This is a genomic window from Shinella oryzae, assembly GCF_023038235.1.
Lineage (GTDB): Bacteria > Pseudomonadota > Alphaproteobacteria > Rhizobiales > Rhizobiaceae > Shinella > Shinella sumterensis.
This window is the reverse complement of sequence record NZ_CP081987.1, coordinates 2,258,004-2,314,905: the sequence shown is the minus strand read 5'-3', so window position 1 is coordinate 2,314,905 and position 56,902 is coordinate 2,258,004. Positions and strand designations below refer to the sequence as shown.

Here is a 56,902-nt window from a genome sequence, read left to right as displayed (position 1 = left end):
CGTCTCGACGGACATGCTGTGGGAAACCGTCTTCCTCCTCCTCAAGAAGAATCCGCTTTATCTCTTCCTGCTTCCCGTCTGGTTGTGCTCCGGCAAGGCGCGGCTGAAATGGGAGATCGCACGGCGCGTTACCGTGGATGCCAGCCATCTGCCCTATCGCAGGGACTTTCTCGCCTTCCTGCGTCGCGAGCACGCGGCGGGGCGGCAAATCGTGCTGGCGACCGCATCGGCTGAGCCGATCGCCCGGGCCATCGCGGATGAGTTGAAGATTTTCAGCGCGGTTTATTCGACAAGTGCGGGAAACAACCTGTCCGCCAGACGCAAGGCGTCAGCGCTCTGCGCCGCCTATGGCGAAAAGGGCTTCGACTTCGCCGGCAACGACCGTGCGGATATTCCCGTGTTCGACGTCGCGCGCAGCGCCATCATCGTCGCGCCGGATCCTGCCGCCGACCGCTATCAGAGACGCCACGGCACCCAGCGCTTCGATTCCCACAAGGCGAGCCTGAAGACCTATGTGAAGATGCTGCGGGTGCATCAGTGGCTGAAGAACTTGCTCGTCTTCGCCCCTGCTGTGCTCGCCCATACGATCGCCTATTCGGAAACGATCATCGCCTCCTCTATCGCCTTCCTGGCGTTTTCGTTCTCGGCCTCGGCGATCTATATCCTGAACGATATTATCGACCTGCCGCTCGACCGGCGTCATCCCACCAAGCGCAACCGGCCGTTTGCCTCGGGCGCGCTGTCCATCCCGTTCGGGCTGACCATGTCGGCATGCTTGCTGCTTGCCGCAGCGTCGCTGTGCCTGCTGCTGCCGGTGGGCTTCGCTTTCGTCATCGTGATCTATCTCATCGCCACGACCGCCTATTCGCTGGCGGTGAAGCGAATGCTTCTGATCGACGTTCTGTGCCTCGCCGGCCTCTACAGCCTTCGCCTGCTGGGCGGAAAGGCTGCGACCGAGCTGCCGCTGTCGTTCTGGCTCGTGGCGTTCGCGCTGTTCTTCTTCCTCTCGCTCGCTCTCGTCAAACGCTATGTCGAACTGCAGGGCGCGACCGTTGACGAGCGGGACAGGATCGCCGGCCGCGGCTATCGCCCGGAGGATATCCAGGTGGTCGGCCAGAGCGGTTTGGCATCCGCCTTCGCGGCGGCGCTCGTTCTGTCACTCTACATCCAGTCGCGGGAAATCGCCGAGCTTTATACACAGCCGTGGCTCATCTGGCCGATCGTGCCCATCGTCCTCTACATCAATGTGCGTGTCTGGATCCTCGCACATCGCCGCGAGATGCATGACGACCCCGTCGTGTTCATCGCCACCGACTGGCGCAGCCAGGCCTTTATCGTGTTGGGCGCCTTCCTGCTCCTCGTTGCGAGTTTCATGTGATGCGGGGAGCGTTCGACAGTTTCGGTCGCGTGGACCGGCACGAAAGACAGGGCCTCGCGCTCGATTTCGCGCTGAACGCGCTGCGTCGGCCGACGGGCACGCTTCCGAGCCTGCTCGCTTATGGCAACGGCCGTTCCTATGGTGACAGCTGCCACAACGATGGGGGAGCGCTGGTGGCGATGCGTTCGCGCCACGCGATCATCGATTTCGATCCCGCGACGGGCCTCATTGAGGCGGAGGCGGGCGTGAGCCTTGCCGAGATCATCGCGCATGCGGCCCCCTTCGGCTATTTCCTGCCGGTGACACCAGGCACGCGTTTCGTGACGCTGGGCGGCGCGATCGCCAACGACGTGCATGGCAAGAACCACCATGTCCGCGGCACCTTCGGCTGCCATGTCGAGAGCCTGGAGCTGCTGCGCTCCGATGGTGTCGTGCATCATTGCTCGTCTTCGGAGAATTCCCGTCTCTTCGCCGCCACGATCGGCGGCATGGGCCTGACCGGTCTGGTGCTGAGCGCGAGGCTTCGCCTCATGCCCGTCGGCTCGCTCGACATCGAGGAACGGATCACCGCCTTCGCCAATCTCGACGGCTATTTCGATCTGGCCGAGGCCGCCGACGCCGAAAACGAATATGCGGTCGCCTGGGTGGATCAGCTTGCCGCCGGTGCGTCCGCCGGCCGCGGCGTGCTGATCACCGGCAATCACGCGAGAAACGGCAACTTCAAGACGGACGATGGGGCAGCGCGCCTGAGCGTGCCCTTCGACCTGCCGTTTTCCATGCTCAACGGGTTGAGCCTTCGGCTGTTCAACGGCACCTATTTCCATGCCAAGAAGCGCAAGCACGCGCCGCATCTCAGCGGTTACGGCGCATTCTTCTACCCGCTCGACGGCATCGGCGACTGGAACCGGCTCTATGGACCGGCCGGTCTCTACCAGCACCAGAGCGTCATTCCCTTCGATGCGGCACGTACAGTCATTCCGGCGATGCTGGAAGCCAGCCGTACGGCCGGTCATGCCTCGTTCCTGACCGTGCTGAAGCGGTTCGGGGCTGTGCCGTCGCCGGGCCTGATGTCGTTCCCGCGGCCCGGTTACACGCTGACGATGGATTTTCCCAATCGCGGTGCCGCGACCCATGCCCTGCTCGAAACCCTCGACCGGATGACGGTCGCGGCCGGCGGACGGGTCAATCCCTACAAGGACGGACGGATGCGTGCGCAGACCTTCCAGGCCGGATTTCCGGAATGGGAAGCGCTGGAAACCATGCGCGACCCCGCCTTCTGCTCGGATTTCTGGCGGCGCACCGCGCTGACGCTAAAGGGCCGCGACGATGCCGCCGGCCGCAAGGACATATGAGGACACCATGAAGTACATTCCGTTCATCCTGTTCACGGTCATGACCAATGCGGCCGCGCAGCTGCTCCTGAAATACGGCATGATCACGCTCGGTCCGCTCAGCTTCTCCTCGGAATCGCTGATCCAGAAGATTTTCCAGATCGTGTTCAATCCGTGGGTCTTCGCCGGGCTGGCGATGTTCGTGATCTCCATGGCCTCGCATCTCTACGTGCTGTCGAAGGTCGACCTTTCCTTCGCCTACCCGTTCCTCAGCCTTGCCTATGTGGCCGTCGCGCTCTGCGCATGGCTGCTGTTCAAGGAGGAACTGGGCACGCTGAAGATCGCGGGCATCGCCTTCATCTGCGTCGGCACGATCCTGATTGCGCAGAGCGGCAGCAAGCCGGCCGAAGCCGAAACCGCGGCGGCGAGCTACAAGCTCAACAAGACCTGACAGCGATCCACAAACAAGAACTCCATCAGATAAGACAGGGATAGGACCATGAAACACATTATTTTCGGCGGTGACGGTTTTGTCGGGCGCTACCTCGCACCTCGCCTCGTGGCCGACGGCCATGAGGTCGTCGTCGCCGACATCGTGAAGAGCGATCTCGTCCATTATCGCGACGTGCGTTTCGTGGAGACCGACGTCACGGACCCGGCGTCCATCGCCAGGCTCGGCATCGGCGCCGACGACATGGTCTACAACCTGTCCGCCAAGATGCTGTCGCCCATCCAGGTGCGCGCCAAGCGCCACGATTTCTTCTTCCCGGTCAACTATTACGGCACCGAGAACATCATCAAGGCGATGGATGCGGCGGGCGCGAAATCGCTCGTGCACTTCACCACCGACATGGTCTACGGCCACACCTATACCTGGCCGCAGACGGAGGATCACCCCTGCGCGCCGCTGGGCGAATACGGGCTCTCCAAGCTCAAGACGGAGGAACTGGCGGCCGAGTGGCGCCAGCGCGGCATGAACATCTCGCTCTTCCGTCCGCGCCTCATTATCGGTCCCGGCCGCCTCGGCATCCTGTCCAAGCTGTTCAAGCTGATCGACAACAACCTTCCGGTGCCGATGATCGGCTCGGGCAAGAACCCCTACCAGTTCATCTCGGTGTTCGACTGCGCGTCGGCGGCGCATGCCGCCTTCAAGGCCGGCGTGCCGAACGAGGTCTACAATCTCGGCTCGCTGAACCCGCCGCCGGTGCGCAAGCTGCTCGGCGACCTCGTCAAGCATGCCGGCTCGAAATCGATCCTGCTGCCGACGCCCGCCTGGGCGGTCAAGCAGGTCCTCAACATGCTGGATCTCGTCAACATGCCGCTGATGGATCCCGAGCAGTATCTCATCGCCGACGAGATGTGCGTTCTCGACGTGTCCAAGGGCGAGCGGGAGCTCGGCTGGGTACCGCAGTATCGCGACGAGGACATGCTGATCGCAGCCTATACGGAATATCGCAAGAAAATCGGCGGCAACGTCGAAGCCCATGTCGGCCAGTCCAAAGCGGCCTGAGGAGAGCACCATGAACAGTCAAGTCCGCCTGGCCCACACCGAGGTCTCCACGCCGGTCACGCCGAAGCCCGCCCTTCTTTCCGTCGAGGATGCCAAGGCGCTCGAGCTTGCGAAGATGACGGAGATCTTCACCAGCCATCTCAACCCCGGCCAGCTGCATTTCATGAAGCTGCTCGGTTTCCACAAGATCAAGGTCGAGCGTGCCGACGGCATGTACTACTACGATCAGAACGGCCGGAAGATCCTCGACTTCTTCGGCGGTTTCGGATCGCTGGCCTTCGGCCACAACCATCCGCGCATCGTCGCCGCGCGCCAGGCCTTCCAGAACGAGAAGCGCCACGAGATCGCGATCGCCTTCATGTCGCAATATGCGGCCGCACTCGCCCATAACCTTGCCGCCTGCTCGCCTGGCGATCTCGACATGGTGTTCCTCGGCTCGTCCGGTTCGGAGGCCATGGAGGCCGCCATCAAGGTGGCCGAGCGCGCCGCCGGCCCCGCCAGGCCGAAGATCGTCTATGCGACGAACTCCTTCCACGGCAAGACCAAGGGCGTGCTGTCCATCACGGACGGCCAGCTCTACCGCGGCGAATTCAAGCTCGTCGAAAACAATGTGCGCGTGCCCTTCGGCGATATCGAAGCCATCGAGAACGCCTTCCGCTCCGATCCGCAGATCGGCGTGATCGTGCTGGAAACCGTGCAGGGCGGCGGCGGCATCATCCAGGCAGACGAGGCCTTCTGGAAGAAGCTGCGCCAGCTCTGCGACCAGTACGGCGTGCTGTGGGTGGCCGATGAGGTCCAGTGCGGTTTCGGCCGCACGGGCAAGTTCTACGCCTTCGAACACTACGGCGTCGTGCCCGACGTGACGGCGCTTGCCAAGTCGCTCGGCGGTGGCAAGGCGGCCGTGGGCGCGATGATCGCCCGCCGCGAGGTCTATATGAAGGCCTATGGCACGCCGAAGACGGCGATGATCCATGCCATGGCCACCTTCGGCGGCATTGGCGAGGCCTGCATCACGTCCATCGAAGCACTGAATGTGCTTTACGACGAGGGCCTGATCGACAACTCGGCAGAGGTCGGCGACTATCTGCTCGAGCGGCTGAGGGCCTTGCAGGCACGTTATCCGACGCTCCTGAAGGAGGTGCGCGGCAAGGGCATGATGGTGGGCCTGGAGTTCCACGATTTCTCCCAGGCCATGCCGATGGTCCTGCGTCCGCTCCTTTCCGTGCTGGACGAAAAGCTCAAGGGCTCGCTGCCCGGCTTCATCGGCAGCCATCTGCTGCGCGATCATGGCGTTCTTGTTGCTTTCACGGAGTACAACCGCAACGTCATCCGGCTGGAGCCGCCGCTCATCTGCGAGCGCAGTCATGTGGACGATTTCATCACCGCGCTGGACGAGGTCCTGTCGCGCGGCATCGTCAAGATCGTCCGCGATTTCGTGACGGCGCAGATGAAATAACCGGCAAGACCGAGGGGAAGAGAAGGCCGGGGAAACCCGGCCTTTTTTATTGCGCTTGTATGTCGGGCCGCAGCAGCAGATCCCAGCAGGGCGTGAGCGCGATGACCTTGCGGCCTTGGAGCGCCTGGGCATAGGTGGCCTGAAGGTCGCGGCGCGCCCAGGTATAGGGGCAATTCGGCTTCAGCACGCCCGCCGTCGCCTCGATGGCCTGCCGGGTCTCCGGTGTCATCTCACCGACGGTTCTCGACGGGTCGCGACCGATCTGGACATGGCGGGTCGGCGTGCGGTTCAGGATCCAGGGGAACGGGTCGGTGAAGTCGAGCGTCATGACGCTGTCGAGCCGGATGTTGTTCGATGTCTCGAACGTTTCCAGCGCCGCCAGCATCCTGTTTGCCGAGAGCAGCCATTGCAGCTGGTTGTCCGGTTCGGCGTAGTATTGCCAGCCGGGCATCTGCTCGTGCCGGGCAAGGTCTTCGTAGGCCGGTTCGAAGCTGGCAAAGTGGTCATCGAGCATCTCGGCACGCGCGAGGATGTCATGGCGTGCCGAGACCTGGCCGACATTGCGCAGGCGTGACAGGTCGGGCTGCTCGTAAAGCGGCATCACCGCGACGGCCCTGAGCGTCTTGGCGCTGATCGCCGATGCCGTCGGAATGGTGCAGAAGGCGGCGAGCGCGACGAAGATGACGCGTGTCCGCTTTTGCAGCGGTGCGACGCGGCGATAGATCATCAGCAGGACCGGCCAGATGAAGATGAACTCCTGGCTGCCGGTGTTCTGCGTCTCGTAGATCACGCCGCCGGCCATCGCCGCGCAGAACCACACCGTGCTGCTGTCGAGGAGGCGTACGGAACGATCACGATGACGCAGATCGAGCCAGGCGAGAAGAACGGCAAGGGCCGCCGCCGGCACGATGACATCGAATTTCGCCGAAACCACCGTGCGGAAGCGCGGCAGGAAAGTGCCTTCGTTGAGCGCGGCGAGTTGCAGGATATCGCGGATATAGGCGGAAACCATTCCGGTGGCGAGTTCAAGCGCTGCGAGCGGCACCGCAAAGGCAACGGCCGCAACAAGCGCGGTACGCACGGAAAGCCTGCCGGACAACATGGCAACGACACCAAGCAGGCCGCCGACGAGAAAGCCCGTGATCTTGATCGTGAACAGGGCGAGGCCTGCGACGGCGCAGAACAGCGCGAGCCGGCGCCCATCCGGCAGGAAGAGCAGCCCGCAGGTCAGCACGTAAAGCAGGATGACGCCCTGCCGGTTATAGATGCCGAAGCCGTCCACGCCGGGCAGGGGATGGTAGAATTGCGCATTGGCGGGGAAGGCGGCAAAGGCCAGCGCCGGGATGAGGAGCGCGAAGGCAAGGCCGCGATTGGTCTTCGACACCTCCGCTACGACCACCGCCATCAGGGGGGCGATGACGACGAGGAGCGACCACTGTGCCAAGAGGAGCGGCTGTGCCGCCGGAAAAAGCTTCAGCCCCCATGCGAACAGGTAGTAGCCGAGGGGCCCGACCGGCGCGGCAAAATCGACGCTCGGCATCTGGCCGACGGCAATGCGTTGCGCCGCATCGATATACAGGAACGTGTCCCAGTACATCGGGCCGATGGGCAGCACGAGCCGGATGCAGAGCAGTGCGGCCAGCAGCGCGACGGTCAACCAGAGCCAGAATGCGGGCGCGCCGAGGGCGCGCAGGATGGCGGAGGGCTGCTGTTCTGTCGGCGTCACGGTCGATCCAATCGTTCTTGGGCAAGGCCGCATCGGGCCCGGCGGAAGGGAGATGCGAAACTCGCGCGAGTCGATGGGCCGTTGCAAGCACTGGCAGTGGTCTTCACGTAAAAAGAACGCCCGGCGCCTCAGATTCCCGCCAGTGCTGCCGCCGACAGCAACATCGCGCGCGGGCTTTGTCGCGGGCGGTTCAGCATCGTGTCGGCAAGCGAAAGGAAGGCATCGCGATAGCGGTGCGCGCGGAACGCCTGTGCCACGACATAGGCGTTCATGTGGGCCTCTGCCTTGCGGCGCAACTCCGCCAAGCGATCGGCTGCGACGGCCGCAACGATGGCCGGGTCCGTAAAGACCGCGTCGATCGCGGGGCTGCAATCCGCATAGGTCAGAAGCTTCTTCATCATGACGCTTGCGGTGTGCACCCGGTAATCGAGCACATAGCAGCCCGGCAGGTAGACGAAGGTTCCGAGCGCGGCCAGCCGGCACCAGCCGTGCCAGTCCTCTGCATAGCGCAGGGTCTCGTCGAAGCCGCCGATCGACCGGAACGCTTCCGTCCGCACCAGCATGATGCCGCCATTGACGATGAAGTTGCGGCCAAGCAGCGTCTCCAAGACATGCCCGTCGCTCTTGCGCCGCGCCCGGATCAGGTTGCGGCGGCCGATCTTGGCGCCGGTTTCGCTGATGCGCTCGTAGTCGCCATAGACGGCCACCGTGCCCGCGTCGCCCGCACCCTTGTGCAGCGCGGCAATCGCGCCGTCGCGCAGGCGGTCGTCGGCGTCGAGGAACATGGTCCATTCGCCGGTCGCCTGCAAAAGCCCGTCATTGCGCACGGCCGAAACGCCTTGCCGCCCTGAAGAGTGGTCGAGCAGCCGGATTCGGGGATCCCTCATCGCCGCCACCTTCGCAGCGGTGCCGTCGGTGGAGCGGTCGTTGACGACGAGGACTTCGCTGACGAGCGGGCCCTGCCGCAGCACGCTCTCGAGCGCTTCTTCGATGTAGCGCTCGCCGTTGCGAACCGGGATGACAATCGAGACGGACGTCAAGGCCTTGCTCCGTAACCGTGGCTCATCGAGCATTCGCATCGCCGGGTTACCATGCTGTAAATACACACGCTGCATTTGTATTCGGTTGTAAAATTCGGGCACGCGAGGATGCGTGTGCCTCACCGCGAGTTGAACATGATCTGCCACAGCGCGATGGGGTTCGTCTTCAGGTATCGCGACAAGAGCCGGCGCGGTTCCAGAATGGTGCGGTAGAGCCATTCGAGGCCGACATTCTGCATCCAGGCCGGTGCGCGGCTGTTCTTGCCGGAGATGAAGTCGAACAGGCCGCCCGAGGTCTTGATGACGCCGACGCCGGTGAGCTTGTCGATGTTGCGGGCGACGAACTGCTGCTCCAGCGGCACGCCGAGCCCGATCCACAGGATATCGGGTTTCAGCGCGGCGATCTCGGCGACGATGGCCGGTTCCTTGTCGGCGGTGAAGTATCCGTCACGGGCACCCGCGAAGCGCAGTTTCGGATAGGCCTCCTGAAGGCGCGCGACGGCCGTGCGGTTCACGTCGGGCGTGCCGCCGAGAAAATAGAAGCTGAGCCCGGCCTGTTCGGCCTGCGCGGCGACGCTGTGCACGAGGTCCGTAGTGGCCACGCGTTCCTTCAGCGCCTTGCGGGAGAAGAAGCGCGAGAGCAGCACCATCGGCATTCCATCTGCATGGATCTGGTCGGCGCCAAGCAGCAGAGCCTTGAATGGCGCATCGCTGCGCGCGAGCGCGATGACCTGGCCATTGGCGGAGGTGGAATAGTAGGGACGCTTGTTGCCGGTGCGCGCCGAAAGCGCGGCCTCGACGAACAGGCGCGCGGATTCCTCCAGATCGAGAAGCGTGATCGGCAGACCGCCAATGATCGTGGTCTGGTCGACCCGATCCTGCCGCTCTCCTCCGAACCCCTCCGTCTCCATTAGGCACACCTCTGACATTGCAACGTCTGCAAAAGCACTGGCACAGGGGGCATGGGGGTGCAAGCGCGTTCCCTTGTTATTACTAATTTGCAGTGAAGCCCGGCAGGCCGGGAAAGCCCGGGAAATCGGGGATTCCCGCGCGCGTTGAAGTCGCGTGTAGGGCGAGGCGCTCGCTTTTCAGCGCTCTCTACGCCTGTCGCACGCTTCCCCTCCTGCGCTGCGCCTTTGCATTTTCCGGTAACCATATCTTCAAGAGATCGTCGCACTGTCTCGGCCAGGAGAAGGCCATGGCAAAGACGACGAAAAGAAAGAAGCGGACGGGTGCGCGGCGAAGCGCGGCGGGCGGGCGCAAGGGCGGCATGGCGCCGTGGTATGTGCTCGGCGCGTCAATCGTCGGCGGCATGCTTTATATGGACAACATGCCTCCGGGGCCCGAGAAGGGGGCTTCGGCGGTTCGCACCGCCTCCATCGAGCGCAAGGACAAGGATAGCCGCAAGGCCGAGCGCCGCGAAGCGGCCTTGCCGCGCCCCAAGCTGGCCGTCGGGGAGAAAAAAGCCGAAGCCGTGCCGGTGCCGGAGGCGCTACCGGCATTCTCCGGCAAATGGTTCATCTGCACCACGCAGACCGATTACTGCGTGCTGGACGGCAGCACTATCCTCTATGCCGGCCGCAAGGTGCGCCTTGCCGATATCGACGTGCCGGCCATCGACAAGGCACGCTGCGAGGCCGAGCGCCTGCGCGGCGGGGACGCGAAGCTGCGCCTGCGGGAAATCCTCAACGAGGGCAACGTGACGCTTGTCGCCGCCCACGGCGCGGGCGCGGGAAAAACCGGCGCTGCACCGCATCTCGTGCTGCGCGGCGGCCAGTCGGTCGGCCACCGGCTTGTCAGCGAGGGCCTGGCAAGGCCGTGGAAGGGACAGCACCAATCCTGGTGCGGCTGAGGGCTTTTTGCCTTGCCTCTCTTGTGCCTTTCCGGCACAAGCCATGCGCAAGCCTGCGTTCCTATACTTTCCGTTAACCGGGATGGTGCCGGCTGGAATGGGGACAATGATATGTCGAACGACCTCGAACACTACAGCGATCCGGACGATACGGCGGTCGCGCTCTTCCTCCTCGAAAACGAGGCCGATGAATTGACGGATATTCTGGTGGCCGCGCTCAGCGAAGCCTTCCGGATTCTCGAGGACGAAATTTCTCCCGCAACGGTGCACTGAGCGCCGGCACGAAAAGGGGCCCGCGGGCCCCTTCCGAATCATCTCGACGACATCAGCTGGCGGCGACGTTCTGGCGCTGCACGCCGAGGCCGGCGATGGCAACTTCCATCGTATCGCCGGGCTTGAGATAGCGCGGCGGCTTCATGCCCATGCCGACGCCCGGAGGGGTGCCTGTCGTGATGATGTCGCCCGGCTCCAGGATCATGAACTGCGAAATGTAGTGGACGAGGAACGGCACCTTGAAGACCATGGTGCTCGAAGAGCCGTCCTGCACCCGTTCGCCGTTGACGCTGAGCGTCATGGCAAGATCGCTCGTGTCCACCTCATCGGTCGTCACCAGCCATGGGCCGATCGGCCCGAAGGTCGGGCAGCCCTTGCCCTTGGTCCACTGGCCGCCGCGCTCGGTCTGGAAGGCGCGTTCCGAAACATCGTTGCAGATGCAGTAGCCCGCCACATAGTTCAGCGCGTCCGCTTCGGAGACGTAGGAGGCGCGCTCGCCGATGACGACGGCAAGCTCGACCTCCCAGTCGGTCTTTTCCGCGCCGCGTGGGATGAGGACCGTGTCGTCGGGGCCGACGATGCAGGAGGGCGCCTTGTTGAAAAGCACGGGCTCGCTCGGCACGGCCATGCCGCTTTCGGCGGCATGGTCGGCATAGTTGAGGCCGACGGCGACGAAATTGCCGACGCGGCCCACGCAGGATCCGAAGCGGCTGCCTTCCGGCGCGAGCGGAAGGCTCGCGGGATCGATTGCACGCAGACGCGCAAGGCTTTCGCGGCTAAGGACATCGCCGGCGAGATCGGGAACGACGCCCGAAAGGTCGCGGATCTTGCCGTCCGCATCGATGATGCCGGGCTTTTCCGCGCCCGCCGCGCCAAAGCGCACCAGTTTCATGACGATCTCCTTGATTGCCGGTCCTGCCGATTTCCATTGCGGACACCATCCCCGCTGCCGTACATCGAGTCAACGATTTTCGAAAATCCTTCAGATTTTGCACAGGAGGTGTCGATGACGCAGAACCGGGACGGCGCAGGTACGCGCGCCGGCGATGCCTATGATGCTATTCGGCAGGCGATCCGCACCGGGTATTTCGGTCCGGGCGAACGCCTGCGGTTCTCGTCACTCCAGGCCTTGTGCGGTATGAGCGTGACGCCGGTGCGCGAGGCCCTGACGCGGTTGACGGCGGAAGGCTTCACCGTGCTGGACGATCATCGCGGCTACAGCGTCGCGCGCCTGTCGCTTGCCGAGTTGCGCGACATCACAGCGACCAGGCAATTGTGCGAGGGCGAGGCGTTGCGTCTTGCGGTGATGAAGGGCGATGCGGACTGGGAAGCGCGTGTCGTGGCCGCCCACCACCTTCTGGCGCGCATTCCGCAGGGTCGCGAGGACATGCCCTCGGTCATGCGCGAGGACTGGGAGGTGCGGCATGGTGCGTTCCACGCTGCGCTGATCTCGGCGTGCGGGTCGCCGACCTTGCTGGAAATCTGCGGGAAACTGTCGTTACAGGCCGACCGCTACCGCCGCATGTCCGTCAGCGTGTCGGGCGCGGCGCGGGATGTGCTGGGAGAGCATCGCGAACTGCTGGAGAGTGCGCTTGCGCGCGATGCGGACGGTGCCGCGGAGGCGCTTCGCGAGCATTACGGCAGAACCGCCGCGATGCTCGCGAATTTCTTCGAGCCCTGATCGCTTACTTGCTGGCGACCGTTGCTGGTGCTGCGCCGATCTCCGCGCCACCGCCGATCGCCACGTTGAGGGCGACGTAGTCGCGCGCCAGCTGGCGGATTGCGGATGCAAGCGACAGACGGGCCGAGGCCACGTTGCGTTCGGCATCGAGCACGTCGAGGATGGTGCTGGCGCCGCCGCGGTAGCTTTCGCGGGCGAGGTTCAGCGTCTGCTCGTAGGAATTGACCACCTTGCGCAGGGCAGCCACCGTCTGGCCGTCGCGAATGAGCGCGGTCTGGGCGTTCTCGACTTCTTCGACCGCGTTCAGCACCGTGGACTTCCAGGTCAGGTACTGCTGTTCCGCATTCGAGCGCGCGGCCTTTACCTGTGCCTTGAGCGCGCCGCCGTTCAGGATCGGCAGGCTCAGCGAGGGACCGAACGACCAGTTCGAAACGCTGCCGGTCACGAGGTTGAAGTTGCGGGACGCGCCGATCGAGCCGCCGAGCTCGATGCTCGGGTAAAGCTGCGCTTCGGCCACGCCGATTTCGGCCGTCGCGGCCTGCAGGCGGCGTTCGGCGGCACGAATGTCGGGGCGGTTGCGGATCAGGTCGGCCGGAATGCCGACGCGGGTCGAATAGCGCGGCATCGGCTGGGCGGAGCCCTTGATCAGGCTTGCCGTGATCGTGCTCGCGGGAACGCCGAGAAGGGTCGCGATATGATTGGCAGACTGGTGGAAGCCGGTTTCAAGGCCGGGCAGCTCGGCGAGCGTCTGGTTGACGAGGCCTTCGGTCTGCAGCACGTCGAGGCTGGAGGCCGCACCCGCTTCCTTGATCTCGTTGGTCAGCTTCAGCGTCTCGCGGCGCGACTGAAGGTTCTTGCGGTTGAGCGCCAGCGCTTCCTGATAGTAGCGCGCGTTCACATAGCTCGACACGAGATCGGAGAGATAGGCGAGGCGTGCGACGTTCACGTCGTCATAGGCAGCATCGAGCGAGGCGGTCGCGGCTTCCTTCGAGCGGCGGTACTGGCCGAAGAAGTCGAGCAGCCAGGATGCGCTCAGGCCCGCGCTGATGGATTTCGTTTCCGAATGGTCGTTGCCGGTCGTGCGGCGCAGATAGCTGCCGTCCTGACCGGCCACGTTGCCGTCTGCCGACGCGCCGAGGCTCGGCAGGGCGCCGGCGCCCGCAATAACGACATTCGCTTCGGCGGCCGTGATTCGCTCGAGCGCCTGGCGGACCGAAAGGTTCTCGGCGAGGCCCTGGTGCACGAGGTCGTTCAGGCGCCGGTCACGGAAGGATTCCCACCAGGGGTTCAGCGTGACGTTCTCGGCGCTGGCTGCCTTGCTCTCGGAGAATTTGGCCGGCAGCACGGCATCCGGCTTCTGGTAATCCGGACCGACAACACAGCCGGACAAGAGAATCATGCTCAGCGGAAAAAACGCTCTGGTGAAATTCATTGCCACACTACCCTGCCGGCCATCTCGGCTTATCTTAACGGAACGGATTGCTGATTCATCCTTTATTTATAATTGGCTCGAAGATCGAGCCTCCTTTCAAAAAAAGAATGGTCCCACAGCGTTTTTCCCCCGCTTCGCAAGGGCTGTGTGTCCGCCCTGCAACGACTAGGGAGGATTTTATACGCGCCTCGCGAAAGTTGACAAACCGCACGACGCCGCTGGGTTGCGTCATCGATATGCCCGCCAATTTTCGTCTTTGTGACATATTTTTCTGCATAATGCTGCGAGCGCGAACATTATTTTGTGTTTCGCGTTGTCTGGTGGATTCGATGGTAATTTTTTTCAAAATGCTGCGAATTTCCTTGACAGGAGCCACACCGACGATTAACTATCGCAGCATCGCATGAGGGCCGCATGCTGTTTTGATCCGGTCCGCCTCTGACATCCGGTTTTGGGTGTCAGCGCCAACCAAAGGGAGTGTGTCATGTACGATATCGAATGCATCGCCTCCGTGCGCGTGGCGAGCTCCTGTCGTGAAACGATTACAGGGAAAGTGCATACGGCGTTCTGCCGAATGTGATCCGAGTACCCTCTTCGAATTCATCGCAAAGAGAATTGGCTGTGCCTCCGGTACGGCAGGAGTTGTTATGCAAAAGCAGGTTATCGAAATCGGTGGTGAAGCCGTCGGCGTCGTCGTTCCGGATGAGGATCGGCTGAAGTTCGTTGCCGTCAAATATTCCGTCTGGGATCTGGATTCCCAGCGTTTTTCCTCGGCAGAGGAAGTGCGGGCGGCCATCCGCCGTCTCCTCAGCAATCCATCTGCCGCGACGCGGGCACTGCCGCCGGAGCGAATCGCGGCTGCCTGACCGATCCATATCGGATGGACCGGCACTGTCTTGTGTCGGTTGACGACCGGCCTCGTTTAACGCGAGGCCGGTCGCTTTTTGTGAACAATGCATTCACCGTCACTCGGCTGGCGCGACCCGGCAAATCCTGATTTTCTCACCGTGAAAGGAGGTGCCCAATGACCAGCGGCATCCATCACATCACGGCGATTACCCGGAAAATCCAGGAGAACGTCGATTTTTATGCGGGGTTTCTCGGCCTCAGGCTCGTCAAGCGGACGGCCGGTTACGAGGACGCCGACCAGCTTCACCTGTTCTATGGCGACGCGGCCGCCAGCCCCGGCTCGCTGATCACGTTCCTGGCGTGGGAGGATGGTTCTCCCGGCCGGGTCGGGCTCGGCCAGCCGTCGGAGATCGCGTTTTCGATCAAGCCGGAGGCCATCGGCTTCTGGCTCACGCGCGCGCTTCGCTACAATGTGGCGATGACCGGCCCCGTGCAGGAATTCGGCGAAGCCGTGCTGCGCCTTAAGGATCCCGACGGCATCATCGTCAAGCTTGTCGGCGAGGTGGATGTCGAGGGGCCGGCCCCGCATATCCTGAAGGATATCGCGGCGGCGGATGCGATCCAGCGTATCAGGGGTGCAACCATCCTGTCGGAGGCGCCGGCGGCGACGGCTGACTTCATCCAGCGCCATTTCGGTTTCCGCAAGGTGGCCGACGCGAACGGCATCCTGCGGCTGGCCGGAGATGCCGGCGATATCCTGGATATCCGCGATGCGAGCGGTTTCTGGACGTCGGCGCCGGGCACGGGGACCATCGACCATATCGCGCTGCGCGCGCCCGATCGCGCCACGGTGGAAGCCGTGGCCGGCCGGCTGGCGAACGAGGACGCGGGCGACACCAACATGCACGACCGCACCTACTTCTATTCGCTCTATGTCCGCGAGCCGGGCGGTTCGCTTCTCGAATACGCGACCGATGGCCCTGGCATGACGGTGGATGAACCGCTTGAGACACTCGGCACACGACTCTTCGTGCCGAGGCATTTCCGCGCCGACCCGGAGGATGTCCGGGCACGGCTTCCGCAATTTTCACTGCCGGGAGAAGAAAGAATGCGTGAAAGAGACCTTCCCTTCGTCCATCGGGTACACAATCCGGAAAATCCCGATGGCACCGCCGTCGTGCTGCTGCACGGCACGGGCGGCAACGAAACGAGCCTTCTGCCCTTCGGTGCGCGGCTCGCACCGGGCGCCGTGCTGCTGAGCCCCCGCGGCCGCAGCGCCGATGAGGGCTATCCGCGGTTCTTCCGCCGCCTGACGGCCATCACCTTCGACCAGAAGGATATCGTTCAGGAGGCGGAAGCCTTTGCGGCCTTCATGGAGGGTGCGAATGCCGCCTATGGGCTCAACCCGGACAAGACGCTGTTCGTAGGCTATTCGAATGGCGCCAACATGATCGGGGCCGTGATGCTCCTGCATCCGGGCCTCATCCGCAACGCGGTGCTGCTGCGTGGCATGAATGTGCTGGAAACCGTGCCGAAGGCCGATCTATCGGGCGCCAACGTCCTGATGATCACCGGCCAGTCGGATCCCTACGGCCGCTATGCGGGCGAGCTGGAGGCACATTTGAAGGCCGCCGGCGCAACGGTGGAAAACACCTTGCTTGGCGCCGGCCATGACATCGGCGCCGCCGATCTCGAATTGGCGAAGGCCTATAAGGAACGCGTCATCGGCTGATACCGACGCAGAAACGGAAAGGGGCGTGTCGCAGGACACGCCCCTTTTCGATTCGGTGGATTGAAGAATTCAGCTTTTGTAATCGCGCACGAAGGCGGCAAAGCCCGCCACGAAATCACGCAGCTTCGTCTCTGTCGCTTCGTCGGCGATGGCGCCGTCCTGGATGACGGTGCCGGCGCGCGAGACCATGAGCTTCGCGCCGAACCACGGCACCGTGCCGAGCGTGCGCATCACGGGCAACCATGCTTCCTGCGAGAGGAGCGTGCCGAAATTGCCGGGGGAGGCGCCGGTGATGGCGAAGGGCTTACCGCCGAACACGCGCGGGATGTCGGAAGAGGGGCGGCTCAGCCAGTCGATGGCGTTCTTGAAGACGCCGGGAATGCCGTTGTTGTATTCGGGGGTGAACAGCAGGACGCCGTCGGCCTCGGCGATCTGGTCTTTGAGGCGAACGACGGCTTCGGGAATGCCGTCGGCGGCTTCCGCATCGCCGTCGTAGAGCGGGATGCCATGGATGGAGCCCGCCGTGATGGTGACACCCTCCGGCGCCATGCCGAGGGCGGCGCGCAGCAGCGCGGTGTTGAAGGATCCCTTGCGCAGGCTGCCGGAAATAGCGACCAGTTTTGTCATCTCGTGTCTCCGTTCATGGATAGAAAAACCCCGGCGGATTGTTCGTCGCGCCGGGGTCTGGGTCAAGTCAGGCGAGCGGCTTCAGCCGGGCCTCGATTTGCGCGCGGCGCGGTTCGAGGAAGGGCGGCAGCGAGAGGCTTTCGCCCAGCGTTTCGAGCGGTTCGTCCACGGCAAAGCCGGGGCCGTCCGTCGCGATCTCGAACAGGATGCCGTTCGGCTCGCGGAAGTAGAGCGAGCGAAAGTAGAAGCGCTCGACCTCGCCGCTGGAAGGCAGGCGGAAGCCGCGCAGCCGCTCCGTCCAGGCATGCAGCGCTTCGACATCAGGCGCGCGGAACGCGACGTGATGCACGGCACCCGCGCCCTGGTGGGCTGCCGGCAGGTTCGGTTCGACAGCCACGTGCAGTTCGGCTGCCGGGCCGCCGTCACCCATCGAGAAGACATGAACATCGCCCTCGCCATCCGGGTTGGGATAGGTCGAGGTTTCCCGCATGTTCATCACCTGCACGAGCACCGCCTGCGTGTTGCGGATATCCGGCACGCTGAGCGTGATCGGCCCAAGACCCTTGATCTGGTGTTCTGCCGGGACCGGGCTCCTGTCCCAGGGATTGGATGGCGCGCCGGCGTCGTCGACGGTCAGGCGGAAGCGCTGGCCTTCGCCATCCTCGAAGTCGAGCGAGGCGCGGCCCGCGACGTCGCGGATGTCGCCGGCCTTGACCTTGTGTTCGGCAAGGCGTGCCTTCCACCATTCGAGCGACGTCAGGCTGGCGACGCGCAGGCCCGTGCGAGAAACGCTATGCGTGCCGCGCCGCTCATGGCCGACCGGCCAGTCGAAGAAGGTGAGGTCGGAGCCCGGCGAGGCAAGGCCGTCGGCGTAGAATAGGTGGTAGGCGCTGGTATCGTCCTGGTTGACCGTCTTCTTGACGAGGCGCAAGCCCAGAACCTTCGTATAGAAGCGCAGGTTCTCGCGCGCATTCGCGGTGATGGCAGTCAGGTGATGGATGCCTGTCAGTTGCATGGTCATGTTTGAACTCCTCTCCGGAACTCCGGCACATCGGGTGGCCTCGGGGCGAGGCCTGTCGTTGGTCCGAATATCGTTTGTCGCCGCTTCTCCCGAAAGCCCGGGCGGGACGAACGGATTGTTCACTTTTATTGAACGGCCGTTTTTGCCGTATCATCGGTTAAGGGGAAATCCGGTCGTTGCGTTCCCGTGCAAGGGCATGTTTTTGGTGCGACGCAGATCGTTTCGTCAAATTTTATCGTTTCATAAACCAGCACATGCTTACGTTGATCGTTGCGAAATGAATTTCGTCTCTCCGGGCCGCTTGTGGCGGCATGTCCGACCCTTCCCACCGATCGCCGATGCGCCCAATTCAGGAGACGATGTATGCTGCCCAAAACTGCGACCGCCAGAAACATGCTCGCCATCGTGGCGGCGGGTGTCGCCACGACGGTGGCCACCGCAGGTGTCCTGGTCTGGCTTTCCTATCGGGCGGTTGAGGAACGGTCGATTTCCGAAATGGTCAATGCCGCCGAGGCCAGCGCCGGCAAGGTCGAGACCTATTTCGCGCAGGTGAAGGCGTTGAGCTGGAACATGCGCTCTACCCTCTATGCGATGAAGGCGACGGGCGCGCCGAGCCGCGAGACGATGAACCTGGTCTTCGAACGGCTGATGGCCGACAATGCCTTCGCCGTCGGCGTCAGCACCGGCTGGGAGCCGAATGCCTTCGACGGCAAGGACGATGCCTACAAGGGCAAGCCCGGCCATGACGCCACGGGCCGCTACGTTCCCTATTTCGCGCGCAGCGAAGGCAAGGTCGGCCTCGAAGCGCTGATCGATTACGACAAGCCCGGTCCGGGGGATTATTACCAGGTGCCGAAGGCCACGGGTAAGGACTTCCTGACCGAGCCCTACAGCTATGCCGTCGGCGGCAAGAACGTGCTGATGACGTCCTTCATGGTGCCGCTGCTGTTCGACGGCAAGTTCCTCGGCGAGACCGGCGTGGATATCGCGCTGGATGCGTTGGCCGGCGATGTCATGCAGCTGAAGCCGCTGGGGGCGGGTTACGTTGCCCTGCTCAGCCAGAACGGCGGCATCGTCAGCCATCCGGATACTGCTCTCCTCGGCAAGTCGCTGGCCGATTCGGGGCTCGACACCGCCGCATGGCAGGACCTGATCGCCAATCCGAGGGCGGTGAAGGAGATCGCGGATCCTGCCGGCGTCGCGCTCGAGGCGGTGGCCGTACCTATCCCGCTGACGCCCGATACGACATGGTTTGCCGTGGTCGTCGTTCCGAAGTCGGTGCTCTTCGCAAGCGTGTCGTCGCTTGCCACCACGTCCATCGTCGTGATCGCCATCGCGGCGGGCTTCATGGCGGCGATCGGCTGGGCTCTCGCCGCGCGCTTCCGCAAGCGCCTCGCCAAGGTGATCAACGCGACGAGCGCGATCGCCGCGGGTCGCGTGGACGCGGACCTTTCCGAATCGACGCGTCAGGACGAAATCGGTGAAATGGCGCGCTCGCTTGCCGTGCTGCGCGATGCGGCTCTCGCCAAGGTTCGCCTGGAAGGGGAGGCGGAACAGAGCCGCGCCCTTTCCGAAGAGGAGCGCCGTCAGCGCGCCGAAGAGGCCGCCGAGCGCGAACGCCAGACCCGCGTGGCCGTCGAGGCCCTAGCCGATGGCCTGCAGAAGCTGGCGGACGGTGACATGACCTATCGGATCGAGAAGAGCTTTTTCGGTTCGCTCGATCAGGTCCGCCACGATTTCAACGCTTCCGTCGAAAAGCTCCAGGTCGTGCTGCGGTCAGTGGGCGGCAACGCCAATGCGATCCAGGCCGGATCCGCGGAAATCCGCACGGCCTCCAACGATCTTGCCCAACGCACCGAACAGCAGGCGGCCTCCGTCGAGGAAACCGCGGCGGCACTCGAGCAGATCACCACGTCGCTCAAAGATGCGACGAAGCGTGCGGAAGATGCCGGCCAGCTGGTCGAGCGCACCCGCATCGGTGCGGAAAAGTCCGGCGACGTGGTTCGCCGGGCGGTGGGCGCGATGAGCGGCATCGAGACCTCGTCGCGGGAGATCTCCAACATCATCGGCGTGATCGACGAGATCGCCTTCCAGACCAACCTGCTGGCGCTCAATGCCGGTGTCGAGGCCGCGCGTGCCGGGGAGGCCGGCAAGGGCTTTGCGGTCGTCGCGCAGGAAGTCCGCGAGCTCGCCCAGCGCTCGGCCAATGCGGCCAAGGAGATCAAGGCGCTGATCACCAAGTCCGGCGAGCAGGTCAATCTCGGGGTGGCGCTCGTCGGCGAGACGGGCTCGGCGCTGGCGCAGATCGTCAACCAGGTGCAGGAGATCGACGAGAACGTTGCGGCCATCGTGCGTTCGGCACGCGAGCAGTCGACGGGCCTTCACGAGATCAACGCCGCCGTCAACTCCATCGACCAGGGGACGCAGAAGAACGCGGCCATGGTCGAGGAACAGACCGCCGCAAGCCACGCGCTGGCAAGCGAGGCCGCCGCACTCAACGAACTCGTCGCGCAGTTCCGTCTGGGCACGGGCGGCGGCATTGCGGCGCGCCCGACGATCGCATCGGCGGGCGAACACCGCCCCGTCGCATCCGGCGCCCGTGCGCTCGGCAACAAGCTCGTCGCGGCGATGGGTGGCGGGCAGGCCGCCGCGCAGGATTGGGAAGAATTCTGAGATTTGCCGTCAGGCGTCAGGAGGGCGGCCACGGAAGAGCCGCCTTTCGCAACTGCATCGAAAAGCGTGCTTAAGTTTTGTGCGCTGCATGAATTTTGGTCTGTTTTGGTGCGAAGGCACTAGTGGCACTATTTTAGAGTCTCATCTATAACATTGAATAATTTATATTTTATGGGTTATAATGAAGCTGGCACGCTTCCTGCTTCCTTTATTTCAGGTCCAGAGGGGACCGAGATAGAAGCGTCCGAAAAACGGTGCTCCGATCAAGCCGCCGCGCAGCCTGAAGGAACCAGCAAGGTTCCGGGATTGCCGGCGGCTTTATTGTTTCAAGCCATGGCGGCGTGGCCCTTCAGGGACCAGTATGAAACGCCCGTTTCCCAAATTTCCGGCCCGTGCGTTTCGCCGTTGGAGTTTCCTCAAGACTGCGTCAAAATTCATCAACATGGAACGCGACGTCCAGTTGTGTCGTCGCTTGCCAGATTGTTCTTCTCGATATAATGAGGACCCATATTAAGTGGGTGTTCCGCAGTTGGAGATGACGATGACCCGATCCGGCAGGATGATGTTGACTGTGCTGGCGCTGTCCTTGGTCTGCCTGCCTGCCCGTGCGGATGGCCTGGCGCGTCCGGTCCATGTTGCGCCTATTCATTTCGAGGAGCGGGAGCAGACGGTCTCCATCACGGGAGAAGTCACCGCGCGGGTGGAAAGCGATCTCTCCTTCCGCGTCGGCGGACGTATCACGGGCTGGTTCGTGGATGTCGGCGATGCCGTCCGCGCCGGCCAGGTCCTTGCGCGGATCGATCCCGAGGAACAGAAGGCGGATGTCGAGGCGGCCGAAGCCGGTGTGCAGGCGGCGGAAGCGCAGCTCAAGCTCGCCCGCGCCAATTTCGACCGCCAGAAATCGTTGCTCGATGACGGCATCAGCACACAGCGCGATTTCGACGATGCCGAGGCAGCGCTGCGCACCGCCGAGGGCGCGCGCGAAACGGCCATTGCCCAGCGTGATACGGCGAAGGATGTGCTCTCCTATACGGAGCTTCGCGCGCCGGCCGATGGCATCGTGACGGCACGTCTGGCCGAAGCGGGCCAGGTGGTGCAGGCGGCGCAGACCATGTTTTCCGTCGCCGATAACGGGCCGCGCGATGCGGTGTTCAACGTCTACGAATCCCTGTTCTTCGAACAGCCGTCCAAGCATTCCGTGCACGTGACGCTGCTCAGCGACGACAAGGTGCAGACCACGGGCAATGTCCGGGAGGTCTCGCCGACCATCGATACGCAGACCGGCACGGTGCGCGTGAAGGTCGCGATGGACCGTACGCCGCCGGAGATGACGCTGGGCGCGTCTGTCCTCGGTGTGGGCACGCTTGCGCCGCGCCGCGTCGTCGTCGTGCCATGGCAGGCACTCGCTGAATCCGGCGGCAAGCCGGCCCTCTGGATCGTCGACAAGGCGGACAACACCGTAAACCTGCGCCCCGTCGAAATCTTCTCCTTCGAAACGGGCTCGGCACTGGTTTCCGGCGGCGTCGAGGAAGGCGAGACCTACGTCACCGACGGGACAAAGCTGCTGCGGCCCGGCCAGACGATCACCGTGACCGAGGAGAAAGCCCAATGAAACGGTTCCTTGTCCTGAGCGCGGCTCTCATCGCCGCGACGGCGCTTGCCGGCTGCAAGAAAGAAGAAGAGGCCGCCGCGCCGCCGCGGCCCGTGCTGTATTCCGTGGTCAAGCCGGTCGCGCTACCGGGCACCCGCTTCGCCGGCACGGTGCAGGCGAAGGTGCAGTCCGCACTCGGTTCGCGTGTCGCCGGGCGTCTGGTTTCGCGCAGCGTCCACGTCGGCGATCTCGTGGCGAAGGGCGACGAACTCGCCGTGCTCGACGCGACGGCCTATGAACTGGCGGTTCGCTCCGCACGGGCCGAGCTGTCCAGCGCCGAGGCGACGCTTGCGAGCGCGGTGGCGGCCGATGAACGGCAACGGACGCTGCTTCAGTCCAACGCTGCCGCAAGGGCGGCCGTTGAGAGCGCCGAGCAATCGCGCGCTGCGGCGGAAGCCGGTCTGACCCGGGCGCGGACGGCGCTCAAGAAGGCCGAGGAGCAGCTTTCCTATACGAGGATCCAGGCCGAGTTCGACGGCGTCGTCGTCGCCACGGGGGCGGAAGTCGGGCAGACCGTGTCCCCGGGTGAGGCGATCGTGACCATTGCCCGCCCGGATGAGCGCGATGCGGTGGTGGATATCCCCGAGACCGCGGTCGCGATCGCGGTTGGCAGCCGGTTCCGTGTCTCGCTCCAGATCAATCCCGCCATCACCGTCATGGGTGCCGTGCGCGAGGTCGCGCCGTCCGCCGACGCGGTCACCCGCACGCGGCGTGTGAAAATCGCCCTGGAAAGTCCGCCGGACACGGTGCGGCTCGGCACGACCATTACGGCCGAACTGGAGGGGCCGGACCTCACGGCGATCATGGTGCCGGAGACGGCCATCCTCGTGAAGGACGGCAAGCCGCATGTCTGGATCGTCGATGCGCAGAAGGGCGAGGTGCACCTCGCCGCCGTCGAGACGGGGGCTGCCGCCGGTCGGTACCTCTCCGTCTCAAGCGGGCTCAAAGAGGGCGACCGCGTGGTCACCGCCGGGGTGAACAGCCTGGAGGACGGCCAGAAAGTGAAGATCGAAGACGAGGCAAGCCTATGAAGAAGTTCAACCTTTCGGACTGGGCGCTCGATCATGCGTCGCTTGTCTGGTATTTCATGATCGTCTTCGCGCTGCTCGGCTTCTTCACCTACCAGAATCTTGGACGGGAGGAGGATCCGTCCTTCGTCATCAAGACCATGACGGTCAGCGCCGCCTGGCCCGGCGCCTCCGTCGAGGAAACGACACGGCAGGTGACGGAGCGCATCGAGCGCAAGCTGGAGGAGCTGGAATCGCTCGATTTCACACGCAGCGTGACGACGCCCGGCCAGACGCTGGTCTTCGTCAACCTGAAGCCGACGACGCGCGCCCGCGACGTGGCGCCGACGTGGCAGACCGTCCGCAACATGATCAACGACATCAGGGGGGAATTTCCCTCCGGTGTGGTCGGTCCCGCCTTCAATGACCGCTTCGGCGATGTTTTCGGCAATATCTATGCCTTCACCGCTGACGGCCTGACCCAGCGCCAGCTGCGCGATTATGTCGAGGATGCCCGCAGGCGCGTGCTGACGGTGCCGAATATCGGCAAGGTGGATCTCATCGGCGCGCAGGACGAGGTCATCTATCTCGAATTCTCCACGCGCCAGCTTGCCGCGCTTGGCATTTCCACCCAGCAGGTCGTCTCGACGCTGCAGGCGCAGAACGCAATCGCACCATCTGGCGTCGTGCAGGGCGGTGGGGAACGTGTCAGCGTGCGCGTCGGCGGGCAGTTCAGCTCGGAGGAAAGCCTGCGCGAGGTCAATCTGCGCGTCAACAACCGCTTCTTCCGGCTGAGTGACATTGCCACCATCACGCGGGGTTACGAAGACCCGCCGTCCGCACTGTTCCGGTTCAACGGCCAGCCGGCGATCGGTCTGGCGATCGGTATGAAGCAGGGCTCGAACCTGCTGGAATTCGGCGCGGCGGTGGAGAAAAAAATCGAGACGCTGTCTGAGGAGCTGCCCGTCGGCGTCGATGTGCATCTCGTCTCCGACCAGCCGAAGGTCGTCGAGGAAGCGGTGTCGGGCTTCACGCGTGCGCTGTTCGAGGCGGTGGCCATCGTGCTCATCGTCAGTTTCGTGAGCCTCGGCCTGCGGGCGGGCCTCGTCGTGGCGCTCTCGATACCGCTGACGCTCGGCATCACCTTCGTCTTCATGTATTATGATGGTATATCACTCCAGCGCGTGTCACTGGGCGCACTCATCATCGCGCTCGGGCTTCTCGTCGACGATGCCATGATCGCCGTGGAGATGATGGTGGCGCGGCTGGAGGCGGGGGATACGCTGCGCAAGGCGGCGACCTACGTCTATACATCCACCGCCTTCCCGATGCTGACGGGCACGCTGGTGACCGTGGCGGGTTTCATCCCGATCGGCCTCAACAACAGTGCTGCCGGCGAATTCACCTTCTCGCTGTTCGTCGTCATCGCGATTTCGCTTGTCGTGTCATGGGTCGTAGCGGTCGTGTTCACACCACTGCTCGGCGTGACGATCCTGCCCAAGAGCATGAAGCAGCACCACGAGCAGAAGGGCTGGTTCGGGCGCATCTTCGCCCGTATCCTCGATGTCTGCATGCGCTGGAAATGGACGACGATCGTCGCGACCATCGCTGTCTTCGCCGTCTCGGTCTTCGGCATGGGCTTCGTGCAGCAACAGTTCTTCCCGTCGTCCGACCGCCCGGAACTCGTCATCGACTGGGCGCTGCCGCAGAACGCCTCGATTGCCGAAACGAATGCACAGATCGCCAAGCTCGAAGAGGAAAAGCTTAAGGGCAATCCCGATATCGAGCGCTGGTCTTCCTATGTGGGCGAGGGCGCGGTGCGCTTCCTCCTGTCCTTCGACGTGCAGCCCCCGTCGCCGGCCTTCGGCCAGACGGTCATCGTCACCAAGGACCTCGAAGCGCGCGACAGGGTCAAGGCGGATCTCGATGCCTATCTGCGCACGACCTTTGTTGGCACGGATGCGCTCGTGAAGCTGCTCGACATCGGCCCGCCGGTCGGCCGTCCGGTCCAGTACCGTGTCAGCGGTCCCGACATCCAGGAAGTGCGCAAGCAGGCGCTGGCTTTCGGTGAGATTCTGGGCCGCAACGACCGGCTGGGCGATATCGTCTACGACTGGAACGAGCCCGCCCGCGTCGTGAAGGTCGATGTTCTCCAGGACAAGGCCCGCCAGCTCGGCGTGACCTCGCAGGATATCGCCTCGGCGCTCAACGGCGTCGTCGGCGGCACCACGGTCACGCAGATTCGCGACGATACCTACCTGATCGACGTCATCGGCCGGGCGAAGGCCGGCGAGCGCCAGTCCATCGAGACGCTGCGCCAGTTGCAGCTGCCGACGGCCAACGGAACCTCCGTGCCGCTCGCCGCCGTCGCCAACTTCCGCTACGAGATGGAGCAGCCGGTGGTGTGGCGCCGCTCGCGCCAGCCCACCATCACGGTCAAGGCCAGCGTGACCGGCGGCGTGCAGCCTGCCACCATCGTCTCGCAGATGGAAAAGCAGGTCGATGCCTTCCGCGCCGAGCTGCCCTCCGGTTATGACATCACCGTCGGCGGTGCCGTCGAGGAAAGCGCCAACAGCCAGGCGCCCATCGTCGCCGTCGTGCCGCTGATGCTGTTTGCCATGGCGACGATCCTGATGCTGCAGTTGCAGAGCTTCTCACGGCTGTTCCTGGTCTTCGCGGTCGCGCCGCTGGCGCTTATCGGCGTGGTCATCGCGCTGCTCGGCAGCGGAGCGCCTCTCGGCTTCGTCGCCATTCTCGGCGTGCTGGCGCTGATCGGCATCCTCATCCGCAACTCGGTGATCCTCGTGGTGCAGATCGAGCATCTGCGGCTGGAGGGCAAACATGCCTGGGACGCGGTGCGGGAGGCGACGGAACACCGCATGCGTCCGATCATGCTGACGGCGGCGGCCGCCAGCCTCGCGCTCATTCCGATCTCGCGGGAAGTGTTCTGGGGGCCGATGGCTTACGCCATGATGGGCGGCATCATCGTCGGTACGGTGCTGACGCTGCTCTTCCTGCCGGCGCTTTATATCGCCTGGTTCCGCATCAAGCCGGAAGACAAGGACGAGGCGACGCCGGGACCGGAGCCAGAACCCGCTACCGCCGCCTGACGCAACCTGCAAATGACCTCGCCGAAAGCGAGGTCATTTCGTTTCGGGTGACGGGGCTCTGTTCCAGTCGGCGCGCGCAGCGATGAAGTCCGGATTGGCGAAGTCGGTGTCGTGCTTCTGGTTGCGTTTGCCATAGACAAGCGGCTCGCCATCCAGCGTGCGCGTGCCGCCGCCGGCCGCGCGCAGCACGGCGTCGCCCGCCGCCGTATCCCATTCCATGGTGCGGCTGAAGCGCGGATAGACGTCTGCCACGCCTTCCGCCACCAGGCAGAACTTCAGCGAGGAGCCGATGGCCGTGCAGGCGTCGATGCCGTGATCGTCGAGAAAGCGGGCGGTCTGCGGCGTGTCATGCGATCGGCTGGCGACGGCGGTGATGGCCGCACCATGCTTGCGACAGCCGATGGCCTGTCGTTCGGCGATTGTCTGGCCGTCCGTAACCGTGAAGCGTTCCGCCCGGTTATCCACCGCCACGAAGCCGGAGGAGAGCGCAGGCGCGAAGACGATGCCGGCAATCGGCACGCCGTTTTCGATGAGAGCGATGTTGACCGTGAATTCGCTGCGGCCCGCCACGAATTCCTTGGTTCCGTCGAGCGGATCGACAAGGAAGAACCGGCCGCCAGAAATGTCCGGCACGATTCCCGCGGCGACGGCCTCCTCGGCGACGACGGGTATTGCGGGAAAATGCCGGCGGAGCGCCGCGAGGATCACCTGCTCGGCCTCTTCGTCCGCTTCCGTCACGGGGGAACTGTCGGGCTTGTGCCGGATATGGGCGCCCGCATCGTGAACGACCATGATGGCGTGGCCGGCGGCGAGCGCCGCGGTCTCCAGCACCTGTTTCAGTTCTGCAAGATCCGTGTGCATGATGGAATGGCTTAATCCCGGTACGCTCCGAAAGCAAATGCCAAGACATCGCCGACTGCGGGTGTGGAAAGATCGGCGCTGCGGGCAGGGTGCGGCGATCTCCTGTCTTGCCGTTTGCGCGCCATGTGCGAAGGTGGCGCATCTCATATGGGACATCGCATGCGCTACTCCGCCCTTTCGATCTTCAAGCAAGCCTTCGCCGGCAATCTCGGCTGGAAACCCGCCTGGCGGGAGCCGGATCCGAAGCCGCATTATGACGTGATCATCGTGGGCGGCGGCGGCCACGGCCTTGCGACGGCCTATTATCTCGCCAAGGAATTCGGCCTGCGCAACGTCGCCGTCATCGAGAAGGGCTATCTCGGTTCCGGAAATGTCGGGCGTAACACTACCATTGTTCGCTCCAACTACATGCTTCCCGGCAACGAGCCGTTCTACGAGTTCTCGCTGAAACTGTGGGAAGGGCTGGAGCAGGACCTCAACTACAATGTCATGTTCTCGCAGCGCGGCATCATCAACCTCTATCACAATGACGGCCAGCGCGATCAGTATATCCGCCGTGGCAACGCCATGATGATGGAGGGCGTGGCGGCCGAGCTTCTCGACCGCGACACGCTGAAGAAGATGCTGCCCTTCCTCAACTTCGATCATGCGCGCTTTCCCATCATGGGCGGCCTCCTTCAGCGTCGCGCCGGCACGGCGCGGCATGACGCGGTTGCCTGGGGCTTTGCGCGCGGTGCCGACCGGCATGGCGTCGATCTCATCCAGAACTGCGAGGTCACGGGGATCCGTCGGGAAAACGGCGTGGTCACGGGCGTCGAGACGACGAAGGGCTTCATCGGCTGCAACAAGCTGGCGCTGGCGGTGGCCGGCAATTCGTCGCGCGTCGCCGAAATGGCGGAGCTGACGCTGCCGCTGGAAAGCCATGTGCTGCAGGCCTTCGTGACGGAGGGGCTGAAGCCCTGCATCGACCATGTCATCACCTATGGCGCGGGACATTTCTACATCTCGCAGTCCGACAAGGGCGGGCTGGTCTTCGGCGCGGAAATCGACGGTTACTCCTCCTATGCGCAGCGCGGCAATCTCGCGACGGCCGAGCATGTGATGGAGGAGGGGGTGACGATGATCCCTGGCCTTTCGCGCGTGCGGGTGCTGCGCTCCTGGGGCGGCGTCATGGACATGTCGATGGACGGCTCGCCGATCATAGACCGTACGTCGATCGACAATCTCTATCTCAACTGCGGCTGGTGCTACGGCGGCTTCAAGGCGACGCCGGCCTCGGGCTTCTGCTTCGCGCACCTGATCGCCAAGGGCGAGAGCCACCATGTGGCGCGCGCGTTGCGGCTCGATCGCTTCGAGCGCGGCTTCCCCATCGATGAGGCGGGTGCCGGCACCCAGCCCAACCTGCATTGAGCGCGCCATGGCCAGCCTGATTTCCTGCCCGCACTGCGGCACGCGCCCCAAGGAAGAATTCGCGATCCGAGGCGACGCCACGCCTGTCCGCCCATCGTCCATGGCATCCGACGAGGCATGGCACGACTATGTGCATTTGCGCACCAACCCGCGCGGCCGCGTGCGGGAACACTGGCAGCACGTCGCTGGATGCCGGCGCTGGCTGGTGGTGGAGCGCGACAATCTCAGCCATGCCGTCTTTTCCGTGACCGACGCCGCGACGGAGGTCGACCGATGACCGCGTATCGCCTTCCGGCCGGCGGCCTGATCGACCGCAGCCACACGCTCGCCTTCTCCTTCGACGGCAAGAGCCTGTCCGGCCATGCCGGCGATACGCTCGCCTCGGCGCTTCTGGCCAACGACCGGCTGCTCGTCGGCCGCAGCTTCAAGTATCACCGCCCGCGCGGTATCGTGACGGCCGGTCCCTCCGAGCCGAATGCGCTGGTCACGGTCGGCAGCGGCGTGCGGCGGGATCCCAACACGAAGGCGACGGTTGCCGAGCTCTATGACGGCCTCGTCGCCACCAGCCAGAACCGCTGGCCGAGCCTCGCCTTCGATATCGGCGCCGTCAACGGCCTGATGGCGCGCTTCCTGTCGGCCGGCTTCTACTACAAGACCTTCATGTGGCCGGCGGCCTTCTGGGAAAAGGTCTACGAGCCGCTTATCCGGCGCGCCGCCGGGCTTGGCCGCACCGATCTTTCACCCGATCCCGATTCCTACGAGAAGAGCTGGGCGCATTGCGATCTGCTGGTGGTCGGCTCCGGGCCCGCCGGTCTTGCGGCCGCCCTGGTCGCGGCGCGATCCGGCCTGCGCGTCATTCTCGCCGAGCAGGATTTCGCCCTCGGCGGCACGCTGCTCTCCGAAACGACGCGGCTCGACGGCGAGGCGCCCTATATCTTCGCCCGCCGCGTGCTGGACGAATTGCAGAACAGCTCGAATGTGACCTTGCTGCCGCGCACGACGGTTTTCGGCTGGTACGACGACAATGTGTTCGGTGCCCTCGAACGGGTGCAGAAACACGGTGCTACGGTTGATGCGGGCAAGCCCGTCGAACGCCTGTGGCGCATCGTGGCGAAGCACGCAATCCTGGCCTCGGGCGCAGAGGAACGGCCTCTGGTCTTCGGCGGCAATGACCGGCCGGGCGTGATGACTGCCAGTGCTGCCGCCACTTATGCCAACCGCTTCGGCGTGGCCGCCGGCAAGGCCGTCACGATCTTCACCAACGGTGCCTCGGGCTATCGCACCGCGCGCGACCTCGCCGCGCAAGGTATCGGGATCGCCGCCCTCATCGACAGCCGGACGGATGCCGCCGAAGCGGCGCCGGCCGGCGTTCGTCTCATCCGCGGCGGGTCCATCATCGACACGAGAGGCGGTACGCGCCTTCGCGGCATCGTCGCGGACCGCGGCGGTTTCGAGGACCTGATCGCCTGCGATGCCGTCGCGATGTCCGGTGGCTGGAGCCCGGTCATCCATCTTGCCTGCCAGCGCGGCGGCAGGCCCGTCTGGTCGGATGCCTTGCAGGCCTTTCTGGCGTCCGATGTCGGTGCCGGTCTCGTGCCCGCCGGTGCGGCGGCGGGACAGTACCGCCTGTCGGCCTGTTTCGAGGACGGTGCGCGCAAGGCGGCTGATATCGTTGAAGCGCGCGGACGGCAGGCTGCCGGCTTCAAGGGGCCAGCGGTCGGCGAGGAACCCGATCCCTCGTTCACGGCGCTCTGGCATGTGCCGGGCGCGAAGTCGAAGGCCTTCGTGGATTTCCAGAACGACGTGCATCTCGGCGATCTCGGGCTTGCCGTGCGCGAGGGCTTCGGCCATGTCGAACATGCCAAGCGCTACACGACGGGCGGCATGGCGACGGACCAGGGCAAGCTCGGCAATATCAACGCCATCGGCATTCTCGCCGCCATGCGCGGCGTTAGCCCGGCGGAGGTCGGTACGACGACGTTCCGCCCGTTTTATACGCCGGTCTCCTTCGGGGCGCTCGCCGGCACGTCGGTGGGCGAGCACGCCATGCCCGTTCGCCGCTCGCCGCTGCACGGCTGGGCGGCGCGCAACGGTGCTGCCTTCATCGAGGCCGGCCTCTGGTATCGTTCGTCGTGGTTTCCCAAAGGCGAGGAGAAGACGTGGCGGGAGAGCGTCGACCGTGAGGTGCGTACCGTTCGCGAGAATGCCGGCCTCTGCGATGTCTCGACGCTCGGCAAGATCGAGGTGTTCGGGCCGGATGCGGCCGAATTCCTCAACCGGCTCTATTGCAATCCGCTCCTGAAGTTGCCCGTCGGAAAGGCCCGCTATGGGCTGATGCTGCGTGAGGACGGCATGGTTTTCGATGACGGCACGGTGAGCAGGCTGGGCGAGGCGCATTTTCTCATCACGACCACGACCGCCATGGCGGGGGGCGTGCTCTCGCATATGGAGTTCGCGGCGCAGGTGCTGTGGCCGCAGCTGCGCGTGCGTTTCCTCTCCGTCTCCGACCAATGGGCGCAGATGTCGATTGCCGGGCCGAAGGCGCGCGTCATCCTTCAGTCCATCGTGGAGGACGACATCTCCCATGCGGCTTTCCCGTTCCTGGCCGCCCGCGAGGTCCGTCTCAAGGGCAATCTCAAGGGGCGGCTCTTCCGCATCTCCTTTTCCGGCGAACTCGCCTATGAGCTTGCGGTGCCGGCCGGCTATGGCGAGGCGGTGGCCGACGCGCTGATGCGCGCAGGCCTGCCGCACGGCATGTGCGCCTATGGGTTGGAAGCGCTCAACGTGCTGCGTATCGAGAAGGGCCATGTCACGCACGCCGAACTCGACGGCCGTGTGACGCCCGACGATGCCGGGCTCGGCCACATGATGGGGACGGGAAAGGCGGATTTCATCGGCAAGCGGCTCTCCAATCGCTTCGGCCTGACGGCGGCGGACCGGGCGCAGCTCGTCGGCCTCAAGGCGCTGGAGGCGGACCAGGAGATGCGGGCCGGTGCGCATCTCCTGAAGGACGGCGCCAAGCCCTCGACGATCAACGACCAGGGCTGGGTGAGTTCCGCCTGTTTCTCGCCGACGCTCGGCATGCCCATCGCGCTTGCCTTCCTCAAGTCCGGCCGCGAGCGCTACGGCGAGAAGATCGTGGTGTGGGACCGGCTGCGCGGTGTCGAGACCATGGCGGAGGTCTGCCATCCGGTCTTTGTCGACCCTGACAACAGCAAGCTCACGGCATAGGGGGCAGGCATGGCTTACGACTATCACGCGGTTCATGCTCTGGACGGGACGATCGGGGCGATCGCCGAGCGGCGGGCCAACCATCTGGCCGTCCACCGTGCGACGGCAATGGCCATGGTGCTGGCCTCGCCGGGCCGGGTGCCCGAGGCGGCTGGCATTCTGGTCGCGAACGGCGACTTCGAGGTCCGGTTTTCCGGCCCCGGCGAGTGGTTGGTCCTGTCGGAGGTCCATGCGCCTGAAACGCTTGCTGCCGAACTCGGCGTGCGGCTCGGCGATGCGGCTTTCGTCGTCGACCAGAGCCACGGCCGGGTCGCACTTTCCCTGTCCGGGCCGGATGCTGCGCGCATCCTGGCCAATGGCGTCGCGGTCGATCTTCACGCCGACAGCTTCCCCGTCGGCCGGGCCGCGAACGTCCTGTGCCATCACATTTCGGTAAACCTGGCCCGCACCGGTGCGCAAAGCTTCGATCTTGTCGTCATGCGCAGTTTTGCCGAGGCGCTGGTGGATGACATCAAGGTCATGGCGCGCAGCCACGATCTGTCGGTCGATTTCGCGACGCGCTGACAGGCTTGCGCGCCGCCCGCCGACATCGGAAATCGATAAAGCGACATGAGGTTTCGCAACCCGGTCTTGCCGGGCCGGCGAGGGACAAAATAGGCTGCCTTCACGCACTGCCTCTCGTTCCTTGAACCGTCACAAGCCGGAGATTTTCATGAAGAGCCATGCCAGGGTCGTGGTTATCGGGGGCGGCGTCGTCGGCTGCTCCGTCCTCTATCATCTCACCAAGTTCGGCTGGACCGATGTCGTGCTCGTGGAACGGTCCGAACTGACCTCCGGCTCGACCTGGCACGCCGCCGGCGGCATGCACACGATCAACGGCGATCCGAACGTCGCCAAGCTCCAGAAGTACACGGTCGAGCTCTACAAGGAGATCGAGGATTATTCCGGCCAGGATATCGGCCTGCACATGACGTCGGGCATGATGCTTGCGGCGACGAAGGAACGCTTCGACTGGATGAAGTCGATCCTCGCCAAGGGGCGCTATATGGGGCTGGAGGCGGAACTGCTGACGCCCAAGGAGGCGCACGACCTCATGCCGCTCATCGATCCCGACCAGTTCGTCGGTGCGGTGTTCGATCCGGTGGAAGGCCATCTCGACCCCTACGGCACCACCCATGCCTATGCGAAATCGGCCAAGAAGAACGGTGCGGAAATCTACCTGCACACCAAGGTCGAGGATCTCGTGCAGCGCGAGGACGGCAGCTGGCGCGTCATCACCAACAAGGGCGAGATCATCGCCGAACACGTGGTCAATTGCGGCGGCCTCTGGGCGCGCGAGGTGGGCCGCATGGTCGGGCTCGAGCTGCCGGTTCTGGCCATGGAGCACATGTATCTCATCACCGAGGACATGCCCGAGGTCATCGAATTCAACCAGACGCGCGGCAAGGAGCTGATGCATTGCGTGGATTTCGACGGGGAAATCTATCTCCGCCAGGAACGCAACGGCATGCTGATGGGCACCTATGAAAAGGCCTGCCGCCCGTGGTCGCCGCTGACCACGCCGTGGGATTTCGGTCACGAGCTGCTGGAAGAGGATATCGAGCGCATCACGCCGGAGCTGGAAGTGGGCTTCCGCCATTTCCCGGCCTTCAACAAGGCGGGCATCAGGAAGATCATCAATGGCCCCTTTACCTTCTCGCCCGACGGCAATCCGCTCGTCGGGCCGGTGCGCGGCATGACGAATTTCTGGTCGGCCTGCGCCGTCATGGCCGGCTTCAGCCAGGGCGGCGGTGTCGGGCTGGCGCTTGCCAACTGGATGATCCACGGCGATCCCGGCTTCGACGTCTTCGCCATGGACGTGGCGCGCTACGGCGATTTCGCCACACTCGGCTATACCAATGCCAAGGTGCGCGAAAACTATTCGCGCCGGTTCTCCATCCGCTATCCGAACGAGGAGTTGCCGGCTGGGCGTCCGCTTCTGACGACGCCGATTTATGACAGGCTGAAGGCCGCCGGTGCCGTCTTCGGCGCGTCCTACGGCCTGGAGCAGCCGCTGTGGTTTGCGCCCGCAGGTGTCGAGGACCATTTCTCCTGGCGGCGGTCGACGGATTTCGAGACGGTCGGTGCGGAGGCCAGGGCCGTGCGCGAGAGCGTCGGCCTGATGGAAACGTCGGGTTTTGCCAAATATGCCGTGAAGGGCAGGGGGGCGGAAGCCTTCCTCGACCGGCTGCTTGCCTGCCGCATGCCCGCGACCGGCCGCATGACGCTCGCCCCCATGTTGAAGGCGGACGGCAAGCTGATCAGCGATTTCACGCTGGCCAAGCTCGGCGAGGGCGATTTCCTGCTCATCGGCTCCGGCATCGCCGAGGACTATCACATGCGCTGGTTCGAAGCGCATCTGCCGAAGGACGGGTCCGTCACGCTCGAGGCCCTCAATCTCGGCCTGGTCGGCCTCGCGATCGCCGGCCCGAATGCCCGCGAGGTCTTGCGCAAGCTGACGCATCAGGACCTGTCGACGGCGGCCTTCCCGTTCATGGCGGTGCGGCGCATGGATCTGGGCATGGCGCCCGCCATCGTCGGCCGCGTCAGCTATACCGGCGATCTCGGCTACGAGATCTGGATGAAGCCGCAATACCAGCGCTACCTCTATGACCTGATCCTCGAAGCCGGTGAGGAATTCGGCATTCGCCTGTTCGGGCTGCGCGCGCTTAACGCGCTGCGGCTCGAAAAATCCTATGGCAGCTGGTCGCGGGAATATCGCCCGCTCTACGGTCCGCTGGAAGCGCGGCTGGATCGCTTCGTCGCGCTGGACAAGGCGACGGACTTCATCGGCAGGGCCGCCGCCAGATCAGAGCGCGAGAACGGCGGCACGTTGCGGCTGTGTACCTTTATCCTCGAGGCGAAGGATGCCGATGTCATCGGCGACGAACCGATCTATCTCGACGGCGTCGTGCGCGGCTGGGTGACATCGGGTGGATACGCACATGCGGCCGGCGTGTCGGTCGCGGTGGGATATGTGCCGAAGGACATCGCCGACGTGACCGAAGGCTGGTCGGTCGAGCTCCTCGGGGAGATGCTGCCCGCCCGCCTGCAGCGGGAGCCGCTCTTCGACCCTACGGGGGCGATGCGGAAATGAGACCTGCCGCGGCGTCGCGACGGTGTTTCGTCATGAACCACCCGTCACGCCGCCGCGGTGCTTCATTTTGCACCGGCGGGCTGATTTTCCTGCCGCTTTTTTGGATATCGTGGCGTTAATAACGTCATTTTCCGCTTTCGCCCAAAGAAATTGTCGATCCGATTTTTTTTGGCTTCCCTTTTGTATCGAAAGCGGTATGGAATTCATTTGTCTACACAAGCTCAAAAAATGAGCGCAAGAACAAGAGATGTGGCCAAAGCGGACTGCATCCGGGGGATTGTATATGGAGTATTTCGTCCAGCAGCTCGTTAACGGGCTGACTCTTGGCTCGATTTATGGTTTGATAGCCATTGGCTACACCATGGTTTACGGCATTATCGGCATGATCAACTTCGCCCATGGCGATATTTTCATGCTGGGTGGGTTTGCCGCTCTCATCACGTTCCTGATCCTGACGAGCGTGTTCGTCGGCCTTCCGGTCGTGCTGCTGCTTCTGGTGATGATGGTGGCCGCGATGCTGACGGCGTCGCTTTGGAACTGGACGATCGAGAAGATGGCGTACCGGCCGCTGCGCGGTTCGTTCCGCCTTGCGCCGCTGATCACGGCGATCGGCATGTCGATTGCGCTGTCGAACTTCATCCAGGTCACGCAGGGCCCTCGCAACAAGCCGATCCCGCCGCTGGTGTCGTCGGTCTACAATGTCTTCGGCATCGCGATCTCGCTCAAGCAGATCATCATCATGCTCCTGACGGCGATCCTGCTGACGACCTTCTGGTACATCGTCAACAAGACGGCGCTCGGCCGCGCGCAGCGTGCGACCGAACAGGACCGCAAGATGGCGGCGCTGCTCGGCATCGACGTCGACCGCACGATCTCCGTGACCTTCGTCATGGGCGCATCGCTGGCGGCGGTCGCCGGCACCATGTACCTGATGTATTACGGCGTGACCGTCTTCACCGACGGCTTCATCCCGGGCGTCAAGGCCTTCACGGCCGCGGTCCTGGGCGGCATCGGCTCGCTTCCGGGCGCGGTTCTCGGCGGCATGCTCATCGGTCTCATCGAGAGCCTGTGGTCGGCCTATTTCACCATCGACTACAAGGACGTCGCGACGTTCTCCATCCTCGCCATCGTCCTGATCTTCAAGCCGTCCGGCATTCTCGGACGACCGGAAGTCGAGAAGGTTTGATCCATGTCCAACATTTCCCACTCTCCCGAGAGCGCCGGCGGTAACCTGACGGCGCGGGCTCTGCGCGAGGGCATTTTTGCCGGCATCGTGGCGCTCGGCCTGTTCGTGCTCTTCGTCGGTCTGGAGACCACGCAGAACATCCGCAACGAGCTGGTGTTGAACCAGCGCTGGGGCCTGCTTGCCATCTTCGTCGCGGTCGCCGCCGTCGGGCGCTTCCTCACGGTCGCCTATATCCGTCCGTGGATGGAGGCCCGCAAGGCCGCCGCCAAGGCGCCGGCCGAGGCGGACGAAAGCTTCTTCAAGCGCAACTTCAGCAAGATCGCCATCGTCGCGCTCCTGATCTATCCGCCGCTGATGGTCATGCTGTTCGGCGTGCAGGGCTCGCTGAAGTGGGTCGACAATTTCGGCATCCAGATCCTCATCTACGTGATGCTCGCCTGGGGCCTCAACATCGTGGTGGGCCTCGCCGGCCTGCTCGACCTCGGCTACGTCGCCTTCTATGCGGTGGGCGCCTATTCCTACGCGCTGCTGTCGCAGTATTTCGGGCTGTCCTTCTGGATCCTGCTGCCGCTCGCCGGCATCCTGGCCGCCTTCTGGGGCATGATCCTCGGCTTTCCGGTGCTGCGCCTGAAGGGCGACTATCTCGCCATCGTCACGCTCGCCTTCGGTGAGATCATCCGCCTCGTGCTGATCAACTGGACGGAAGTGACGCGCGGCACGTTCGGCGTCTCGGGCATTCCCAAGGCCTCCGTCTTCGGCATCTGGTCGTTCGACGTCAGCGCGCCGAACAACTTCGCCAAGGCCTTCGGCCTGCCGATGTCGTCGGCCTATTACAAGATCTTCCTGTTCTACCTCATCCTGGCGCTGGCGCTACTCACCGCCTATGTGACGATCCGCCTGCGCCGCATGCCGATCGGCCGCGCCTGGGAAGCGCTGCGCGAGGACGAGATCGCCTGCCGCTCGCTCGGCATCAACACGGTCACGACCAAGCTGACGGCGTTTTCCATCGGCGCGATGTTCGGCGGCTTCGCCGGCTCCTTCTTCGCCGTGCGCCAGGGCTTCGTGTCGCCGGAAAGCTTCGTCTTCCTGGAATCGGCGATCATCCTGGCCATCGTGGTCCTCGGCGGCATGGGCTCACTCGTCGGCATCGCGGTTGCGGCCGTCGTGATGGTCGGCGGCACGGAACTGCTGCGCGAGATGACCTTCCTCAAGGCCATTTTCGGTCCCGACTTCACGCCGGAACTCTACCGCATGCTGATCTTCGGCCTCGCCATGGTCATCGTGATGGTCTGGAAACCGCGTGGCTTCGTCGGCAGCCGTGAACCGACCGCCTTCCTGAAGGAACGCAAGGCGGTCTCCGGCAGCTTCACCAAGGAAGGACACGGCTGATGGTGTCCGCAACCATGACAACGAACACGATGACGGCTGACCCCATTCTCAAGGTCGAGCATCTCTCGATGCGCTTCGGCGGCCTCATGGCCATCAACGACTTCTCCTTCGAGGCGCAACGCGGCGAGATCACCGCGCTGATCGGTCCCAACGGCGCGGGCAAGACCACGGTCTTCAACTGCGTGACCGGCTTCTACAAGCCGACCATGGGCATGATCACCATGCGCCAGAAGGGCGGCAAGGAGTTCCTGCTGGAGCGCCTGAACGACTTCGAGATCACCCGCGATGCCAAGGTGGCGCGCACCTTCCAGAACATCCGGCTCTTCTCGGGCCTCACCGTTCTGGAGAACCTGCTCGTGGCCCAGCACAACACGCTGATGAAGGCGTCGGGCTATACCGTCCTCGGCCTTCTAGGCCTGCCCGGATACAAGAAGGCCGCGGCCGAATCCATCGAGGTCGCCCGGCACTGGCTGGAGAAGGCCGACCTCATCGCGCGTGCCGACGACCCGGCCGGCGATCTGCCCTACGGCGCCCAGCGGCGCCTGGAGATCGCACGCGCCATGTGCACGGGACCCGAGGTCCTGTGCCTCGACGAGCCGGCGGCGGGCCTCAACCCGCGTGAATCGCTCGCGCTCAACGAACTCCTGCGCTCCATCCGCAAGGACAGCGGCACGTCGATCCTGCTCATCGAGCACGACATGTCGGTGGTCATGGAGATCTCCGACCATGTGGTCGTGCTCGAATACGGGCAGAAGATCTCCGACGGCACGCCGGACCATGTGAAGAACGATCCGAAGGTTATCGCGGCCTATCTCGGTGTGGAAGATGATGAGGTCGAAGAGGTGATCGAGGAAATCGAGGAGATCGAGGGCACGGCGGGAGGGTCGCACTGATGAGCGATACGCTTCTCAGCGTCCAGGGCGTTGAAACCTATTACGGCAACATCCGCGCGCTCGCCGGCGTCGATGTCACGGTGCAGAAGGGCGAGATCGTCAGCCTCATCGGCGCCAACGGTGCGGGCAAGTCGACCCTGATGATGACGATCTGCGGCAGCCCCCAGGCGCGCAACGGCACCATCACCTTCGACGGCGAGGACATCACCCGCCTGCCGACGCATCTCATCGCGCGCCGCCGCATCGCGCAGTCGCCGGAGGGACGCCGCATCTTCCCGCGCATGACCGTCTACGAAAACCTCCAGATGGGCGCGAGCCTCGACAACCTGAAGTATTTCGACGAGGACGTGGAGAAGATCTTCACGCTCTTCCCGCGCCTCAAGGAGCGCCAGTCGCAGCGCGGCGGCACGCTCTCGGGCGGCGAACAGCAGATGCTGTCGATCGGCCGCGCGCTGATGGCGCGTCCCAAGCTCTTGCTTCTCGACGAGCCGTCGCTGGGCCTGGCGCCGCTGATCGTCAAGGGCATCTTCGACGCCATCAAGGTGCTGAATAAGGAAGAGGGCCTGACCGTGTTCCTCGTGGAGCAGAACGCCTTTGCCGCGCTCAAGCTGTCGGACCGCGCCTATGTGATGGTCAACGGCAAGGTGACGATGAGCGGCTCGGGCAAGGAGCTTCTGGCCAATCCGGAAGTGCGCGCGGCCTATCTCGAAGGCGGCAGGCACTAGGACAAGGAGACGGACAATGCAGGGAATTCTCTACGAGGAGCCGTCTGTCTGGCAGTTCCTGTTCATCACCGTCATCATGGGCGGCTGGACCGCATGGCGTACCGGAAAGAGCGTCGCCGAGGGCTGGCAGCCCTACCGGACCCTCGTCATCTACACCCTCCTCCTCGGCGTCGCCATCCGCTTCATCCACCACGCCCTGTTCAACGGAACCATGCTCACCCCACAGTACTATCTCGTGGACACCGCCGTGCTTTTGTTGTTTGCTACGCTCGGTTACCGCTACTACCGGACGCGGCAGATGACCAACAATTACTACTGGCTTTATGAGAAGGTCTCGCCCTTTTCCTGGAAGTCGAAATAATCAAGGGAACACCCGTCCGCCCGGACGGGCAAAGGATACCGGCGCAATGAATGCGGGTGTTGCGCCCGGTTGAAACCAGCCCGCTATAAATCTGGGAGTAACCAAATGAAGAAGTCTCTCATGTCGGCTGTTGCTTTGGCTGCAATGGTCGCTTTCAGCGGCAGCGCTTGGGCCGACATCCTGGTCGGCGTCGGCGGCCCGCTGACCGGTCCGAACGCCGCTTTCGGCGCGCAGATCCAGAAGGGCGTCGAGCAGGCTGCTGCCGACATCAATGCGGCCGGCGGCATCAACGGCGAGCAGATCAAGATCGTTCTGGGCGATGACGTTTCCGACCCGAAGCAGGGCGTTTCCGTTGCCAACAAGTTCGTCGCCGATGGCGTGAAGTTCGTTGTCGGTCACTTCAACTCGGGCGTTTCCATCCCGACGTCGGAAATCTACGCCGAAAACGGCATCCTGCAGGTTTCGCCGGCGTCCACGAACCCGACCTACACCGAGCGCGGCCTGTGGAACACGTTCCGTACCTGCGGCCGTGACGACCAGCAGGGTGCGGTAGCCGGCGCCTTCATCGCCGCCAACTTCAAGGATGCGAAGCTCGCCGTTCTCCACGACAAGAGCCCGTATGGCCAGGGTCTCGCCGACGAAACCAAGAAGTCGGCCAACGAAGCCGGCGTCAAGGAAGTCATCTACGAAGGCGTCAACATCGGCGACAAGGACTTCTCGGCCCTCATCGCGAAGATGAAGGAAGCCGGCGTCTCCGTCGTCTACTGGGGCGGCCTGCACACCGAGTTCGGCCTGATGGAACGCCAGGCTGCCGACCAGGGCCTGAAGGCTACCTTCATCTCGGGCGACGGCATCGTTTCGAACGAGCTGGCTTCGATCGCCGGCGACGCCGTCGACGGCACGCTGATGACCTTCGCGCCCGATCCGCGCAAGAACCCGGCTGCCAAGGAGCTCGTCGAGAAGTTCCGCGCTGCCGGTTTCGAGCCGGAAGCCTACACGCTCTACTCCTACGCCGCACTGCAGGTCATCGCTGAAGCCGCCAAGGCTGCCGGCGGTAACGACGCGCAGGCCGTTGCCGAAGCGATCAAGGCCAAGGGCCCGTTCAACACGGCGATCGGCGAGCTGTCCTTCGACGAGAAGGGCGACATCACCCGCCCGGACTACGTCATGTACACCTGGAAGAAGGGTGAAGACGGCAAGTACACCTACTTCGAAAACGAGTAATCGTTTCATGGAACGGGCGGCGCACGCACGCCGCCCGGCCGTGTCGACTTCAAGCCCGGCCCTTGCGCCGGGCTTTTTCGTGAAGGCCTGCACAGTGTCCGGGCCAAGACATATCGGCAGGGTGAAGACGAAAGGAATGGCAGCATGGACGCAGCGCTTGTCCGGGATGAGCCCATCGGCCGCCAGCAGCGGGCGCGCGGCGTCGGACGCTTGGTGGCGAAGCGGTCTGCGCAGAGCACCCGGCTCGACGTGCTCTATCAGGAAGGCTGCGCCAAGATCCGGCTACCCGCCACGTTCGACGGCGCGATGGAGGCCGTCCTCATCAACACGGCCGGTGGCCTGACGGGCGGCGACCATGTGGAATGGTCGCTTGCAGCCGGCGCCGAAACGCGCCTGACCGTGACCACGCAGGCCTGCGAACGTGTCTACAAGGCGACCGCCTCGACCGCACGGCTGGAAACACGCATCACGGTGGCCGACGGCGCGCGTGTCGACTGGCTGCCGCAGGAGACGATCCTGTTCGACCGGTCGTCGCTGAACCGCCGGCTGGAGGTGGACCTGGCTGCCGATGCCATCTTCCTCGCCGTGGAGGCCGTGATTCTTGGCCGCAAGGCGATGGGCGAGACGGTGGAGACGGGGTTCTTTCACGACCGCTGGCGTGTTCGCCGCGCCGGCAAGCTGATCCATGCCGAGGAAACGCGGCTTGACGGCGATGTTGCCGCCCTTACGGGCGAGCTCGCGACGCTGCGCGGTGCGCGCGCCTTCGCAACGGTGCTGTTGTGCGGCCCCGATGCCGAAGGGCATGTCGAACCGCTGCGTCGGCTGATCGGCGCGGGCGCGGCAGGCGTCAGCCAGTGGCAGGACAAGCTCGTCGCGCGTGTCGTGGCCGACGACGGGTTCTCCCTGCGAAAAATGCTCATCCCGATCATTTCGCACTTGCGCAAGGGCGCGAGCGTGCCGAAACTCTGGTCACTCTGAAATCGGCAGGCCCGGCCCGATCCGTGGTCGCCGCCGGCTTCCTGTTTTGCGTATATCGCGCGCGCAAACAGCCGCCTATTCTCGCGCGACGGAACCAGCGACGGACCACTCATGAACCTGACCCCCCGCGAAAAAGACAAACTGCTGATCGCCATGGCCGCGATCGTGGCGCGCAAGCGTCTGGAGCGCGGAGTGAAGCTCAATCATCCCGAGGCGATCGCGCTCATCACCGATTTCGTGGTGGAGGGTGCCCGCGACGGCCGGGCGGTTGCCGACCTGATGGAGGCGGGCGCGCATGTGCTCACCCGGGACCAGGTGATGGATGGCATCCCCGAGATGATCCACGACATCCAGGTGGAAGCTACCTTCCCCGACGGTACCAAGCTCGTGACCGTGCACGAGCCGATCCGGTAGCCCCATGCTGGCGCTCAGGCCCAATTGCGAATGCTGCGACCGCGATCTGCCGCCCGAAAGCGGCGAGGCGATGATTTGCACGTTCGAATGCACCTTCTGTACGGAATGCGTGCGCACGGTTCTGCACGGCGTCTGCCCGAACTGCGGCGGCGGGTTCATGCATCGTCCGGTGCGGCCGGCCGCGATGCTCGCAGAATATCCGGCATCGACGAAACGTATCGTGAAAGCGGAAGGCTGCGGCCCCGCGCAAGCTGCGAGAGGAAATCCATGATCCCGGGAGAAATCATCGCCGCCGACGGCGATATCGAACTCAATGTCGGGCTGCCTGTTACCGTGCTGGACGTTTCCAACGCGGGCGACCGCCCGATCCAGGTCGGCAGTCATTATCATTTCTACGAAACCAATCCCGGCCTGTCGTTCGAACGCGAGCAGACGCGGGGGCTCAGGCTCGATATCCCCGCCGGAACCGCCGTGCGTTTCGAGCCCGGCCAGACGCGCAGCGTGAGGCTCGTGCCGTTTTCCGGCAAGCGGGAAATTTACGGCTTCCGGCAGGCCGTTATGGGAAAACTCTGACATGACTTTGCGACATTCACTACTTCTGGCCGCCGCCTCGCTCATCGTTTCGGCCACGGTTACCATGGCGCAGGAGCCCGAAGTCGACTGCGACAACGCGGAGACGCAGATGGACATGAACATCTGCGCCGGACGCGACTACAAGGCGGCCGACGAAGAGTTGAACGCCGTCTACAAGAAGGCCCTGGCGGCCGCTGTGGAGACCGATGAAGGGTTCAAGGATATGGGCGACCAGTATGTCGGCGCGGTCGATGCACTGAAACGTGCCCAGCGCTCGTGGATCGGCTATCGCGACGGCCAGTGCGATCTTGCTGGCTTCGAGGCACGCGGCGGCTCCATGGAACCCTTGCTGGTTTCCAGCTGCCTTGCGGATCTCACACGCAAGCGGACGGCGGAGCTCAAGACGTTCTACGAGCAGGAAAACTGAGGAGCGGCGGTGTCACGCAGGATCGTCATCGTCGGCAATGGCGCCATCCCGCAGGGGCTGGCTGCGACGATCGATGCGGCTGACATCGTGATCCGTTTCAATGGCTGCCGGTCGGCGGGCGCGGGCGGCGTGAAGACGGATATCATCGCCGTGTGCAACACCGGCCGCCCGGCGCTCGACATGCTGGGCGGCGGTCGCTGGAAGGACAGCGAGACCGTGCGGCAGGCCGGCGAGATCTGGTGCGTGCGCTCTTCCGATGTGTTTGCGGCCATGCGCGCGCCGCTGGCCATCAGCCACCCCGATCTCGACGACTTCTGTGACGATTACACTGATGGCTTCGAGGCCTTCGCGGCGGCGACCGGCCGTCGGTTGCGTGTCATCCCCGCCGCCCTCCATCGTGCCGTCGACGCCGGATTGGCCGCCTTCGATCCCGCGCCCTACGTCGTACCGAGCTCGGGCCTCGTCACCATTGCGCATGCCCTTGAAAACCTTGCCGAAGAAGGCGACCGCGTTTCCATTGCCGGCTTTAGCCACGAAGGCTGGGAATGGCATCCTTTCGCCGCCGAGCGGCGCTGGGTCGATACGCTCGTTATCGCCGGCCGCCTCGACCGCCTCGATCATCCTTCCGCCTCCCGGAGAAGCTGACCCATGTCCTACACCATGTCCCGCGCCGCCTATGCCCGCATGTTCGGTCCCACCACCGGCGACAAGGTGCGCCTTGCCGACACGGAACTCTTCGCCGAGGTGGAGAGGGACTTCACCAGCTACGGCGACGAGGTGAAGTTCGGCGGCGGCAAGGTCATTCGCGACGGCATGGGCCAGAGCCAGGCGACGCGCGGCGAGGGCGCGGTCGATACCGTCATCACCAACGCGCTCGTCATCGACCACAGCGGCATCTTCAAGGCGGATATCGGCCTCAGCAACGGCCGCATCGCCGGCATCGGGAAGGCGGGCAATCCCGATACGCAGCCGGGCGTGACCATCATCGTCGGTCCCTCGACCGAAGTGATCGCCGGGGAGGGCAAGATCCTCACCGCCGGGACGATGGATGCGCATATCCACTATATCTGCCCGCAGCAGATCGAGCATGCGCTGGCGAGCGGCGTCACGACGATGCTGGGCGGCGGCACGGGGCCTGCCCACGGCACGCTCGCCACCACCTGCACGGGCGCCTGGCACATCGAGCGCATGATCGAGAGCTTCGATGCCTTTCCGATGAACCTGGCACTGGCGGGCAAGGGCAACGCGTCGGTGGCCGCGCCGATCGAGGAGATGATCCGCGCCGGCGCCTCATCGCTCAAGCTGCACGAGGACTGGGGTACGACACCGGCGGCCATCGACTGCTGCCTTTCGGTGGCCGATGAATACGATGTGCAGGTGATGATCCACACCGACACGCTCAACGAAAGCGGCTTCGTGGAGGACACGGTTGCGGCGATCGGCGGGCGAACCATTCACGCCTTCCACACGGAAGGGGCCGGCGGCGGCCACGCGCCCGATATCATCAAGGTCTGCGGCCACGCCAACGTCATCCCGTCTTCGACCAACCCGACACGGCCCTATACGGTCAACACCATTTCCGAGCATCTCGACATGCTGATGGTCTGCCATCACCTGTCGCCATCCATCCCGGAGGACATCGCGTTCGCTGAAAGCCGCATCCGCAAGGAAACCATCGCGGCGGAGGACATCCTGCACGATATCGGCGCCTTCTCCGTCATCTCCTCCGACAGCCAGGCCATGGGCCGTGTCGGCGAGGTCGCGATCCGCACCTGGCAGACGGCGGACAAGATGAAGCGCCAGCGCGGCCGCCTTGCCGGCGAGACCGGTGACAACGACAACCTGCGCATCCGCCGCTACATCGCCAAATATACGATCAACCCGGCCATCGCGCATGGTTTGAGCCACGAGATCGGCTCGGTCGAAGTGGGCAAGCGTGCCGACCTCGTGCTGTGGAACCCGGCCTTCTTCGGCGTGAAGCCCGACATGGTCCTGCTCGGCGGCGTCATCGCCATGGCGCCGATGGGCGATCCGAACGCATCGATTCCGACGCCACAGCCGGTCCATTATCGCCCGATGTTCGGCGCCTATGGCAAGATGCGCACCAATTCGTCCGTCACTTTCGTTTCTCAGGCGGCCATCGATCTCGGGCTTCGCGAGCGCCTCGGCGTCGCCAAGCAGCTTCTGCCGGTCCGCAACACGCGCAACATCTCCAAGGCGTCGATGATCCTCAACGATCTCACGCCGCATATCGAGGTCGATCCGGAAACCTATGAGGTGCGTGCGGACGGCGAGCTGCTGACCTGCGAACCCGCGACCGTGCTGCCCATGGCGCAGCGCTATTTCCTCTTCTGATACTCTTCCGCCCCGAAAGTCCCTTATGCCCTATCGCTCCACCCAGATCCTGCCGCAGGGAACCGCCATCGACCAGACGCCCATCGATGTCGTCATTCTCCCGCACGACCAGCGTCATATTCGCCGCAAGCTCCTGCACATGCAGCACGACGATGTCGTGATGGTCGACCTGCGCGAACCGGTCCAGCTTTCGCATGGCGATCTGCTGTGGACGGAAAGCGGCGAGACGATCGAGGTCGTGGCGGCGGAAGAACTTCTCTACGAAGTCACACCGAAGGGGCCGCTTCATCTCGTCGAGCTCGCCTGGCATCTCGGCAATCGCCACCTGCCGGCGCAGATCGAGGAGACGCGCATTCTCATCCTGCGCGATCACGTGATCCGCGACATGCTGAACGGGCTCGGCGCGACGGTACGGGAAGTCTCGGAGCCGTTCCATCCGGTGCGCGGCGCCTATCACGGTTCCGGCCACGGGCATCACCATCACGGCCATGACTGAGCCGGCAGCCCTCGTGCGGCTGATGACCTGGTTGTCACCGGCCTTTCCCGTCGGCGCCTTCTCCTATTCGGGCGGTCTCGAGCAGGTGGTGAGCGACGGTGACGTGCGCGACGTCGCGACGCTTCGAGACTGGCTCTCGAGCCTGCTTTCGCACGGCAGTCTATGGAACGATGCCGTGCTGTTTGCCGAAGCGCATCGCGACGTCGATGCGGAGGAGCAGTTGAAGGCGGTCGCCGCGCTCGCGGAGGCGCTTGCGGGCTCGGCCGAGCGGCACAGGGAAACCATGCTTCAGGGCGGCGCATTCCTGGCGGCGGCATCGGGCTGGCCCCATCCGGTTCTGGACGTGCTGGGCGAGGCGACGGCCTATCCGGTCGCCGTGGCCGCGGTTGCAGGCGGGCACGGCATTGCGGCAGAGGCGGCGCTGGCCGCCTTTCTCCACGCGGTCGCCTCCAATCTGGTATCGGTGGCGATCCGTTGCGGTGTCATCGGCCAGCGCGATGGCGTGGCTGTTCTTGCCGGGCTGGAGCCGCAGGTGATCGCGATGGCCGAACGGGCCGCGGGCTCGACGCTCGACGATCTCGGTTCCGCCACCATCCGCGCGGAGATTGCCAGCCTGCGGCATGAAACATTGACGACGCGGCTGTTCCGTTCATGAGCAGGTCGGCCGCCAAACCCTGCTGGGCGAAGATAATAGATAGAGGTGGACCGATGGCGTTGCCGTCCGTCTGCCGCGAAACTCTTGGAGAGTGACGATGACATCGAAAAACGGTCCCCTGCGTGTCGGCATCGGCGGCCCCGTCGGTTCGGGCAAGACGGCGCTGACGGAGAAGCTCTGCAAGGCCATGGCCGCGCACTATTCCGTGGCCGTTGTGACCAACGACATCTACACCAAGGAGGATGCGGAGGCGCTGGTGCGCATGCAGGCGCTGCCGTCCGACCGCATCGTCGGCGTGGAGACGGGTGGCTGCCCGCACACCGCCATCCGCGAGGATGCCTCGATCAACCTCCAGGCCATCGCCGATCTCAACCGGCGTTTCCCCGATCTGGATGTGGTCTTCATCGAGTCGGGCGGCGACAATCTCGCGGCAACCTTCTCGCCCGACCTCGCGGACTTGACGATCTATGTCATCTCTGTCTGCCAGGGGGAGGAAATCCCGCGCAAGGGCGGGCCGGGCATTACGCGCTCGGACCTTCTCGTCATCAACAAGAAGGACCTCGCGCCGTATGTCGGGGCGGATCTGGACGTGATGGAGGCGGATGCCGGGCGCATGCGTGCAGCGCGGCCCTTCGTTTTCTCCGACATGAAACGCGGCGAAGGGGTCGACACCATCGTCGATTTCCTGCGCGTGCAGGGCGGGCTCTAGCTTACACCCTCTTCAGCGCCTCAGGATCGCCGATATGGACGAGCCGGCCGCGGACATTGACGCCGTGGTTGCGCAGGAGGGAGAAGGCGCGCGACAGCGCCTCGGGTGCGAGGCCGAGCTTCCCAGCGAGCAGGCTCTTCTGGTAGGGCAGGCGGAAACTCGTTGCCTTGCCGTCCGCCGGGCAATGATCGAGCAGATAGCGCGACACGCGCTGGGGCGCGGTGTGCAGCCGGTCATCGGCAAGGCTGGTGAAGCTGGCGGCAAGCTGCGCGGACACGATGTTGACGAGCGCGAGTGCCAGGTCCGCTCGCCGGCTTGCGATGTCGCGCACGCGCCTCAGATCGAAGCGGGCAAGCAGCGCCGGCTCGGCAGCCTGTGCCGTCGCGGCATAACGGCCGCCGTCGAGCACCACGCTCGCGCCGATCAGGTCGCCGGGGCCATAGAGGCTGACGTCGGCCTCGCGGCCGTCGGGGTCGAGCTTGTAGAGGCGGATGTAGCCGGACAGAACGCAATGCAGCATGTCGGCGGGCTCGCCTTCCCGGAACAGCATCTGCCGGGCCGGCAGGTTGCCGATAACGGCGATTTCCATCAGCGCCGCGACACTCTCCACGCCGAGCGAAGCCAGAAAACCTGAATTCAGAAGCGTTTCCCGTTCCCGTGCGCCGGGTTTCATCAGCCTGTTCATCGATCTCACTCCATGCTCCCGCAGGCTTCGTTCGTTCGTCCAGCTGAAACGATAGTCCAGGGCGGGAATACGCGTCTTGATTTCGATCAAACAACGCAAAACGGCCGGCGGGGCAAATGATGCCGCGCCGGCCGTTCATCTGTGAACGCAGCGGTTACTCTGCCGCGAGCGTGGAGTGATGCACCACGGTGAAGGGCTTTCGCTCGCCGTTTTTCTTTTCGAGCGTCTCGATGCGCTTTTCCAGTTCCGTGACGGTGCGTGCCGTCTGGTCGGCGAGCTGTGTCAGCGCCTGCGGTTCCATGGCCAGCAACTCGTCGTCCTTCTTTCCGACGAAACGGCCGAAGGCCCAGCCGAGGAAGCGCGAAAGGTCGTCCATGATCAGGAAGAAGGACGGCACGACGACCAGCGAGAGAACGGTCGAGACGATGATGCCGCCGATCACCGCGATCGCCATGGGCGAGCGGAAGGCGCCGCCTTCGCCGACGCCGAGCGCAGACGGCAGCATGCCGGCGGACATGGCGATGGACGTCATGACGATCGGACGCGCGCGCTTGCGGCCCGCCTCGATCATGGCTTCCACGCGCTCCATGCCGGCATGGCGCATCTCGATGGCGAAATCGACGAGCAGGATGGCGTTCTTGGTCACGATGCCCATCAGCATGAGAATGCCGATGAGAACGGGCATGGAAAGCGCGTTCTGCGTGAGGATGAGACCGGCCGCCACGCCGCCGATGGCAAGCGGCAGCGACAGAAGGATGGTGAAGGGCTGGATCACATCCTTGAACAGCAGGATCAGCACCATCAGCACGAGCAGCAGGCCGAGCAGCATGGCGTTGCCGAAGGATTGCTGCATCTCGGCCTGGATTTCCGCGTCACCGCTTTCGGCGAACTGGACCGTCGACGGCATGTCGATGCCCGAGGCGATCTCCTTGAAACGGGCGGTTGCGGTGTCGAGCGCTACGCCCTGCTGGAGATCGGAGCCGATCGAGACGACACGATTGCGGTTGTGCCGCTTCACGGCGCTCGGGCCTTCCGAATAGTCGATATCGGCGACGCTGGAGAGCGGCACGAACTGGCCGCCCGCGGTCTGGATCTTCAGGTTGCGGATGGCGGCGAGATCGGTGCGGAACGCGCGGTCCACCTGCACGCGGATGGGGATGAGGCGGTTGTCGAGCGAGACCTTGCTGAGCTGCGAGTCGATATCGCCGATGGTCGCGACGCGCACGACCTCCGATATCTGCGCGGTGGTGATGCCGAAGCGGGCCATCTGGTCGTCGCGCGGGCGGATCTGCAGTTCCGGTCGCGGTAGCGAGCCTTCCGAGCTGACATTGGCCAGCAGCGGGTCGGCGCGCAGCTTGGCTTCCAGCACCGCGACCGTGTCGTTCAGGTCCGCCTCGTTGTTGGAGAGCAGGTTGAAGGCAAGGTCGCGCTCGCCGCGATCGTTGAGCTTGATGATGCGCACGTCGGGGATATCGCGAAGCTTGGCGAAGATCTCCTTCTCGATATCCCATTGCGGCCGCAGGCGGCCATGCGCTTCCATTTTCGGCAGGTAGGGGCCGATCACGGGAATGCCGCCGAGAACGTCGTTCACCAGCCGGTAGGCGAGGGAATGCTCCAGTCTGTCGAGGATGACGGTGACGGAGGCGCGGCGCAGTTCCAGATCGCCCTTCGGTGAGGAACCGCCCAGCACGAAGACGCTTTTCACGCCGTCGATATCCTTGACCTTGTCATAGACCTGCGTGGTCGTGCGGTCGGTATCGTCGAGCATCGCATCCGGCGGCAGTTCGACCGACAGCACGACGCGGGACGCGTCTTCCGGCGGCATGAAGCTGCCGGGCACCGTGAAGAGCAGCATGACGGAGGCGATCAGGAAGGCGAAGGCGCCGAGAAGGGTGGCGTAGCGGGCATACCATGTGCCGGTCGTCTTGCTGACGAGCCAGGTGTAGCCGCGCATGAAGCGGCCTTCCTTCTCTTCGCCATGGCCGTCGGCATCGCTGGAGCGCATCAGATAGGCCGCCATGACCGGCGTGATCAGGCGGGCCACCGCAAGCGAGAAGAACACCGCAACAGCCACGGTCAGGCCGAACTGGATGAAGTACTGGCCCGGTATGCCCGGCATGAACGACACCGGCACGAAGACCGCGATGATGGTGAAGGTGGTCGCGATCACCGCAAGGCCGATCTCGTCGGCCGCCTCGATCGCGGCGCGATAGGGCGATTTTCCCATGCGGATGTGGCGCGCGATGTTCTCGACCTCCACGATGGCATCGTCCACGAGGATCCCCGTCGCGAGCGTCAGCGCCAGGAACGACACGAGGTTCAGCGAGAAGCCCAGCATGTCCATGACGAAGAATGTCGGGATCGCCGAGAGCGGGAGCGCGACCGCGGAAATCAGCGTCGCCCGCCAGTTGCGCAGGAAGAGCAGCACGACGGCGACCGCCAGCAATGCGCCTTCGATCAGCGTGTGAAGTGCTGCCTCGTAGTTGCCGTAGGTGAAGTAGACGGCATCGTCCACCATCTCGATCGACACGTCGGGATTTTGTGTGCGCACGCTGCCCAGTGCCTTCTCGACGGAGCCGGCGACGGTCACCTCGCTTGCCCCTTTCGAGCGGAAGACGGCAAAGGTCACGACCGGATTGCCGTTGAAGCGCGAGAAGGAGCGCGGCTCCTCGTAGGTATCGGAAATCTTGCCGAGTTCGGAAAGCCGCACGAACCGGCCGTTCGGCAGCGCGATCATCGTGTTCGTCAGCTTCTCGACCGAGCGGGCGTCGCCGAGCGTGCGGATGGCCTGTTCGGCGCCGGCGATCTGGCCGCGGCCGGAGCCGGCATCGGCGTTCATGCTGCGGATCTGGCGGTTCACGTCGGCGGCGGAAATGCCGTAGGAATCGAGCTTGTCCTGGTTGAGGTCGACGCGCACCTCGCGGTCGGCGCCGCCGAAGCGGTCGATCTTGCCGATGCCCGGCTGGCCCTGAAGCGCGCGCTTGACCTTATCGTCGACGAACCATGACAGCTCTTCCAGCGTCATGTTCGGCGAGGAGACGGCGAAGGTCTGGATCGCCTGGCCCTCCACGTCGATCTTGCTGACGACCGGCTCCTCGATGGAGGCCGGCAGGTCGCTGCGGATGCGGTCGATCGCGTCCTTGACGTCCTGCAGCGCCTGGTTCGTGGGCTTTTCGATCTTGAAGAGAACGGATGTGACGGAGCTGCCGTCCGTGACGGTCGACACGATGTCGTCCACGCCTTCGATGCCGGCGACGGCGTCCTCGATTTCCTTGGTGACCTGGACCTCAAGCTCGGCCGGAGCAGCGCCGCTCTGCGTCACCGAAATGGCGATGACGGGAACGTCGATATTGGGGAAGCGCGTGATCGGCAGCGAATAGAAGGACTGGATGCCGACATAGAGCAGCAGCGCGAAAGCGAGCAGCGGCGCAATCGGGTTGCGGATGGACCAAGCTGAAAAGTTCATGTCCCCAAAGTCCTCGATAAGAGACCAGACGCTTCCGGGGAGGGGCTCCGACCCTGTTGCCCGGCTGCCGGCTCCGCTTGCGGCGGAGCCTCTTCGTCATTTCGTGGCCGAAGCCTGTTCGCCCTTGACCGGATTGATCCGGTCGCCATCGCGAACATAGGCGCCGGCCTTGGCGACGACCTCGTCGCCGGCTGCAAGCCCGCTGACGATCTCGATCCCCTGGCCGTCCTGAATGCCGGTCTCGACCGGCACCAGCCGGACGACACCGTTCTCGACCTTTCGGGCCACCGTCTTGCCGTCCGCCGTCGTGACGGCGGAGAGGGGAAGGACAATACCCTGCTTTTCCTCCACGACAATGTCGGCGCTCGCAAACATGCCGGCGCGGGCCCGCTCCGGCTTGTCGAAGCCGATATAGACGCGGCCGAGGCGGCTTTGCGGATCGAGCGTCGGTTCGACCAGGCGGATGGTGCCGGTCAGCGTCGCCGCTCCGCCCGCAAGCGAGACCTTGGCCTTGAGGCCGGGCTTGAGCTTGAGGATCGTGTCTTCCGATACGTCGGCCTTGAGTTCGATGGCGCCGTCGCGGATGACGGTGAAGAGCGGCGAGGCCGATCCGCTGGCGATGGCGCCGATCTTGGCGGTGCGCGCGGACACGACGCCGGCGACCGGCGACTTGACGGAGGTGCGGGCAAGCCTCAGGTCGATATCGTCGATCTGCGACTGCGCGACATTGATGTCGGCCTCGGCGACGGCGACAGCCTGCTCGGCGGAATTGACGCGGGCAAGTGCTGCGTCCGCTGCCGCAATCGCCTGGTCGGCACCGGCCTGCGACTGGGAGCCGGACTTCACAAGCCGCTGCGCGCGGTCGCGGGCCCGGACGGCCTCGTCCGCATTGGCCTTCGCTTCCACGAGCTGTGCCTTGATCTGTTCGAGGCCGGCGCGTGCCTTGGCAAGCGAAGCCTCGGTCTGGCTTTTCTGGAGAAGGAGCGCATCGTCGTTCAGCGTGGCGAGCGTGCCGTCCGCCGCGACGCGATCGCCGACATCGGCTTCAAGCGTGCGGATCGAGAGGCCTTCGACGAGCGGCGTCACGTAGACTTCCTCGACGGCCTGGATCGTGCCGGTGGCGATCACGCGATCGACGAGGCTGCGCTGTTCGGCAGCGGTAACGACAATGGCGGGCAGGTTCTGGACCTGCTGGGCGCCATCGACACTGCTGGTCGCCGCATCGGCGGCAAAAGCGGATGTCTGCGCGACAGCCATTACGACCGCGGCAGAAATGAAGCGCATTGTCCCGTGTCCAAAAGCCATAGGCGGAGCTATCCCAAAAGCGTGACTGCGTGTTTCGTGTACGGGCGCTTTTCTGGTTTCCGCCGAACCTGTTCCTGCCAGTGTGGAGGGCATGGATGGCGCAGCGGCCTCCCGTCCGTCTGTGCGGTCTATGTAATCGGGGCCGGCCAACCATACAAGAGGCAACGGAATGGTGCCTCATTATTCCAGGTGTTTGGCCTTTCCAAGGCAATGGGCGCGTGGCCGCCTCCTGCCGTCTGCTCAAAGATGCGCGGGGCCCTGGGGGCCCCGCACGATGTCGTCAAGCGGTGCGATTATTTCAGCGCTTCGTCCGTCACGGCATGGGTCCAGGCGCCTTCCGGCTCCTTGGAGATGACCGGGTCGGAACCGCCGCCGAGCAGCGTTGCGACGGTGCGCTTGTAGTCGGCTTCGTCGAGCGCGCCGTTGGAGCCGGCGGTCAGCTTGGCGACTTCGGTCATCATGCGCTTCTGGTGCGCTTCGGTCTGGGCACCGGTCGAGTCGTTTTCCAGCACGATGTCGGCGGCTTCGTCCGGATGCTCCTCGGCATATTTCCAGCCCTTCATGGAGGCGCGTACGAACTTGACCATCTTCTCCTTGAAAGCGGGGTCGGCGAGCTTGTCTTCCAGCACGTAAAGACCGTCTTCCAGCGTGGCGACGCCCTGGTCCTCGTACTTGAAGGTCACGAGGTCCTCGGCCTTGATGCCGGCATCCAGAACCTGGCCGTACTCGTTGTAGGTCATGGTCGAGATGCAGGCGGCCTGCTTCTGGATCAGCGGATCGACGTTGAAGCCCTGCTTCAGCACGGTCACGCCATCCGGTCCGCCTTCCGTCGGGATCTTCAGATGCGCCATCCAGGAGAGGAACGGATATTCGTTGCCGAAGAACCAGACGCCGAGCGTCTTGCCCTTGAAGTCCTCGGGCGTCTTCACGCCGGATTCCTTCAGACAGGTGAGCATCATGCCCGAGGATTTGAACGGCTGGGCGATGTTGACGAGCGCGACACCCTTTTCGCGGGTGGCGAGAGCAGACGGCATCCAGTCCACGATGACGTCGGCGCCGCCGCCGGCGATGACCTGCGCGGGAGCAATGTCGGGACCGCCCGGCTTGATGTCGACGTCGAGGCCTTCTTCCTCGTAAAAGCCCTTGTCCTTCGCAACGTAGTAGCCGGCGAACTGGGCTTGGGTAACCCATTTCAGCTGAAGCGTCACCTTGTCGGCGGCCTGCGCCTGGAACGCGGCAAGCGAGAACGCGCTTGCCAGAAGCATCGATGCAATCGTCTTTTTCATGTCAGTTCCCTCTTTCTTCTTTGTTTTACGTCTGCCCACCACGGACAGACGGATGCCAGAACGTGACGATGCGCTCGAAGAGCGCGACCGCCCCGTAGAATAGGGAGCCAGCCACCGCGGCCACCGCGATTTCGGCCCAGACCATGTCGACATTCATGCGGCCCACTTCCGTGGAGATGCGGAAACCCATGCCGACGATAGGTGTGCCGAAGAACTCTGCGACGATGGCCCCGATCAGCGCCAGCGTGGAGTTGATCTTCAGCGCATTGAAGATAAAGGGCCAGGCCGCGGGCAGGCGCAGTTTGACGAGCGTCTGGAACCAGTCGGCGGCGTAGGTCCGCATCAGGTCGCGCTCCATATGGCTGGTCGCGGCAAGGCCCGAGACCGTGTTCACCAGCATGGGGAAGAACGTCATGATGACCACGACCGCGACCTTAGACTGCCAGTCGAAGCCGAACCACATGACCATGATGGGCGCCACCCCGATGACCGGCAGGGCGGAAACGAAGTTGCCGAGCGGCAAGAGCCCCTTTTGCAGGAACGGCGAGCGGTCGATGAGGATGGCGACGAGAAAGCCGAGGCCGCAGCCCAGCGCATAGCCGACCAGCACGGATTTGAGGAAGGTCTGGCGGAAATCCGCCCACAGGGTCGGTATGGAGCTGATCAGCCGCGCCCAGATCATGCTCGGCGGCGGCAACAGCACGGAGGGCACGTTGAAGCCCCTGACGATGCCTTCCCACAGCACGAGAATGGTGACGCCGAAGATCAGCGGCACGGCGAGGCGGGCGGCCCTGTCGGCCGCCCCGGTGAGTTTGCGCCGCACCAGCCACTCGTTGAACGCCCATGCGGCGAGCCAGAAGACGATGGCGGCGATCAGGATGGAAAGGTTCATGCCCGGGCCCCCATGCGCTTGAGGACAAGGCTGTGCGCAAAGCCGACGACGATGACCAGCAGCGCCGCAACGGCCGCCGCCATGAAGAGCGCCGCCCAGATCTGCACCGTCTGGCCATAGTACGAGCCGGCGAGCAGGCGGGCGCCGAGGCCCGCGACGGCGCCGGTCGGCAGTTCGCCCACGATGGCGCCGACCAGCGAGATGGCGATCGCGACCTTCAGCGAGGTGAAGAGATAGGGCATCGAGCAGGGCCAGCGCAGCTTCCAGAAGGTCTGGGATGCCGAGGCATTGTAGGTGTGCATCAGGTCGAGCTGGATCTGTTCGGCGCTGCGCAGGCCCTTCACCATGCCGACGACGACGGGGAAGAAGGACAGGTAGGTCGAGATCAGCGCCTTCGGCATCAGCCCGGAAATCCCCACCGCGTTCAGCACGACGATGATCATCGGCGCGATGGCGAGGATGGGGATTGTTTGGCTGGCGATGACCCAGGGCATCAGCGAGCGGTCCATCGCCCGGTTGTGCACGATGGCGATGGCAAGCAGGATGCCGAGAGCGGCGCCCATGCCGAAGCCCATCAGCGTGGCGGAAAGCGTGACCCAGGCATGGTAGACGAGGCTACGCTTCGAGGTGATCGCCTTGTTGACGGTCGTGTCCCACAATTCGGCGAGGACCTGGTGGGGCGCCGGCAGCACGGGCCGCTCCTGCGCCATCGTTCTCGGCAGGAGTTCCGAGAAGCTTATGGTCGTTCCGGCGCGCGCGGCCGTATCCCGCTCGAAGGGTGCATTCAGCACCACCACGAAGACATACCAGAGCACGATGAGAAAGAGCACGACGGTGCCGATGGGCAGCAGGCGGTCCTTGAAGAAGCTGGCCCGTTCCATCGTCAGCTCCGTGCCGGGGAGGGCAGGAGCATCAGCCCCATGGCGACGATGCCGAGGCCGACGCCTGCCATCTGGGTGGTGCTCAGCCGTTCGCCGAAGAACAGGAAGGCGATGACGTTGACGAGCAGCAGCTGGGTGATGGCGGAGAGCGAGATGGCAAGACCCAGTCCGCCTTCACGCATGAGCTTCAGCATCATCAGGTTGCCGACGATATAGAGGGCCAGCGACAGCAGGAGATAGAGGATGTTCGTTGTGCCGATATAGGCGCGCGATGCGGTCGCCGCGCCGATGAAGACGGCAGTGGCGCCAAACAGCCAAAGCACGAAGGGCAGCTTCATCAGGCGTGCTCCTCATAGCTGTGGCCGGCGCGCAGGCCCTCCCGCACGCGGTGCGCGACCGCGAGGAATTCGGGTGTCTCGCGAATGTCGAGCGGGCGCTCCTTCGGCAGGGGCGACTCGATGATATCGGTGACGCGGCCGGGCCGCGGGCTCATGACGACGATCTTCGTCGAGAGATAGACGGCCTCCGGGATCGAATGCGTGACGAAGCAGATGGTCTTTTGGGTGGCGGCCCAGAGTTTCAGCAGCTGTTCGTTGAGGTGGTCGCGGACGATCTCGTCCAGCGCGCCGAAGGGCTCGTCCATCAGCAGCAGGTCTGCGTCGAAGGCGAGCGCACGGGCGATGGACGCGCGCTGCTGCATGCCGCCCGAAAGCTGCCAGGGATATTTCTTGCCGAAGCCCGCGAGGTTGACGAGGTCCAGCGTGCGCTCGATGCGGGCCTTCTGGTCCTGCCTGGAATAGCCCATGATCTCGAGCGGCAGCGCGATGTTCTTCTCGATGGTGCGCCAGGGATAGAGCGCGGCCGCCTGGAAGACATAGCCGTAGGCACGTTGCCGGCGGGCTTCCTCGGGCGTCATGCCGTTGACGGTGATCGTGCCTGACGTCGGCTTTTCGAGATCGGCGATGACGCGCAGGAACGTGGTCTTGCCGCAGCCGGAGGGACCGATGAAGGAGAC

At 64.2% G+C, this 56,902-nt stretch carries 51 protein-coding genes (2 of these 51 only partly in view); 35 read left to right on the top strand and 16 right to left on the bottom strand.

The window, feature by feature from the left end; translation table 11 throughout:
- The 5 genes in view from K6301_RS11335 to K6301_RS11315 are tightly spaced (at most 48 nt apart) and all read left to right on the top strand, a layout consistent with a single transcriptional unit that may run on beyond the window.
- A protein-coding gene (locus K6301_RS11335) for a UbiA family prenyltransferase (RefSeq protein WP_425475336.1) crosses the window boundary here: on the top strand, positions 1–1,378 show its 3' portion. The gene continues 62 nt to the left of window position 1, outside the view; the window shows 1,378 of its 1,440 coding nt (coding positions 63–1,440); its start codon lies off the left edge, out of view; it ends in the stop codon at positions 1,376–1,378.
- On the top strand, positions 1,378–2,730 hold the full coding sequence (locus K6301_RS11330; protein WP_247216994.1) for an FAD-binding oxidoreductase: 1,353 nt from the start codon (positions 1,378–1,380) through the stop codon (positions 2,728–2,730). The genes K6301_RS11335 and K6301_RS11330 overlap by 1 nt, the downstream gene beginning before the upstream one ends.
- A 7-nt stretch (positions 2,731–2,737) precedes the next feature.
- The gene (locus tag K6301_RS11325) at positions 2,738–3,160 is read left to right on the top strand and encodes an EamA family transporter (protein ID WP_134650604.1); all 423 of its coding nucleotides are present in this window, start codon (positions 2,738–2,740) and stop codon (positions 3,158–3,160) included.
- Between the two features lie 48 nt (positions 3,161–3,208).
- Positions 3,209–4,219, top strand: a complete 1,011-nt coding sequence (locus tag K6301_RS11320; RefSeq protein WP_247216992.1) for an NAD-dependent epimerase/dehydratase family protein — start codon at positions 3,209–3,211, stop codon at positions 4,217–4,219.
- 10 nt (positions 4,220–4,229) lie between these two features.
- On the top strand, positions 4,230–5,675 hold the full coding sequence (locus K6301_RS11315) for an aspartate aminotransferase family protein (protein WP_247216990.1): 1,446 nt from the start codon (positions 4,230–4,232) through the stop codon (positions 5,673–5,675).
- A gap of 46 nt (positions 5,676–5,721) precedes the next feature.
- Here the strand turns inward: K6301_RS11315 and K6301_RS11310 are convergent, their stop codons facing one another.
- The 3 genes from K6301_RS11310 to K6301_RS11300 all read right to left on the bottom strand — a co-directional run bounded on the left by K6301_RS11310 (position 5,722) and on the right by K6301_RS11300 (position 9,352).
- Complete coding sequence (locus tag K6301_RS11310) at positions 5,722–7,401, bottom strand: hypothetical protein (protein WP_425475335.1); 1,680 nt, start codon at positions 7,399–7,401, stop codon at positions 5,722–5,724.
- Positions 7,402–7,529: 128 nt separating this feature from the next.
- Positions 7,530–8,474, bottom strand: a complete 945-nt coding sequence (locus K6301_RS11305; protein ID WP_343298931.1) for a glycosyltransferase family 2 protein — start codon at positions 8,472–8,474, stop codon at positions 7,530–7,532.
- Between the two features lie 86 nt (positions 8,475–8,560).
- On the bottom strand, positions 8,561–9,352 hold the full coding sequence (locus K6301_RS11300) for a WecB/TagA/CpsF family glycosyltransferase (RefSeq protein WP_247216986.1): 792 nt from the start codon (positions 9,350–9,352) through the stop codon (positions 8,561–8,563).
- Between the two features lie 287 nt (positions 9,353–9,639).
- Between K6301_RS11300 and K6301_RS11295 the strand changes: the two genes are divergently transcribed.
- A complete protein-coding gene (locus K6301_RS11295) occupies positions 9,640–10,293 on the top strand; it encodes a thermonuclease family protein (protein WP_247216984.1) in 654 nt (217 codons plus the stop codon).
- A gap of 111 nt (positions 10,294–10,404) precedes the next feature.
- Positions 10,405–10,566 carry a hypothetical protein gene (locus tag K6301_RS11290; RefSeq protein ID WP_247216982.1) on the top strand — a complete coding sequence of 54 codons (162 nt, stop codon included), beginning with the start codon at positions 10,405–10,407 and terminating at the stop codon, positions 10,564–10,566.
- Between the two features lie 52 nt (positions 10,567–10,618).
- Here K6301_RS11290 and K6301_RS11285 read toward each other — a convergent pair whose 3' ends face one another.
- Positions 10,619–11,458, bottom strand: a complete 840-nt coding sequence (locus K6301_RS11285; protein ID WP_247216980.1) for a fumarylacetoacetate hydrolase family protein — start codon at positions 11,456–11,458, stop codon at positions 10,619–10,621.
- Between the two features lie 114 nt (positions 11,459–11,572).
- Between K6301_RS11285 and K6301_RS11280 the strand changes: the two genes are divergently transcribed.
- Positions 11,573–12,247 carry a GntR family transcriptional regulator gene (locus K6301_RS11280; protein WP_247216978.1) on the top strand — a complete coding sequence of 225 codons (675 nt, stop codon included), beginning with the start codon at positions 11,573–11,575 and terminating at the stop codon, positions 12,245–12,247.
- Positions 12,248–12,251: 4 nt separating this feature from the next.
- Here the strand turns inward: K6301_RS11280 and K6301_RS11275 are convergent, their stop codons facing one another.
- Positions 12,252–13,679, bottom strand: coding sequence for an efflux transporter outer membrane subunit (locus K6301_RS11275; protein ID WP_247216976.1), 1,428 nt, complete (start codon positions 13,677–13,679; stop codon positions 12,252–12,254).
- A 647-nt stretch (positions 13,680–14,326) separates the two neighbouring features.
- Between K6301_RS11275 and K6301_RS11270 the strand changes: the two genes are divergently transcribed.
- Both K6301_RS11270 and K6301_RS11265 read left to right on the top strand, forming a co-directional pair.
- Positions 14,327–14,545: a hypothetical protein gene (locus K6301_RS11270; RefSeq protein WP_134650613.1), complete on the top strand. Its 219-nt coding sequence runs from the start codon at positions 14,327–14,329 to the stop codon at positions 14,543–14,545.
- A 158-nt stretch (positions 14,546–14,703) separates the two neighbouring features.
- Positions 14,704–16,260 (top strand): VOC family protein, encoded by a 1,557-nt coding sequence (locus K6301_RS11265; protein WP_247216973.1) that lies wholly within the window; start codon positions 14,704–14,706, stop codon positions 16,258–16,260.
- 69 nt (positions 16,261–16,329) lie between these two features.
- On the opposite strand, the gene K6301_RS11260 is transcribed toward K6301_RS11265, so the two are convergent.
- Complete coding sequence (locus tag K6301_RS11260) at positions 16,330–16,887, bottom strand: NADPH-dependent FMN reductase (RefSeq protein ID WP_241602256.1); 558 nt, start codon at positions 16,885–16,887, stop codon at positions 16,330–16,332.
- 67 nt (positions 16,888–16,954) lie between these two features.
- Positions 16,955–17,908: a ring-cleaving dioxygenase gene (locus K6301_RS11255; RefSeq protein ID WP_160871619.1), complete on the bottom strand. Its 954-nt coding sequence runs from the start codon at positions 17,906–17,908 to the stop codon at positions 16,955–16,957.
- 363 nt (positions 17,909–18,271) lie between these two features.
- On the opposite strand from K6301_RS11255, the gene K6301_RS11250 reads away from it, so the two are divergent.
- The 4 genes from K6301_RS11250 (at position 18,272) to K6301_RS11235 (ending at position 26,349) form a co-directional block, all read left to right on the top strand.
- Positions 18,272–20,581 carry a methyl-accepting chemotaxis protein gene (locus tag K6301_RS11250; RefSeq protein WP_247216971.1) on the top strand — a complete coding sequence of 770 codons (2,310 nt, stop codon included), beginning with the start codon at positions 18,272–18,274 and terminating at the stop codon, positions 20,579–20,581.
- Positions 20,582–21,122: 541 nt separating this feature from the next.
- Positions 21,123–22,193, top strand: coding sequence for an efflux RND transporter periplasmic adaptor subunit (locus K6301_RS11245; protein ID WP_247216969.1), 1,071 nt, complete (start codon positions 21,123–21,125; stop codon positions 22,191–22,193).
- Positions 22,190–23,263: an efflux RND transporter periplasmic adaptor subunit gene (locus K6301_RS11240; protein ID WP_247216968.1), complete on the top strand. Its 1,074-nt coding sequence runs from the start codon at positions 22,190–22,192 to the stop codon at positions 23,261–23,263. The genes K6301_RS11245 and K6301_RS11240 overlap by 4 nt, the downstream gene beginning before the upstream one ends.
- The gene (locus K6301_RS11235; protein WP_247216966.1) at positions 23,260–26,349 is read left to right on the top strand and encodes an efflux RND transporter permease subunit; all 3,090 of its coding nucleotides are present in this window, start codon (positions 23,260–23,262) and stop codon (positions 26,347–26,349) included. The genes K6301_RS11240 and K6301_RS11235 overlap by 4 nt, the downstream gene beginning before the upstream one ends.
- Before the next feature lie 33 nt (positions 26,350–26,382).
- On the opposite strand, the gene cysQ is transcribed toward K6301_RS11235, so the two are convergent.
- A complete protein-coding gene (gene cysQ / locus K6301_RS11230) occupies positions 26,383–27,210 on the bottom strand; it encodes a 3'(2'),5'-bisphosphate nucleotidase CysQ (protein ID WP_425475334.1) in 828 nt (275 codons plus the stop codon).
- A 159-nt stretch (positions 27,211–27,369) separates the two neighbouring features.
- On the opposite strand from cysQ, the gene K6301_RS11225 reads away from it, so the two are divergent.
- The 21 genes from K6301_RS11225 (at position 27,370) to ureG (ending at position 47,372) form a co-directional block, all read left to right on the top strand.
- Positions 27,370–28,620, top strand: coding sequence for a sarcosine oxidase subunit beta family protein (locus K6301_RS11225; RefSeq protein ID WP_247216964.1), 1,251 nt, complete (start codon positions 27,370–27,372; stop codon positions 28,618–28,620).
- 7 nt (positions 28,621–28,627) lie between these two features.
- Positions 28,628–28,897: a sarcosine oxidase subunit delta gene (locus K6301_RS11220; protein WP_247216961.1), complete on the top strand. Its 270-nt coding sequence runs from the start codon at positions 28,628–28,630 to the stop codon at positions 28,895–28,897.
- Positions 28,894–31,851 (top strand): sarcosine oxidase subunit alpha family protein, encoded by a 2,958-nt coding sequence (locus K6301_RS11215; RefSeq protein ID WP_247216959.1) that lies wholly within the window; start codon positions 28,894–28,896, stop codon positions 31,849–31,851. The genes K6301_RS11220 and K6301_RS11215 overlap by 4 nt, the downstream gene beginning before the upstream one ends.
- A gap of 9 nt (positions 31,852–31,860) precedes the next feature.
- Entirely contained in the window at positions 31,861–32,415 is a 555-nt protein-coding gene (locus tag K6301_RS11210) for a sarcosine oxidase subunit gamma (protein ID WP_247216957.1), read from the top strand.
- Between the two features lie 148 nt (positions 32,416–32,563).
- Positions 32,564–34,987 carry a GcvT family protein gene (locus tag K6301_RS11205; protein WP_247216955.1) on the top strand — a complete coding sequence of 808 codons (2,424 nt, stop codon included), beginning with the start codon at positions 32,564–32,566 and terminating at the stop codon, positions 34,985–34,987.
- Positions 34,988–35,270: 283 nt separating this feature from the next.
- On the top strand, positions 35,271–36,173 hold the full coding sequence (locus K6301_RS11200; protein WP_247216953.1) for a branched-chain amino acid ABC transporter permease: 903 nt from the start codon (positions 35,271–35,273) through the stop codon (positions 36,171–36,173).
- Between the two features lie 3 nt (positions 36,174–36,176).
- Complete coding sequence (gene livM / locus K6301_RS11195) at positions 36,177–37,562, top strand: high-affinity branched-chain amino acid ABC transporter permease LivM (protein WP_247216951.1); 1,386 nt, start codon at positions 36,177–36,179, stop codon at positions 37,560–37,562.
- The gene (locus tag K6301_RS11190; protein ID WP_247216948.1) at positions 37,562–38,455 is read left to right on the top strand and encodes an ABC transporter ATP-binding protein; all 894 of its coding nucleotides are present in this window, start codon (positions 37,562–37,564) and stop codon (positions 38,453–38,455) included. The genes livM and K6301_RS11190 overlap by 1 nt, the downstream gene beginning before the upstream one ends.
- The gene (locus K6301_RS11185) at positions 38,455–39,180 is read left to right on the top strand and encodes an ABC transporter ATP-binding protein (protein WP_370340505.1); all 726 of its coding nucleotides are present in this window, start codon (positions 38,455–38,457) and stop codon (positions 39,178–39,180) included. The genes K6301_RS11190 and K6301_RS11185 overlap by 1 nt, the downstream gene beginning before the upstream one ends.
- Positions 39,181–39,196: 16 nt before the next feature.
- Positions 39,197–39,541, top strand: coding sequence for a DUF6867 family protein (locus K6301_RS11180; RefSeq protein ID WP_247216946.1), 345 nt, complete (start codon positions 39,197–39,199; stop codon positions 39,539–39,541).
- Between the two features lie 105 nt (positions 39,542–39,646).
- Positions 39,647–40,765 carry a branched-chain amino acid ABC transporter substrate-binding protein gene (locus K6301_RS11175; RefSeq protein ID WP_247216942.1) on the top strand — a complete coding sequence of 373 codons (1,119 nt, stop codon included), beginning with the start codon at positions 39,647–39,649 and terminating at the stop codon, positions 40,763–40,765.
- Positions 40,766–40,909: 144 nt separating this feature from the next.
- Positions 40,910–41,743, top strand: a complete 834-nt coding sequence (locus tag K6301_RS11170) for an urease accessory protein UreD (protein ID WP_247216940.1) — start codon at positions 40,910–40,912, stop codon at positions 41,741–41,743.
- Between the two features lie 111 nt (positions 41,744–41,854).
- Positions 41,855–42,157, top strand: a complete 303-nt coding sequence (locus K6301_RS11165; protein WP_134650633.1) for an urease subunit gamma — start codon at positions 41,855–41,857, stop codon at positions 42,155–42,157.
- A gap of 4 nt (positions 42,158–42,161) precedes the next feature.
- Positions 42,162–42,428 carry a DUF1272 domain-containing protein gene (locus K6301_RS11160; RefSeq protein WP_247216938.1) on the top strand — a complete coding sequence of 89 codons (267 nt, stop codon included), beginning with the start codon at positions 42,162–42,164 and terminating at the stop codon, positions 42,426–42,428.
- A complete protein-coding gene (locus K6301_RS11155) occupies positions 42,425–42,730 on the top strand; it encodes an urease subunit beta (RefSeq protein WP_247216936.1) in 306 nt (101 codons plus the stop codon). The genes K6301_RS11160 and K6301_RS11155 overlap by 4 nt, the downstream gene beginning before the upstream one ends.
- Position 42,731: 1 nt before the next feature.
- Positions 42,732–43,157 (top strand): lysozyme inhibitor LprI family protein, encoded by a 426-nt coding sequence (locus K6301_RS11150; RefSeq protein WP_425475333.1) that lies wholly within the window; start codon positions 42,732–42,734, stop codon positions 43,155–43,157.
- 9 nt (positions 43,158–43,166) lie between these two features.
- Complete coding sequence (locus tag K6301_RS11145; RefSeq protein WP_247216921.1) at positions 43,167–43,802, top strand: glycosyltransferase family 29 protein; 636 nt, start codon at positions 43,167–43,169, stop codon at positions 43,800–43,802.
- Positions 43,803–43,805: 3 nt separating this feature from the next.
- Complete coding sequence (ureC, locus tag K6301_RS11140) at positions 43,806–45,512, top strand: urease subunit alpha (protein ID WP_247216919.1); 1,707 nt, start codon at positions 43,806–43,808, stop codon at positions 45,510–45,512.
- Between the two features lie 25 nt (positions 45,513–45,537).
- On the top strand, positions 45,538–46,008 hold the full coding sequence (ureE, locus tag K6301_RS11135) for an urease accessory protein UreE (RefSeq protein WP_247216917.1): 471 nt from the start codon (positions 45,538–45,540) through the stop codon (positions 46,006–46,008).
- Positions 45,992–46,663 carry an urease accessory protein UreF gene (locus tag K6301_RS11130; RefSeq protein WP_425475395.1) on the top strand — a complete coding sequence of 224 codons (672 nt, stop codon included), beginning with the start codon at positions 45,992–45,994 and terminating at the stop codon, positions 46,661–46,663. Before ureE ends, K6301_RS11130 begins: the two co-directional genes overlap by 17 nt.
- A gap of 97 nt (positions 46,664–46,760) precedes the next feature.
- Positions 46,761–47,372 carry an urease accessory protein UreG gene (ureG, locus tag K6301_RS11125; protein ID WP_134650641.1) on the top strand — a complete coding sequence of 204 codons (612 nt, stop codon included), beginning with the start codon at positions 46,761–46,763 and terminating at the stop codon, positions 47,370–47,372.
- Position 47,373: 1 nt separating this feature from the next.
- Here the strand turns inward: ureG and K6301_RS11120 are convergent, their stop codons facing one another.
- The 8 genes from K6301_RS11120 to K6301_RS11085 all read right to left on the bottom strand — a co-directional run.
- Positions 47,374–48,057 (bottom strand): Crp/Fnr family transcriptional regulator, encoded by a 684-nt coding sequence (locus K6301_RS11120; RefSeq protein ID WP_247216913.1) that lies wholly within the window; start codon positions 48,055–48,057, stop codon positions 47,374–47,376.
- Positions 48,058–48,211: 154 nt separating this feature from the next.
- Complete coding sequence (locus tag K6301_RS11115) at positions 48,212–51,523, bottom strand: efflux RND transporter permease subunit (RefSeq protein WP_247216911.1); 3,312 nt, start codon at positions 51,521–51,523, stop codon at positions 48,212–48,214.
- Positions 51,524–51,619: 96 nt separating this feature from the next.
- Complete coding sequence (locus K6301_RS11110; protein WP_247216909.1) at positions 51,620–52,807, bottom strand: efflux RND transporter periplasmic adaptor subunit; 1,188 nt, start codon at positions 52,805–52,807, stop codon at positions 51,620–51,622.
- 314 nt (positions 52,808–53,121) lie between these two features.
- On the bottom strand, positions 53,122–54,114 hold the full coding sequence (locus tag K6301_RS11105) for an ABC transporter substrate-binding protein (protein ID WP_247216907.1): 993 nt from the start codon (positions 54,112–54,114) through the stop codon (positions 53,122–53,124).
- A gap of 25 nt (positions 54,115–54,139) precedes the next feature.
- The gene (locus K6301_RS11100) at positions 54,140–55,006 is read right to left on the bottom strand and encodes an ABC transporter permease (RefSeq protein ID WP_247216905.1); all 867 of its coding nucleotides are present in this window, start codon (positions 55,004–55,006) and stop codon (positions 54,140–54,142) included.
- On the bottom strand, positions 55,003–55,887 hold the full coding sequence (locus tag K6301_RS11095) for an ABC transporter permease (protein WP_247216903.1): 885 nt from the start codon (positions 55,885–55,887) through the stop codon (positions 55,003–55,005). The genes K6301_RS11100 and K6301_RS11095 overlap by 4 nt, the downstream gene beginning before the upstream one ends.
- A gap of 2 nt (positions 55,888–55,889) precedes the next feature.
- A complete protein-coding gene (locus K6301_RS11090; protein WP_247216901.1) occupies positions 55,890–56,225 on the bottom strand; it encodes a hypothetical protein in 336 nt (111 codons plus the stop codon).
- On the bottom strand, positions 56,225–56,902 hold the 3' portion of the coding sequence (locus K6301_RS11085) for an ABC transporter ATP-binding protein (protein WP_247216900.1). Its footprint extends 117 nt past the window's final position; the window shows 678 of its 795 coding nt (coding positions 118–795); its start codon lies off the right edge, out of view — the gene reads right to left on this strand; the stop codon is at positions 56,225–56,227. Before K6301_RS11085 ends, K6301_RS11090 begins: the two co-directional genes overlap by 1 nt.

What these genes read in the sequence shown, in the direction of transcription:
- livM (WP_247216951.1), top strand. Translation starts at nt 36,177, where the DNA reads ATGTCCAACATTTCCCACTCTCCCGAGAGCGCCGGCGGTAACCTGACG.
- K6301_RS11100 (WP_247216905.1), bottom strand. Translation starts at nt 55,006, where the DNA reads ATGAACCTTTCCATCCTGATCGCCGCCATCGTCTTCTGGCTCGCCGCA.
- K6301_RS11115 (WP_247216911.1), bottom strand. Translation starts at nt 51,523, where the DNA reads ATGAACTTTTCAGCTTGGTCCATCCGCAACCCGATTGCGCCGCTGCTC.
- K6301_RS11220 (WP_247216961.1), top strand. Translation starts at nt 28,628, where the DNA reads ATGGCCAGCCTGATTTCCTGCCCGCACTGCGGCACGCGCCCCAAGGAA.
- K6301_RS11095 (WP_247216903.1), bottom strand. Translation starts at nt 55,887, where the DNA reads ATGGAACGGGCCAGCTTCTTCAAGGACCGCCTGCTGCCCATCGGCACC.
- K6301_RS11185 (WP_370340505.1), top strand. Translation starts at nt 38,455, where the DNA reads ATGAGCGATACGCTTCTCAGCGTCCAGGGCGTTGAAACCTATTACGGC.
- K6301_RS11320 (WP_247216992.1), top strand. Translation starts at nt 3,209, where the DNA reads ATGAAACACATTATTTTCGGCGGTGACGGTTTTGTCGGGCGCTACCTC.
- K6301_RS11160 (WP_247216938.1), top strand. Translation starts at nt 42,162, where the DNA reads ATGCTGGCGCTCAGGCCCAATTGCGAATGCTGCGACCGCGATCTGCCG.
- K6301_RS11240 (WP_247216968.1), top strand. Translation starts at nt 22,190, where the DNA reads ATGAAACGGTTCCTTGTCCTGAGCGCGGCTCTCATCGCCGCGACGGCG.
- K6301_RS11280 (WP_247216978.1), top strand. Translation starts at nt 11,573, where the DNA reads ATGACGCAGAACCGGGACGGCGCAGGTACGCGCGCCGGCGATGCCTAT.
- K6301_RS11175 (WP_247216942.1), top strand. Translation starts at nt 39,647, where the DNA reads ATGAAGAAGTCTCTCATGTCGGCTGTTGCTTTGGCTGCAATGGTCGCT.
- K6301_RS11190 (WP_247216948.1), top strand. Translation starts at nt 37,562, where the DNA reads ATGGTGTCCGCAACCATGACAACGAACACGATGACGGCTGACCCCATT.
- K6301_RS11295 (WP_247216984.1), top strand. Translation starts at nt 9,640, where the DNA reads ATGGCAAAGACGACGAAAAGAAAGAAGCGGACGGGTGCGCGGCGAAGC.
- K6301_RS11180 (WP_247216946.1), top strand. Translation starts at nt 39,197, where the DNA reads ATGCAGGGAATTCTCTACGAGGAGCCGTCTGTCTGGCAGTTCCTGTTC.
- K6301_RS11210 (WP_247216957.1), top strand. Translation starts at nt 31,861, where the DNA reads ATGGCTTACGACTATCACGCGGTTCATGCTCTGGACGGGACGATCGGG.
- K6301_RS11105 (WP_247216907.1), bottom strand. Translation starts at nt 54,114, where the DNA reads ATGAAAAAGACGATTGCATCGATGCTTCTGGCAAGCGCGTTCTCGCTT.
- K6301_RS11155 (WP_247216936.1), top strand. Translation starts at nt 42,425, where the DNA reads ATGATCCCGGGAGAAATCATCGCCGCCGACGGCGATATCGAACTCAAT.
- K6301_RS11325 (WP_134650604.1), top strand. Translation starts at nt 2,738, where the DNA reads ATGAAGTACATTCCGTTCATCCTGTTCACGGTCATGACCAATGCGGCC.
- K6301_RS11165 (WP_134650633.1), top strand. Translation starts at nt 41,855, where the DNA reads ATGAACCTGACCCCCCGCGAAAAAGACAAACTGCTGATCGCCATGGCC.
- K6301_RS11110 (WP_247216909.1), bottom strand. Translation starts at nt 52,807, where the DNA reads ATGCGCTTCATTTCTGCCGCGGTCGTAATGGCTGTCGCGCAGACATCC.
- cysQ (WP_425475334.1), bottom strand. Translation starts at nt 27,210, where the DNA reads ATGCACACGGATCTTGCAGAACTGAAACAGGTGCTGGAGACCGCGGCG.
- ureE (WP_247216917.1), top strand. Translation starts at nt 45,538, where the DNA reads ATGCCCTATCGCTCCACCCAGATCCTGCCGCAGGGAACCGCCATCGAC.
- K6301_RS11150 (WP_425475333.1), top strand. Translation starts at nt 42,732, where the DNA reads ATGACTTTGCGACATTCACTACTTCTGGCCGCCGCCTCGCTCATCGTT.
- K6301_RS11255 (WP_160871619.1), bottom strand. Translation starts at nt 17,908, where the DNA reads ATGACCATGCAACTGACAGGCATCCATCACCTGACTGCCATCACCGCG.
- K6301_RS11090 (WP_247216901.1), bottom strand. Translation starts at nt 56,225, where the DNA reads ATGAAGCTGCCCTTCGTGCTTTGGCTGTTTGGCGCCACTGCCGTCTTC.
- K6301_RS11305 (WP_343298931.1), bottom strand. Translation starts at nt 8,474, where the DNA reads ATGCTCGATGAGCCACGGTTACGGAGCAAGGCCTTGACGTCCGTCTCG.
- K6301_RS11275 (WP_247216976.1), bottom strand. Translation starts at nt 13,679, where the DNA reads ATGAATTTCACCAGAGCGTTTTTTCCGCTGAGCATGATTCTCTTGTCC.
- K6301_RS11260 (WP_241602256.1), bottom strand. Translation starts at nt 16,887, where the DNA reads ATGACAAAACTGGTCGCTATTTCCGGCAGCCTGCGCAAGGGATCCTTC.
- K6301_RS11200 (WP_247216953.1), top strand. Translation starts at nt 35,271, where the DNA reads ATGGAGTATTTCGTCCAGCAGCTCGTTAACGGGCTGACTCTTGGCTCG.
- K6301_RS11300 (WP_247216986.1), bottom strand. Translation starts at nt 9,352, where the DNA reads ATGGAGACGGAGGGGTTCGGAGGAGAGCGGCAGGATCGGGTCGACCAG.
- ureC (WP_247216919.1), top strand. Translation starts at nt 43,806, where the DNA reads ATGTCCTACACCATGTCCCGCGCCGCCTATGCCCGCATGTTCGGTCCC.
- K6301_RS11330 (WP_247216994.1), top strand. Translation starts at nt 1,378, where the DNA reads ATGCGGGGAGCGTTCGACAGTTTCGGTCGCGTGGACCGGCACGAAAGA.
- K6301_RS11285 (WP_247216980.1), bottom strand. Translation starts at nt 11,458, where the DNA reads ATGAAACTGGTGCGCTTTGGCGCGGCGGGCGCGGAAAAGCCCGGCATC.
- K6301_RS11315 (WP_247216990.1), top strand. Translation starts at nt 4,230, where the DNA reads ATGAACAGTCAAGTCCGCCTGGCCCACACCGAGGTCTCCACGCCGGTC.
- K6301_RS11235 (WP_247216966.1), top strand. Translation starts at nt 23,260, where the DNA reads ATGAAGAAGTTCAACCTTTCGGACTGGGCGCTCGATCATGCGTCGCTT.
- K6301_RS11120 (WP_247216913.1), bottom strand. Translation starts at nt 48,057, where the DNA reads ATGAACAGGCTGATGAAACCCGGCGCACGGGAACGGGAAACGCTTCTG.
- K6301_RS11250 (WP_247216971.1), top strand. Translation starts at nt 18,272, where the DNA reads ATGCTGCCCAAAACTGCGACCGCCAGAAACATGCTCGCCATCGTGGCG.
- K6301_RS11265 (WP_247216973.1), top strand. Translation starts at nt 14,704, where the DNA reads ATGACCAGCGGCATCCATCACATCACGGCGATTACCCGGAAAATCCAG.
- K6301_RS11205 (WP_247216955.1), top strand. Translation starts at nt 32,564, where the DNA reads ATGAAGAGCCATGCCAGGGTCGTGGTTATCGGGGGCGGCGTCGTCGGC.
- K6301_RS11225 (WP_247216964.1), top strand. Translation starts at nt 27,370, where the DNA reads ATGCGCTACTCCGCCCTTTCGATCTTCAAGCAAGCCTTCGCCGGCAAT.
- K6301_RS11170 (WP_247216940.1), top strand. Translation starts at nt 40,910, where the DNA reads ATGGACGCAGCGCTTGTCCGGGATGAGCCCATCGGCCGCCAGCAGCGG.
- K6301_RS11245 (WP_247216969.1), top strand. Translation starts at nt 21,123, where the DNA reads ATGACCCGATCCGGCAGGATGATGTTGACTGTGCTGGCGCTGTCCTTG.
- K6301_RS11270 (WP_134650613.1), top strand. Translation starts at nt 14,327, where the DNA reads ATGCAAAAGCAGGTTATCGAAATCGGTGGTGAAGCCGTCGGCGTCGTC.
- K6301_RS11215 (WP_247216959.1), top strand. Translation starts at nt 28,894, where the DNA reads ATGACCGCGTATCGCCTTCCGGCCGGCGGCCTGATCGACCGCAGCCAC.
- K6301_RS11290 (WP_247216982.1), top strand. Translation starts at nt 10,405, where the DNA reads ATGTCGAACGACCTCGAACACTACAGCGATCCGGACGATACGGCGGTC.
- ureG (WP_134650641.1), top strand. Translation starts at nt 46,761, where the DNA reads ATGACATCGAAAAACGGTCCCCTGCGTGTCGGCATCGGCGGCCCCGTC.